We start from the raw sequence: 57,671 nt of genomic DNA, 5'->3' as shown, positions 1-57,671 counted from the left end.
GCTTGCGCCGCATCACTGCCCTGCCCCAGCAAGCTGGTCCAGCGCTGGCGCATCACGCGCAAGGCCAGCCAGCGCTGCAGCAGGGCCTGGTCGGCCTGCGGCAACAGCAGCGGTGTGGGGGCGAGCGTAGGTTGCAACAGCAGATGGTGGCCGCGGGCACCAATGGGAAAACGTTCGACCAGTTCCGGGGAAATACGGGCAAGCCAGCTGGACATGGGGTTCTGCCAGTGAAGGGTGAAAAGAGTAGACCGCCGGACGGAAACAAGTTTCCCCGTCCGGCAGCAACATCAGACCTGCGGGTCGGACTGCGGTGCATCTACCCGGCGGCGGGTTTGCAGGATGGGCGGAGCCCACTGCTCGCCCGGCCGCTTCTTGCGGGTGGCCAGCGTCAGTTCCGACGGCGCGAAGATATTAATGTTATGGGTGTTGGGCGTAGTGATCAGGTACTGCGCTTCGGTCGCCTTGAGGAAACCGGCCACCCGGTCGATGTTGAAAATGTCCAGGTGGGCGAAAGGCTCGTCGATAAACACGAAGCCGGAAGGATTGGCCTCGTCCATCATCAGGCCGATCAGCAAGATCAGCGACTTCATCACCTGCTGACCGCCGGAGGCTTCGCCATCGTTCATGCCCATCATGCCCTTCTGGTCGAAGTTGAAGCGCAGCGTCAGCCCGGCCTGCGCCAGCGCGGCGTCGTCGTTTTCCAGTGTCGGCAATTCCACATCCACACCGATGCCGGCCAGTTCGCCCAGACGCTTGATATTGGCACCATAGGCGCGCACCGTGGCGCGCAGCTTGCCCATATAGGCGGCGCGGGCGTCGTCGGTGAGTTCACGCGAGCGGTCAACCTCGCTCTGGCGGCGCTGCCGTTCGCGGTCGATCTGCGTCAGATCGTCGGCCAGCTTGTCGCGCAGCGCCAGTACCGACTCGTCGGTTTCCCATTCGCCACCTTGCAGCCGCTCTTGCAGATAATTCAGCTGATGGCGCGCATCGGCGGCACTTTCGTACTCGTCTTCCAGCGCGGCCACATGCTCGGCGGCCAAGGCATCAGCCGGCAGGCGCGTGGCCCATTCGCGCAACTCGGCCAGCAGGCGGCGCAGCTGACGGCGGTGGTTTTCCACCTCCTGGCGCTTGCCGTCGTAACGCGACAGGCTTTCCTGTTCGCGCTGGCAGATGCGGTCGTGCTCCAGCCGGGCATCACCATAACGCTGATCCGCCGCATCCTTGGTGCTGCTGGCTTCGGCCAGCTGTGCGCCCAGTTCCTGCTGTTGCTGTTGCAGGCTGGCCAGACGGGTGGCCAGTGCGGCGAATTCTTCGGCACGGCTATCCAGCTGGCGGATGGCATCCATGCCGCCCAGGTATTCGGCCAGGCCAGCCGCTTCGCGGGTAATGGCCACCAGTTGTTCTTCATCGGCCAGAATGCGCACATTCAGCTGCTTCAGCTCATCGCGCAGCGCCAGCAGGCGCGACTGGCGGGCGCCTTCGCCAAAGGCAAACTCATGTGCTGCCACGCCGATATGGCGCGCACCACGCCGTTCGCGGAAGTAACCGTCGCGGGTAATCCAGTCGCCATCGACGCCTGCCCCGGCCTGGGCATTTTCCACCCGGCTGACCTTGTTCAGCTGCTGATACAGCCAGTCTGGGGCATTGGCGGAAAAGCGGATCACTTCCAGCAGGCTGCCCTTGCGTGCGGCCGGCGGGCTGCTGCGCTCCGGCACCACGAAATGGCGGAAACGCAGTTTTTCGCCCAGGCGCCAGGCTTCGCCCTTTTGCTGCGGATTCTCCAGCAATACCACATGGCGGTAAGGGCGCAGCATGGCTTCCACCGCGCCCTGCCAACCGGCGTCCATCACCTCGATGATGTCGGACAGCATGGCGTGGCCGATATTTGCCTCATCCAGCGCGGCCTTGAACTGGCGTACTTCTTCCGGCGAACGGCCACGGCCGATTTCCAGTGCCTCGACATGATTTTTCAGATCGATACGCTGGCGGTTCAAATCACGCAGCCCATCTTTGAGCTGCTCGGCCTCGCCGCGCAAGCCAGCCAGCTTGTCGGACAGCGCAGCGGCATCGGCCCCGTATTCACGGCTGGCCAGCGCCTGCAGGCGATCGCGCTCTTTCAGCTGGCCGCTGACGCTGGCATGCTCGGCCTTGGCCGCCATGAACTGCTCCTGCACCTGCACCCGGGCATGCTCTGCGGCAGCGCGGGCCTCGGCAGCGGCTACTTCGGCCGCCTTGAGCTTGGCCACCAGCTGCAGGGTGTCGTGGTGCTCGCGCCGGGTACGGCTAAGCTGGCCATAGGCGGCGCGGTAGTGTTGCCAGGTCTGGCCCAGCGCGTTCTTGCCATCCAGATAGCCCAGTACCGGCAAGGCTTCGTCTTGCAGACGGCTGATGGTCTGCTGCAATTGCCGCCACTCCAGGAAGCGCCCGGCGCGGGTTTTCATGGTTTCCACGCGCACTTCCAGTGCTTCTTCCTGCCGGGTCAGCGCTTCCAGTTCCAGCTCGGTGGCGCGCTGCTCGTCGCGGGCGCGCTGGTAGTTGTCCAGCACATCCTTGTCGCCAAACACCTGAAACACCAGGTCCAGCAGCTGGCGCGGGCTGTATTCGGTGAGCTTGTCGGTATCGCCCTGCTCCAGCGCCAGCACCTCGCCCACCGCCGGGGTGAGGCCGGCCACTTCCAGGCGGCGGCGGTATTCCTGCACGCCCAGCCACTGCGCCTGCGCTTCGGCCAGTTCCAGCGGCACATCGCCATCCAGAATGGCGTAATGGCGCACCCAGTCGCCACCCTGCTTCTTGATGCGGCACAGCAGGGTAACGGCATCACTGACAATGGGAAAAAACGGGGTGGGATACAGCCCGCCAGATGGGCGACGCGGGTTATCCACCACGCCGCGCAGATAGGCAAAGGGCTCGCGGTTGTTGCGCACGTAACGCTTGTAATCGCGCTTGCCGGAACACTTGATGGCCAGCAGGGTGCGCATGGCGTCCAGCAGCGTGGTCTTGCCCGAACCATTGGGGCCGATGATGGTGACAATCTGCGCGTCCAGCGGCACCGACAAACGCTGCCAGAAGTCCCAGTGCACCATTTCTACCGATTTCATCTGGAACATCAGCGGTCTTCCTCTTGCGCGGGGGCAGACGTGTCATCTGCCGCATCTTCAGGGCCTGCAGTGTCAGCAAACAGGCTGGAGCCATCGGCGCTCACCGCCGGCTGCGCCACCGCCAGGGCAATGGCGCTGGCGGTCTTGTCGGCCAGTGCACCAGCGGCCTGCTCGCGGCGCTGGGTCAGCACCTCGGACAAGGCACCCTCGATGATGCGCGGGGCCAGCTGGCTGTAATCAATCATCAGATCCAGCATCGGGCCTTCGTCCAGCCACTTGTTACGGCGCACCACAAAGCCCAGGTTCACCAAGCGGCCCAGATTGGCATTGAAGCGGGTACGCCCGCCCAGCGCCTTGCCAAAATCAGCATACAGCGCGTCTTCCGACACACCAGTGGACACGCCCTCGCCGGTTTCCAGCGGCTTTTGTGCGCCAAACATATCGCTCTGGTTTTCGCGCCCGGCTTCCACGCGGGCAATCTGCCGTTCGCGCTTGGGCAGGATGATCAGCGCCCACAGGATCACCAGCAGCGCCACACCATCGCGCGGCAGCCCCAGATTATTGTTGAGCCAGGCCTCGCCGCTGCCAAATACCGGTTCGGTCATTTCCGGCAGCAGGGCGACGGCGATGTATTCGGCGTAGGGGTTCTCCACTAGGCGCAGGCCGACATCGGCCAGCCGTTTGTCCAGCTCCTGGCGGAAAATGTCATCCAGCAGCGCCTTGCGCGCCAGCGCATCGCTGCGCGGTACCACACGCTGGGCCAGCAGGCGGGCGGTGAGGGTTTTCAGTTGCTGTTCCATGGATTAATTCGGGGTATGGGGAAGCAGGCGCGCATCAGACAGCGTGGCCACTTCCGGGTGTTCGGGTTCAATCACGGCTTCGCCGCCGTGCAGGGTGAACGGCAATTTGGCCAGCGCAGCCACGATGCTGGCATCGCCATGACTTTCCGGATCGCCAATCAGCGACAGCAGCGACAGGCGATAAGCCGTTTCGTTGTAGCTGTCGGCCAGCACCGCCTGCTGGATGGGGATGTGGTCGGCCCCGCTCTCGCCCAGTTGCAGGCCCAGTGTCAGCAGCTCGTCGTACATGGCTTCGGCGGCAAACAGGCGCTCCACTTCCAGCTCGCCGGATAGCGGGGCGGCCACGCTGCCGGGCAAGGCAGTATTGCCAGCCTTGGCGCGTTCGCGCGCCAGCAGTTCGAATTCCGCCATGTCGGCCAGCTCCGGCGTGGCAATAAAGGCCGGTTCCGGGTTGATGGACAGGCAGCCGCTGAGTTGATCGGCCAGTTGGCCCACCGCCTGACGGCGCAGCCAGTCGGCAATATCGGTAGAGGTGAGGCCGGAGCTGCCCAGATGCACCCGCTGCGCCGCCAGCTGCGCCAGACGGCGCTCGAAGGTGCCGGCCAGCGCCAGCATGCGGCTTTGCGCCAGCGCGATGGCCTGGGCCTGATTCAGCGCAGACAGGCTGAGGGTGTCGTCGGCGGTGAGGCTGCGGATGACTTCGGTCGATTTGGCCACCCAGCGCCACACCGCTTCCAGCCGGTGCTGGGCAGCGCGGATGCGGAATTCCGATTGCGATTCCAGTGCTTCTTCAAACTCGCCGTACAGCTCGTTCAGCCGCGCCAGCAAGTGCTTGAGGGCGTCATCGGACAACTGCCCCACCGCCTGTCCGGCAGCCACCTGGCTGGTGAGATAGCCCAGCTCGACATCGTCACCGGCAAAGTCGATCAAGGTGGCCAGCGCCGCCAGCGCCACGCGGGCGCCTTCGGACAGCTGGTACTGGCCGCCGTCGCTGTCATACACCAGCAACTCGCCCTCGCGCAGCCGGCCCAGAATGGTGGCCAGCTTGGTGTCGTTGAGATAGGCAAAGCGCTGGGCGATTTCCTGCGGCGTCCAGCGCGGGGCATCGGCGCGGCCACCCAGTTCGCGCAGCACCAACAGGCGCATCAGCACCTCCTCGTCACCACCACGAAACAGAGTGACGAAGACAGATAGATAAGGCCAGGCTTGTTGCAGGCGATTGACGCCGGACAGCGAATCCGGCGCGATGCCCGGCTGGAAGAAGTCGACGAGCGATTCCAATGGCATTCCGGCATGAGAAAGCAAAAGCGGATTGTCCAAGGCCGGACGGGGGTAAGTCAACGCATGTCGAATGACTGGCCACTCCGGTCTCCGCACCAGAACATGAAAAAAGCGGCCCCCGAACGGGAAGCCGCTTGTGATCTGGCCGGAAAGTGCCTTACTTCAGGCTGCCGGACAAGAAAGCTTTCAGCCGTTCGCTCTTGGTATTGCCGAACACTTCGTCCGGGTGGCCTTCTTCTTCCACCAGCCCCTTGTGCAGGAACATGACGTGGTTGGACACATTGCGGGCAAAGCTCATTTCGTGTGTCACCACAATCATGGTGCGGCCTTCTTCGGCCAGGGTCTGCATCACCTTGAGTACTTCGCCCACCAGTTCCGGGTCCAGTGCCGAGGTAGGCTCGTCAAACAGCATCACCTCCGGCTCCATCGCCAGTGCACGGGCGATAGCCACGCGCTGCTGCTGGCCACCGGACATGTGCGCCGGGTACTTGGCCTGGGCCTGGGCATCCAGCCCCACCTTGCGCAGGTATTTTTCGGCGCGGGCAATGGCTTCGTCGCGGGACAGGCCCAGCACGTGAATGGGGGCTTCGATGACGTTTTCCAGCACCGTCATGTGACCCCACAGATTGAAGTGCTGGAACACCATGGCCAGCTTGGAGCGCATGGCTTGCAGCTGCTTCTGGTCGGACGGAATCAGTTCGCCCTGCTTGTTTTTCTGCAGGCTGATGTCGACACCGCTCAGGCTGATGCTGCCGGCGTTGGGCTTTTCCAGAAAGTTGATGCAGCGCAAAAAGGTACTTTTGCCGGAACCGGAGGAACCAATGATGCTGATTACATCGCCGGCCTTGGCCTTGAGCGAGATGCCCTTGAGCACTTCGTGGCTGCCATAGCTTTTGTGCAGGTCTTTGACGACTAACTTTTCCATCTTTACTTATCCTTGCGTGTTGCTCAGGCCTTCATCGGGCGCAGATGCGCCAGCCACTTGCTTTCCGCCTTGCGGAACAGGGCCACCAGAATGAAGGTGATGCACAGGTAAATCAGCGCCGCCAGACCGAAGGCATTGAACGAGTCATAAGTTGCGGCATTCACGTCGCGCGCCACTTTCAGGATGTCCGGCACGGTGGCGGTAAAGGCCACGGTGGTGGCATGCAGCATCAGGATCACTTCATTGCTATAGGCCGGCAGGGCACGGCGCAGCGCAGAAGGAATGATCACGCGGCGGTACAAGGTGAACTTGTTCATGCCATAGGCGCGGCCAGCCTCGATCTCGCCATAAGGGGTGGCCTTGATGGCGCCGGCGAAGATTTCGGTGGTATAGGCGCAGGTGTTCAGGCCAAAGGCCAGAATGGTGCAGTTATACCCTTCGCGGAAAAAGTGATTGAGGATGTCCACATCGCGCACGATATCCAGGCTGTACATGCCGGTGTAGAAAAACAGCAGCTGAATGTACAGCGGTGTACCGCGAAACACGTAGGAGAACAGCCACACCGGGCGCGACAACCACTTGGAGCGGGAGACGCGGGCAATGGCCAACGGAATGGAAGCGAAAAAACCGAAGGCAATGGAGACCACCAGCAGCCACATGGTGACCGCCAGGCCGGACAGATGGTAGCCATCGGTCCACAGGAAGGCTTTCCAGTATTGTTGGATGATGTCGATCACAGTTCAGCCTCCCGCACGCCGGTGGAATAGCGACGCTCCAGCCACATCAACACCAGGCTGGAAACCGACGTCAGAATCAGATAAATGGCACCGGCCACCACGGTGAAGAAGAACACCTTGTAGGAGCTCTTGCCGGCATCGATGGAGGCTTTCACCACATCGGACAGGCCAATGATGGACACCAGGGCGGTGGCCTTCAGCATCACCTGCCAGTTGTTGGAGATACCCGGCAGGGCAAAGCGCATCACCTGCGGAAACTGGATGCGGGAAAAGGTTTGCCAGCCGCTCATGCCATAGGCAATGCCGGCTTCGATCTGGCCTTTGGGCACAGACAGGAAGGCACCGCGGAAGGTCTCGGTGAAATATGCCCCGTAGATGAAACCCAGGGTGAACACGCCGGACACGAAGGGATTGAGGTTGATCTGTTCCAGCCCCTGCCATTCGGTCAGGTGGTTCATGCCGATTTGCAGGCTGTAAAAAATAAGCAGCATCAGTACCAGATCCGGTACGCCGCGAATCAATGTGGTGTAGAGCGTGGCAATGCCCTTGAGCAGCGGATTGCTCGACAATTTGGCGCCAGCGCCTCCCAGACCGATGACGAAAGACACCAGGAGCGACATGACCGCCAGCTCCAGCGTGACCCATGCACCGTCCAGAATAATAGGCCCGAATCCATCCAGAAACATGGCCGTTCCCCCTGTATGTTTATGCCCTTGCACACGCGAATCGCAGACAGCCCGAATCCATGCCGCAGGCCGCCACAGGCAAGCGGCGGCAACAGCGGAGGCTGCAGGTCAGACGAGTGTGCAATACGACATGGATACGGACGTAACAGTGGGTGTTACGCATCTCCTCCGTACCCGTTATGAAAACGCGCCCCGGTCAGACTCCGCCGGGGCGCTGTGCTTCAGTCTGTGTTACGACTTATTTGCCGTATACGTCAAACTTGAAGTATTTCTTTTCGATTTTTTTGTAAGTGCCATCTTTCAGCATGCCGGCAATCGCCTTGTCGATGGCAGCCTTCAGATCGGTATCTTCCTTGCGCAGGCCGATACCAGCACCGGTACCCAGGGTTTTCGGGTCATTCAGGTCACCACCGGCGAACGCAAAGCCCTTGCCTTCCGGCTTTTTCAGGAAGCCTTCGTCAGCCTGGATGGCATCTTGCAGCGAAGCGTCCAGACGGCCACTAGCCAAGTCGGCCAGCACCAGGCTCTGGTTCTGGTAAGGAACGACTTCTACACCGCCCGGAGCCCAGTGCGCCTTGGCGTAAGCTTCCTGAATGGTGCCTTGCTCAACGCCCACGCGCTTGCCCTTCAGCGAAGCGGCAGTCGGCTGCAGGCCGGAACCAGCCTTGGCTACCATGCGGGTCGGGGTATTGAACAGCTTGGCCGAGAAGTTGATTTCCTTCAGGCGCGCTTCGTTGATGGACATGGAAGACAGCACGCCATCAAATTTCTTGGCCTTCAAGGCGGGGATCATGCCGTCAAAGTCATTTTCCACCCAGACACACTTGGCCTTCAGGCGTGCGCAGATTTCGGTGCCCAGATCGATGTCGAAACCGATCAGCTGACCATTCGGAGCCTTGGACTCGAACGGAGCGTAGCTGGCGTCAACGCCAAAACGAACTTCCTTCCAGTCCTTGGCGAATGCGCCAAAAGAAGTGGCCATCAGTGCCAGAGAAACGGCGGTAATCACTTTTCTCATCAGACTTCTCCTTACTGCTTTGTTTTATTTGTTCACAACATGCCGGGCAGCCCCTGCCACCGCGACATACCGATACGCCGCATCAACATGCCCTGCCTTTTGGGCAGGTCAGCTGATTGCCTGCATGGTTATATGAATAGCGCAAATTGTCCAGAAGCTCGATTCCGGATACAGGATAAATAACGCATCCATCCTGACCGGAGACGACAGCAGGCAAAGTAAACGCCCAGAAATGGAAAATCAAGTCGCATTCGATTGTATTTTTGAGTACAAAATACAACAAGCGCAAGTAAAAACACTTAGCTCACGCCAACAGCAAGGCCCAGCGCTGCTCATCTGCCGGCAAGCTGGCCAGCCACCAGATGCGAAAAAGCCGGCTCCCACCAGGGAAACCGGCTTTTCAAACAACCATCCGCTGCTTACTTATCGTCGCCGGCAGCCTTGGCCGCGGCAGCAGCAGCCTTGGCCGCCTCGATCTCTTCCTGGCGGGCACGGGCAGCTGCCTTGCGTGCCAGGCGGGCCTCTTCGGCCAGGCGCTCGGCCTCTTCGGCTGCTGCACGGGCGCGGGCGCGCATGATGCGCAGATAGTTGTCGATGGCGCGCACCAGTTCACGGGTGCCTTCGTGGGTCAGCGCGGAAATGGCAAACACACGCGGCGTGTCCACATCGAAACCCAGGCTGTCGTCCGGCTGGGTCTTGGGCCAGCCATAGGCTTCCAGGAAGGCCGACACAGTAAGGTCGCGCTCTTCTACCGGCAGCATGTCCAGCTTGTTCAGCACCAGCCAGCGCGGCTTGCCATGCAATTCATCATCGTACTTTTCCAGCTCGGCCACGATGGCGCGCGCTTCGCGTACCGGATCGACATCCGGATCGAACGGCGCCACATCCACGATATGCAGCAGCAGGCCGGTACGTTGCAAATGCTTGAGGAAGCGATGGCCAAGACCAGCGCCTTCAGCCGCACCTTCGATCAGACCGGGAATATCGGCAATCACGAAGCTGCTGGTATCGTCCATGCGCACCACGCCCAGATTCGGATGCAGAGTGGTAAACGGATAGTCCGCCACCTTGGGACGCGCCGCCGATACCGAGCGGATAAAGGTGGACTTGCCGGCGTTCGGCATGCCCAGCAGACCTACATCGGCCAGTACCTTCAGTTCCAGCTTCAGCGTGCGCTGTTCGCCCTCTTCACCCGGCGTGCTCTGACGCGGCGCGCGGTTGGTGGAGGATTTGAAATGGATATTGCCCAGGCCACCCTTGCCGCCACGGGCAATCATCACCCGCTGGCCATGGTGAGTCAGGTCGGCCACCACCTCGCCGGTATCGTGGTCGGCAATCACCGTCCCCACCGGCATGTGCAGTTCGATGTCGTCACCGCCCTTGCCGTAGCAATCGGCACCCCGGCCACGTTCACCATCCTGCGCCAGGTATTTTTTGACGAAACGGTATTCCACCAACGTGTTGACGTTTTCATCTGCCACCGCATACACGCTGCCACCCTTGCCGCCATCGCCACCGTCCGGGCCACCAAAAGGCACGTACTTTTCGCGACGGAAACTGGCCGCGCCATTGCCGCCCTTGCCCGCCATCACTTCAATACGGGCTTCGTCGATAAATTTCATAGATCCTCCTTGAGGAGTCAGGCGTCAAGGTTGCGATGCTGCATCCAGCCCTCACGCCTTGCCCCTCGCCAGGCCTGCTGCGTGACAGCAAGCCAGATAAAAAAAAGCCCTATCTCACAGGATAGGGCTTTCTTGTCTGCAGAAAGCGATTATTCGCCGTCTACACCGGTGTACGGAACAACGGTAACGATCTTGCGTTGCAGAGCACCCTTGATGGTGAACTTAACGTAGCCGTCAACTTTGGCGAACAGGGTGTGATCCTTGCCCAGACCAACGTTTTCACCAGCGTGGAAACGGGTACCACGCTGACGTACGATAATGGAACCTGCCGGAATCAGTTCGCCACCGTAAGCCTTAACGCCCAAGCGTTTGGCTTCGGAGTCACGACCGTTGCGGGAGCTACCGCCTGCTTTTTTGTGTGCCATGACTGTTTATCCTTACTTCGAAATCGCGTCGATGCGGATTTCGGTGAAGTTCTGACGATGACCCTGGTGTTTCTGGTAGTGCTTACGACGACGCATCTTGAAGATGCGGATCTTGTCGCCACGACCGTGGGAAACGACAGTAGCCGTAACGGTGGCACCAGCTACCAGCGGGGCGCCTACAACAACCTGTTCACCGTCAGCGACCATCAGCACTTCTTCGAGTACGATTTGGCTGTCGACGTCTGCAGGTATCTGTTCTACTTTGAGTTTTTCACCGATGGCAACTTTGTACTGCTTGCCGCCGGTTTTTATGACCGCATACATTCGCTTAGCTCCTAAAGAGGGATCTTCACCGCATCACGCGAGAAGAACGCGAAACTATACGCAGTCGATTCAAAGTTGTCAATAATTTCATCAGTTTAGCCGCATAGCCAGACTGGGCATGGCTGTCTGCAAGGCTTTTCTGGTAACATTCCGCGCTTCTGGCTCCGCTAAAACCAACAACTGGCTAAAACCGTGTCCACCCCGTTATTCCGTACCCTGATCGCTGAAGACATGCAGACCGTAGATGGCGTCATCCGCGCGCGCCTGCATTCCGATGTAGTGCTTATCCGCCAGGTGGCGGAATACATTATCTCTGCGGGTGGCAAGCGCCTGCGCCCGGTACTCACCCTATTGTCCGGCAAGGCACTGGGCTACGAAGGCGCGCATCTGTACGAACTGGCCGCCATGATCGAGTTCATCCACACCGCCACCTTGCTGCACGACGATGTGGTGGACGAATCCGACATGCGCCGTGGCCGCGAAACCGCCAATGCCCTGTTCGGCAATGCAGCCAGCGTGCTGGTGGGTGACTTCCTCTACACCCGCGCCTTCCAGATGATGGTCACCACCAATAATATGCAGATCCTGCAGGTGATGGCCGAAGCCACCAACATCATCGCCGAAGGCGAAGTGTTGCAGCTGTTGAATATCGGCAATACCGCGTTGTCCGAACAGGACTACCTGCAGGTCATCCAGTACAAGACTGCCAAGCTGTTCGAAGCCTCCGCCCGCGTCGGTGCGCTGATTGCAGGCGGCAGCAACGCCCAGGTCAAGGCGCTGGCCGATTACGGCATGTACTTGGGCACGGCCTTCCAGATCATCGACGACGTACTGGACTACAGCGGCGACGCCGACACCATCGGCAAGAGCCTGGGTGACGACCTGGCCGAAGGCAAGGCCACCCTGCCGCTGATCTACACCATGCGCCAGGGCGATGCCACCGCCGCCAACGTGGTACGCCAGGCGCTGGAAAACGCCAGCCGCGACCGTTTCCACGATGTATTGGCTGCGGTACAATCCTGCGGCGCGCTGGACTACGCCAAAAACGAAGCCATCAAAGCCGCCGAACAAGCCGTGGCCGCCATTGCCGAGCTGCCGGACACCCCGGTGAAACAGGCACTGGTAGAACTGGCCCGCCTGTCGGTGGACCGCAACGCCTGAACCTCTTCCGTCTCCATAGTTAAATGGATATAACTTTCCCCTCCTAAGGGAAGATTGCAGGTTCGATTCCTGCTGGGGACACCAAATCCGGCCCTACGCCACCCGCTAAAAACCGCCTGCTCGCAGGCGGTTTTTGCATGCAGTTCGCCCCCTTCCGGCTAGTCACCCGCCCATCTGCCACGCCAGCACATCTGGCTTATACCAGCGGGCTTGGGCGCATATTTGTTAAGTTATTTGAAGTAATGGCTGCGCCACCTGCTTAGCTGGTATACCTGCCATTCTTACCCGCAGCCGGATGCCACCATGCGCTTTGCCATTACCCTGACCGACCGCTTCAAGGTGCTGCTGGACATTGCCTTGCAAGCTGGCTGGCAACCCTTGAAGATTTTCACTTCACCGCTGGATGGCAAGATCCATGACAACCGCCAGGTAATCGAGCAGGCGGCCCGGCTGGGCATTCCCGTGCAGCTATCGCCAATGACCGAGGCAGATCTGGCCGCACTGGCCGCGCAAGGCTGCGAAGCCCTGCTGCTGGGCAGTTATGACTGGAAAGTACCGGACTGGCGGCCTTATCTGGCCCATGCGGTCAACTTCCACCCCTCGCCGCTGCCGGAAGCACGCGGGCCGTTTCCGCTGGTGCGGGCCATTCTGGAACAGCGCAGCCAATGGGGCGTGAGCTGCCATGTGGTGGAGCCGCGCTTTGACAGCGGCGCGCTGCTGGATCAGCAACTGTTTGCCCTGAACCCCGATGAAACCCTGGCCACGCTGGAATGGAAGTGCCAGCTGGCACTGGAGCAGCTGGGCCGTCGCGTCATCGCGGATTTCGCCAGCTTGTGGCAACAGGCCAGGCCACAGGGGGCAGGCAGCTACTGGCCGCGCTGGAGTGATGCCGAGCGCACGCTGAACCTGCGCGGTCCGCTGGACGTCAGCCTGCGGCAGTTACGTGCCTTTGGCGATATCAACTGTCTGGCCGAGGCCAATGGCGTGGGCTTTGTGGTGCATCGCGCCCATGGCTGGCTGGAGCCGCACGCCTTCAAGCCCGGCACCCTGGTACGCAGCGTGGACCTGTCCATGCTGTTTGCCGTGGCGGACGGCTTTCTGGTGATCAGTGAATGGAGCGTACAGGCACCGAGTGCAGTAAGCGGCCGGCGGCCGTTCTGAGTCTCACCCCACTGGCCATCTCATTGGTAAAACAGCCCATGGCGGGCTGTTTTCACTGATGCACGCCCAAGCCGCTACCACTTGCCGCCCAGCGCGGATATCAGTGCCACACTGGCGCTGTACTGGCGATTTTTCACACTCCACAGGCTGTTTTCCGCACTGATGCGGCTGTTCTGCGCCGTCAATACATTCAGATAACTCACCACGCCGGCACGGTACTGGTTCTGGGTAATGCTTTCAGCCCTTTGCGCAGACTGCAGCGCGGACTGCTGGTATTGCGCCTCTTCCTGCAGCAGCGACTGCGCCGACAGATTGTCCTCCACCGCCTGGAAAGCACTCAGCACGGTCTGGCGATAGCTGGCCACGCTGGCATCGTAGCTGGCGATGGCGGCTGCGGTCTGGGCCCGGCGCAAGCCGCCGTCAAACAGGGTGAGCGCCAATTGCGGCCCCAGGCTCCAGATGCGGTTGGGCAGGCTGACCCAGTCGGCAAAGCTACTGCTCTTATAGCCACCGCTGGCGGCCAGCGTCAGCGTGGGAAAGTAGGCCGCCTTGGCGATGCCGATTTCAGCATTGGCCTGTGCCACCGCCCTTTCTGCCGCAGCGATGTCTGGGCGGCGCTCCAGCAAGGTGGAGGGCAGGCCCGGCGGCAATTGCGGCAAGTGTGGCAGGGCCTTGCTGGCCGGCAGCGCGAAGCTGGCCGGTGCCACGCCCAGTGCAGCGGCGATGGCGTGCTCGAGCTGGGCGCGGCTCAGCTGCTTGTCCACGCGGGCGGCCTGGGCGGTTTTCCAGCTGCTTTCAGCCTGGGCCACGCTGTCGTCCGACACCATGCCTACGGCAAACTGGTTGCGGGTAAGCTGCAGGTTTTGCAGCAGATTGGCCTCGCTGTCCTGCAATTGGCCAAGCTGTACATCGGCCACCACCAGTTGCAGATAGGCCGTGGCCAGCTGTGCCTGGCTGCTCAGGCGGATGGATTCGAGCTGGGCCGCACTGGCGGCTTCCTTGGCACTGCCCGCCTCCACGGCACGGCGTACCGTGCCCCACAGGTCGACTTCCCAGCTGGCCGTTGCGGCCAGATTGTATTGATTGCTGACATTGCCACCGGCGGTGCTGACGCCGTGGCTCTTGCTGGCGGTGGTGCCAAGCGAGGGCCACAGGCTGGCCTCGGCCTGATCCAGCAAGGCACGGGCCTGGCGGTAATTGGCCTCGGCCTGGGCAATGGTGGGGCTTTGCCGGTTAAGGGTATCCATCAGGCTATCGAGCTGCGGGTCCTGATACACCGCCCACCAGTTGCCACGCGGGCTGGCGTCTTGCGGGCTGGCACTCTTCCAGCGGCCGTCTTCCTTGTAGGCCGAGGGGATATCCATCTTGGGCTTGGTGTAGTCGGGGCCGATGGCACAGCCAGCCAGCACCATGGCCATCAGGCAGGCGGCCAGCGCCGGCCGCGTGGATAAAGCAGTCATGCGCGTCATTCCTTGTGTCCTGCAGCGGCCTGCGCCCGCGTAGTGTTGCGCCATTGCTGGCACCACAGGCGGAAACGGTCCAGATAAAGGTAAACCACCGGCGTGGTGTACAGGGTAAGCAGCTGGCTGAGCAGCAAGCCGCCGACGATGGAAATACCCAGCGGGGTGCGCATCTCGGCACCGTCGCCATGGCCCAGTGCCAGCGGCAGCGCGCCAAACAGCGCGGCCAGCGTGGTCATCATGATCGGCCGGAAGCGCAGCAGGCAGGCTTGCAGGATGGCATCGTGCGAGCTCAGGCCCTGTTCGCGCTCGGCGCTGAGGGCGAAGTCGATCATCATGATGGCGTTCTTCTTGACGATGCCGATCAGCAGCAGCACGCCGATCAGCGCAATGATGTTGAACTCGCCTCCAGTAGCCAGCAGGGCCAGCAAGGCCCCCACCCCCGCAGAGGGCAGCGTCGACAGGATGGTCAGCGGATGCACCACGCTTTCGTACAGCATGCCCAGCACGATATACACCGCCACCAATGCCGCCAGAATCAGCATGGGCTGGCTGTCCAGCGAATCCTGGAAGGACTTGGCCGTGCCCTGAAAGCTGCCATGTATCGATGATGGCAGGCCGATCTCGGCAGTGGCCTTGGCAATGGCAGCCGTGGCATCCGACAGCGAGCTGCCCGGCGGCAGATTGAAAGACAAGGTGGTGGCGGCAAACTGGCTCTGGTGATTGACCGACAACGAGGTATTGGTGGGCTCCCAGCGGGCAAAGGCCGACAGCGGCGTGGGGCCGCCGGATGGCGTCTGCAGATAGATGCTGCGCAGGCCTTCCGGGTTCTGCCAGAACTGCGGTGCCACTTCCAGCACCACATGGTACTGGTTGAGCGGATTGTAGATGGTGGAAACCTGACGCTGGCCAAAGGCATCGTTCAGCACGGCGTCAACCTGCGCCTGGGTCAGCCCCAGCCGGGCCATGGCATTGCGGTCAAAGGTCAGCGTGGTCTGCAGGCCTTTGACTTCCTGGTCGCTGCTGACATCCGCCAGCATGGGCAGTTTTTGCAATGCCTGCTGTACCTTGGGCGTCCAGCTGCGCAACTCATTCAGATCATCGCCCTGCAAGGTGTACTGGTACTGGGCATTGGCCGCACGACCGCCGATGCGGATATCCTGCACCGATTGCAGGAACAGCTGCGCCCCCGGCTCACGCGCCAGGCTCTTGCGCAGGCGGGCAATCACCTGATCGGCGCTTTCCGTGCGCTCGCCCTGCGGCTTGAGGCTGACGAACATATTGGCAGTATTGCGCTGGCCGCCGCCAGTGAAGCCGATCACCTTGTCCACCGCCGGATCCTTGCCCACCACGTCGATAAAGCGTTGCAGCTTCTGCTGCATGGCCTGGAAAGAGATGCTCTGGTCGGCCTTGATCATGCCAGTGAGGCGGCCAGTATCCTGCTGCGGGAAAAAGCCCTTGGGCACGATCACGTACAGATAGACATTCAGCGCGATGGTGGCCGCCAGGATCAGCATCATCAGCGGACCGTGGCGCAAGGCCCAGCCAAGGCTGCGGCAATAGCCGGCCAGCATGCGCTCGAACAGGTTTTCGCTCCAGCGGAACAGCCGGCCCGGCTTGTGTTCGCCATGGCTTTTCAGCCAGCGTGCGCACAGCATGGGCGTGGTGGTGAGCGACACCAGCAGCGACACCATGATGGCCACCGACAGGGTGACGGCAAACTCACGGAACAGGCGGCCGATGATGCCGCCCATCATCAGGATGGGAATGAACACCGCAATCAGCGAAATGCTCATCGACAGCACGGTGAAGCCCACTTCACGCGCGCCCTGCAGCGCGGCCTTGAACGGCTTCATGCCGTTTTCGATATGGCGTGAAATGTTCTCCAGCACCACGATGGTGTCGTCCACCACGAAACCGGTGGCAATGGTCAGCGCCATCAGGCTGAGGTTGTTGAGCGAGAAGCCGCACAGATACATCACGGCAAAGGTGCCTACCAGCGACACCGGCACGGTGATGGCGGGGATGGCGGTAGCACGGCCATTGCGCAGGAACAGGAAGACCACCAGGATGACCAGCGCAATGGAAATCACCAGTGAGCGCTCCACCTCGGACAGGGACGCACGAATGGTGGAGGTACGGTCCATCACCACCTGCATCTTGATGGCCGCCGGAATGGACGCCTGCAATTGCGGCAGCAAGGCCTTCACCCGCTCCACGGTTTCGATGATGTTGGCGCCCGGCTGGCGGAACAGGATGATCATTACCGCCGGCTGCTTGCCCAGGAGACCGGCATTGCGCACGTCCAGCACCGAGTCCTTCACCTCGGCCACATCCGATATCCGCACTGCCGCACCGTTCTGGTAGCTCACCACCAGCGGCAGGTAGTCGCTGGCCTTGCCGGCCTGGTCGTTGGCCTGCACCTGCCAGTGGCGCTGTTCGTCTTCCAGATAGCCCTTGGGCCGGTTGGCATTGGTGCTGGTGATGGCGGCACGCACGGTCTCCATGCCGATGCCGTAATGGTTCAACTGCAGCGGGTTCATTTCCACCCGTACCGCCGGCTGTGCGCCACCGCCGATATTCACATCGCCAATGCCCTCTACCTGGGCCAGCTTCTGGCCAAGAATGGAGTCGGCGGCATCGTACATCTGGCCACGGGTGAGCGAATCAGAAGTCAGGCCGATGATCATGATCGGCGCATCGGCCGGGTTCACCTTGCGGTAGGTCGGGCTGGACGGCATGCCGGTGGGCAGCAGCGAGCGGGCGGCATTGATGGCGGCCTGTACATCGCGCGCGGCACCGTTGATGTCGCGGTTGAGGTCAAACTGCAAGGTGATGCGGCTGGAGGCCAGCGAGCTGGACGAGGTGATTTCCGTCACTCCGGCAATACGCCCCAGCGCCCGCTCCAGTGGCGTGGCCACGGTGGAAGCCATGGTTTCCGGGCTGGCACCGGGCAGCTTGGCACTGACCGAGATGGTGGGAAAATCCACCTGCGGCAAGGGCGATACCGGCAGCAGCTTGAAGGCCAGAAAGCCCGCCAGCAAGATGGCCAGCGTCAGCAGCGTGGTGGCAATCGGCCGGCGGATGAAGGGTTCGGACGGAATCATACCCCGGCCTCATCAGCCACGGCGTCCGGTTTGCTGCGGAAGCGCTGCGCCAGCCGGTCGAAGGCCAGATAGATCACCGGCGTGGTAAACAGCGTCAGCACCTGGCTGACCAACAGCCCGCCCACCATGGTCACCCCCAGCGGCGAACGCAGCTCGGAACCCATGCCGCCACCCAGCATCAGCGGCAGCGCGCCCAGCAGTGCCGCCATGGTGGTCATCAGGATGGGACGGAAGCGCAGCAGGCAAGCCTGATAGATGGCATCGCGCGGACTCATGCCTTGCTCGCGCTCGGCCTCCAGCGCGAAGTCGATCATCATGATGGCGTTTTTCTTGACGATGCCGATCAGCAGGATGATGCCGATGATGGCAATCACCGACAGATCATCCCCGCTCACCAGCAGGGCCAGCAAGGCGCCGATACCCGCCGAGGGCAGGGTGGACAGAATGGTAATGGGGTGGATATAGCTCTCGTACAGCACGCCCAGCACAATATACATGGTGACGATGGCCGCCAGGATCAGCCACAGCGTGTTGCTGAGCGAGGCCTGAAAGGCCAGCGCCGCCCCCTGGAACTTGGTATCCAGGCTGGCCGGCATGCCCAGCTCGGCCTCAGCCTGACGGATGGCCTCCACCGCCGGCCCCAGTGCCGCCCCCTTGGCCAGGTTGAACGACACCGTGGTGGTGGGGAACTGCCCCAGGTGGTTGATGGTGAGCGCGGTGGGGCGCTCCTCGATGCTGGCCACGGTATCCAGCGGCACCGGGCCGCCACTGGCGGTGGGCACATAAATGCCCTTGAGCGACAGCGGGCCACGCTGGCTTTGCGCATCTACTTCCAGCACCACGCGGTACTGGTTGGTCTGGGTGAAGATGGTGGAAATCAGCCGCTGGCCGAAGGCATCGTACAAGGCATTGTCGATGGCGGCGGTGGTCACCCCCAGCCGGGCGGCCGCGTCACGGTTGATGTTGACGTAGGCCTGCAAGCCCTTGTCCTGCAAGTCGCTGGCCACATCAGCCAGCTCCGGCAATTGATTCAGCTTGTGCACCAGCTTGGGCACCCACAGCGACAGGTCGTCCGGGCTGGTGGCCTGCAGGGTGAACTGGTACTGGGTGCGGCTGACGCGGGTGTCGATGGACAAATCCTGCACCGGCTGCAGATACAGCGACATGCCCGGCACATCAGCCGCGTGCTGCTGCAAGCGCGCCAGCACGGTGCGGATATCATCGCGCTCGGCCTTGGGCTTGAGGTTGATCTGCAGCCGGCCGCTATTGAGCGAAGCATTATTGCCATCCACCCCGATGAACGATGACAGGCTGTCCACTGCCGGGTCTTTCAGCAAAACCTCGGCCAGTTGCTGCTGCTTCTGCGCCATGGCCGAAAAGGAAATGGTTTGCGCCGCCTCGCTGCTACCCATGATGGCCCCGGTATCCTGCAGCGGGAAAAAGCCCTTGGGCACCGCCATGTACAGCAACACGGTCAGGCCCAGCGTCCCCACAGCCACCAGCAAGGTGAGCTTTTGCCGTTCCAGCACCCAGCTGAGCATCCGACCGTAACGGGCAATGATGCGGTCGAAGAAGGCGCCGCTGGCGTGGTAGAAACGACCCTGTTTTTCCTCCGGCACATGCTTGAGCAGACGTGCGCACATCATCGGCGTCAGCGTCAGCGAAATGAAGGCAGAAATCAGGATGGACACCGCCAGCGTAATGGCAAATTCACGGAACAAGCGCCCCACCACATCGCCCATGAACAGCAGCGGAATCAGCACCGCGATCAGCGAAAAGGTGAGCGAGATGATGGTGAAGCCAATCTGCTGCGAGCCCTTCAACGCCGCCGCCAGCGGTTTTTCGCCCTCCTCGATGTAGCGGGCGACGTTTTCGATCATCACGATGGCATCGTCCACCACGAAGCCGGTGGCAATGGTCAGCGCCATCAGCGTGAGGTTGTTGATGGAGAAACCAGTGAGGTACATCACACCAAAGGTGCCGACCAGCGACAAGGGCACGGCAACGGCGGGAATGATGGTGGCCGGCACATTGCGCAGAAAGACGAAGATCACCATCACCACCAGGGCGATAGCCAGCAGCAGTTCGAACTCGACATCTTCCACCGAGGCACGGATGGTGACGGTGCGGTCGCTCAGCACTTTCACATCGACTGCACCCGGCAGGCTGCCTTGCAATTGCGGCAGCAGTGCCTTGATGCGGTCGGTGACCTGGATGACATTGGCACCCGGCTGGCGCTGCACATTGAGGATGATGGACGGCGTGTTCCCAGCCCAGGCGGCCAGCCGCATGTTTTCCGCAGCATCCACAACGTTGGCGACATCACGCAGTCGCACCGCGGCACCGTTCTGGTAGGCCACGATGACGTTTTTGTACTCCTCGGCCGATTTCAGCTGGTCGTTGCCATCCACGGTGGAGGCCTGCTGCGGGCCATCAAAACTGCCCTTGGCCTGATTGACGTTGGCATTGCCGATGGCGGTGCGGATGTCCTCCAGCGTCAGGCCACGTGCAGCCAGCGCCTTGGGATTACTCTGGATACGCACAGCAGGCCGCTGACCGCCACTGAGACTGACCAGCCCCACCCCCGGTACTTGCGATAGTTTTTGCGCCAGCCGGGTATCGACCAGGTCTTCCAGCTTGGTCAGCGGCAGCGTGTCCGAACTGACGGCGATGGTGAGGATGGGCGTATCCGCCGGATTGACCTTGCTATAGATCGGCGGATTGGGCAGATCGCTGGGTAAGAGATTGCCAGCCGCGTTGATAGCGGCCTGCACTTCTTGCTCGGCCACATCCAGTGTCAGCTCCAGACTGAACTGCAGGGTAATCACCGACGCCCCACCGGAGCTGGTGGAGGACATCTGGGCGAGGCCCGGCATCTGGCCAAACTGTCGCTCCAGCGGTGCGGTAATGGATGAGGTAATGACTTCCGGACTGGCACCGGGGTACTGGGTCACCACCTGGATGGTCGGGTAGTCCACCTCGGGCAGCGCCGACACCGGCAGCAGCTTCCAGGCCACCAGGCCAGACAGCAGGATGGCCAGCATCAGCAAGGTGGTGGCCACTGGCCGCAGGATGAAGGGACGTGAAGGATTCATACCGTACCCCGGGCTTAGTTGGCAGCGCTGGCAGATTGGTGCTTGCCGCCACTGGCATCGTGCTGACGGTGCTTGCCCTTGCCTGCCCCTTCGCCGCTACCAGCCAATTGCGCGGCACGGTCGATCACCTTGACCTGCGCACCGTCACGCAGCTTGTCCAGGCCATCCACCACCACTTTCTGCCCGGGCTTCACCCCTTCTTCGATGATGGTGTTGTCGCCAGACACGGCACCTAGCTTCACCTTGTTGATGCTGACTGTCTGGTCCGGGTTAACGGCATAGACATAGCTGCCCACTTTACCCAGCTGCAAGGCCACACTCGGCAGCAGCGTCGCCCCGCTCTGAACCCCCAGCTGCAAATGAACGTTAACAAATTGATTGGGAAACAAGGCTTCATCGGTATTGCCGAAGCGGGCCTTGAGGTTGACGGTGCCCGTGCTGGTGCTCAGTTGATTGTCGATGGCCAGCAGCTCGCCATCAGCCAGCTTGTGGCGGTTGTCGCGGTCCCAGGCCTCCACCTGCAATTTACCCTTGGCCGCGCGGGCCGCAGCCAGCACCTGACTGAGGCTGACCTCGGGAATGGCAAATATCACATTGATGGGCTGAGTCTGGGTAATCACCACCACGCCATTGGTGTCGCTGGCATGCACGATATTGCCCGGATCGACCTGCCGCAGACCGGCACGGCCGGCTACGGGGGCGGTCACCCGGCTGTAATCGAGCTGCAGACGGGCATTGGCCACAGCGCCCTGATCCAGCTTCACCGTACCCTGATACTGGCGCACCAGGGCTTGCTGGGTATCGACCTGCTGCTTGGCAATGGAATTCTGGGCCAGCAGCTGCTGGTAGCGTGCCAGATCGAGCTGAGCGTTTTGCAGCAGGGCCTGATCACGCAGCAACTGGCCTTCGGCCTGAGTCACAGCAGCCTGATAGGGACGCGGGTCCAGCTCGGCCAGCAACTGCCCTTTCTGTACCGGCTGCCCTTCTTCAAAATGCAGGGCCATCAGTTGGCCATCCACCCGGCTGTGCACGGTAACGGTATTGGGCGAGTTCACCGTGCCCAGCGCGCTAAGCTGCAGCGGCGCATCCTGCTGGCTCACCACAGCCACGGCCACCGCGACCGGGCCACCACCCTTGCGCGGCCCACCTGCACCATCGGCAGCTACCGTGCGATGGCTGTTCCACCACCACCCGCCAGCCGCCAGCACCAACAACAGCAGGGAAACATTGCGCAGGGTATGCGTGGACTTGGCAGCGGTATCGGACATGATGGATTTCCGGGATGCGCTCCCGGCATCAAGCGGGGAACGGTCAGCAGTGGCAAACAGGGCCGCAGGCCCCCTGAAACAAGCAGCGATGATAGGCAATGGACATGACACTGCCTATAGCCAACATGTTTATAGATGTTAATCGGCGTGAAGAAATGACGCTAGCCCGAGCCAGCTAGCGCTGTCAGCGGTGTGAGATGGCTCGCAGACATGCAGAAAATGAATGGCAAGTCCCTCTGCATCGCCAAAAAAAACCGCCCTGCATCGCAGGGCGGTATCGAGCTCAGTACAGGGCGAGTGGCAAAATACACCCGCCATCACGACCGACTAGAACAGCAATTCCTTGACGTTCTCCACCGCATCCTTGGCTGCTGGAGCATTCGGATCCTTGGCGGTCGCATCATCTACCGCAGCATCCGAAGCATTGCTGCCAGGCACGGTGCCACGATTGTCGATCTTCAATTCCGGATTGGTTTTCTGGAACTCTTCATAGTAGTACTCGTCGCCACCACGCTGGCCCGCACCCGGTTTCACCACAATGCCTGCCGGCACTGGCAACTCCACCTCGGGCACGCCCTTCAGTGCATTGGCCATGTAGTTCATCCATACCGGCAAGGCTGCCGTACCACCATAACCGTAACGCCCCAGGGAGCGCGGCTGGTCGTAGCCCACCCAGGTAGCAGCTACCAGGTTGGGATTGAAGCCGACAAACCAGGCATCTTTCCAGTCGCTGGTCGTACCAGTCTTGCCAGCCAGATCCATACGTCCCAGGCTCATGGCCTTGGCCGCCGTACCATAGCGCACCACATCCTTCAGCATGGAGGTCATGATGAAGGCGTTGCGCGGATCAATGGCCTGCGTGGCGTTCTGTCCCGCCACCGCCGGCTGGGTCTTGGCCAGCACATGACCGGACTGGTCTTCGATGCGATCAATAAAGAAGGCCTTGATGCGGTAGCCGCCATTGGAGAACACCGAATAACCCTCGGCCATCTGCAGGGGGGTCGCTGCACCCGCGCCAAGCGCCATGGTCAGATAGGCTGGATGCTGCTTGGGTGAGAAACCGAAGCGCTGGATGTATTGCTGGGCGTAATCCGTTCCCACCGCCATCAGCAGTCGCACCGACACCAGGTTCTTCGACTGGGTCAGCGCACGACGCATGCTGATCAGACCGGCGAACTTGCCATCGTCGTTCTTCGGCTCCCAGCTGGGCGAACCGGGCGCTCCCGGCACGGTCAGCGGTGCATCGTTGAACAGGGTGGACGGCGTAATGCCACGTTCTACCCCCGAGGAGTAGATAAAAGGCTTGAAGGTAGAGCCCGGCTGACGCCAGGCCTGGGTCACGTGATTGAAACTGCGACGGTTGAAGTCGAAGCCACCCACCAGTGACTTGATGGCACCGCTACGCGGGTCCATCGACACAAATGCGCCTTCGACATCCGGCATCTGTACGATTTCCCAGTAGCCCTTGTCATGGGCACGTACCCGGATGACGGCACCGCGACGGATCTGCTTGTCGGCGGCCAGCTTGGGGTTCAGCGCTCGACGGGCGAACTCCAGCCCGGCACCCTTGATGACGGCAACCTTGCCGCCGCGCATATAGGCTCGGACTTCGCTCGAGCTGGCCGACAAGACGATTGCCGCCTGCATGTCGCCGCTGTCGCGAATTTCAGACAGTGCATCATCCAGCGCTTCGGTCTGGTCTTCCCCCTCCGCCGAGGCCAGATCGATATAACTTTCCGGTGCGCGATAACCCTGCTTGCGATCGAAATCGAGCAGGCCGGCGCGCAGCGCGTCATAGGCCCATTGCTGGTGATGGCTGTCCAGCGTGGTGTACACCTTATAGCCCTCGGTGTAGGCCGCATCCTTATAGCGTTCGTACATGGCCTGACGCACCATCTCAGCCACATACAGGGCTGGCTGGTTGCTGTCCACCGTGGCGCTGGCCAGCTGCAGCGGCTCTTTTACCGCAGCGTCATACTGATCCTGAGTAATGAAATTCAGCTCACGCATGCGTCGCAGCACATATTGCTGGCGCAGCCGGGCACGGTCAGGATTGACGATGGGATTGTAGGCCGACGGAGCCTTGGGCAAGCCGGCCAGCATGGCCATCTCGGCCACGCTCAAGTTGGTGATGGGCTTGCCGAAATAAGCCTGCGCCGCGGCAGAAAAACCGTAAGCGCGCTGCCCAAGATAGATCTGATTGAAATACAACTCGAGAATCTGATCCTTGGACAAGGTGTGTTCTATTTTGAAAGCGAGCAAGGCTTCATTAAACTTGCGAGTGAAAGTCTTTTCACTGGACAGGAAGAAGTTCTTGGCCACTTGCATGGTGATGGTACTGGCACCGGAACGGGCATGACCGGATACCAGATTGCCGACGGCAGCCCGCATGACCCCGACGTAATCCACCCCGCTGTGCTGGTAGAATCGCTCGTCTTCGGCAGCCAGCAAAGCCTGCTTCATCAGTTGCGGGACTTCATGGATGCGGGCAAAAGAGCGGCGCTCCTCGCCAAATTCACCCAGCAACTGGCCATCTGCCGAGTAGACGCGCAGTGGAATTTTTGGACGGTAATCCGTCAGCACATCAAGACTTGGCAAACGCGGGTAGGTTATGATGATCGCAATGGCTGCCGCACCGGCTGCCAGAACGGCCCCACCAATAACTAGACCGGCCAAAATCGCAAGAAGTCGTTTGAACATAATTACAAATAGGCTTTCGGAAGAAAGCGGATTATAACGTCTTGTGGGAATAAGCAAGACAAACATTGACCGCGACGGTGCAAAAACTGTCGCACTAGACCTATTCGGGGCCTTAACTGATGCTATCCGACAAATTACGGTTCGGGACAGATTGGCTGGATCAGCTTGGATTGGGGAAGTCCAAGAGTGTTCCCTTGCTCGGTCTTGATATCAGCACTACGTCCATCAAGCTAGTCGAGCTTTCCAGATCCGGCAAGAATTATCAGATTGAGCGTTACATCATTGAGGCCCTGCCCAAGGACGCTGTTTCCGAAGGCAATCTGGTCGATATCGAAGGTATTTCCGACTCGGTGCGCAAGGCCTGGAAGCGCTTGGGCAGCCCGATCAAGAACGTCGCTATCGCCATTCCCACGTCGATGGCGATTTACAAAAAGCTGTTAGTGCCGGTCAGCCAGTCCGAAGACATGGAAGGCATGATCGAATCGGAAGCCAATCAGATCATTCCCTTCCCACTGGAAGAGGTGAATCTGGATTACCAAGTGCTCGGTCCCTCCAGCAGCAGCCTGGATGACCTGGAAGTGCTGCTGTGTGCCGCCCGCAAGGAAAAAGTGGAAGAACGGGTAGCCGTGGTCGAAATGGCCGGTCTGCGCGCCCAACTGGTCGATGTGGAGTCATTTGCCATGATGACCGCATTCGAGCAGATCCAGCAGCAATTGCCCGATCATGGCATGAATCAGACTTTCGCCCTGTTTGATATCGGCGCGACCAAAATTCATTGCAACGTCATTCGTAATGGCCAGCAAATCTACTACCGCGAACAGGTATTCGGTGGTCAGCAACTGACACGCGACATTCAGCGCCGCTATGGCATCAGCTTTGACGAGGCCGAAAACGGCAAGCGCAGCATGGCCATGCCGGACGGCTACGAATCCGAACTGATGCATCCTTTTGTCGATTCGCTGGCACAGGAAATCCAGCGGGCGCTGCAATTCTTCTACACCACGGTCAGCGTGTCGCAATATCTGCGCGTGGACTACATCCTGCTGGGTGGCGGCTGCAGCATGCTGCCAGGGCTGGATGACGCCGTGGCTTCGCGCGCCCAGATCAGCACCATGATCGCCAACCCCTTCACCTCCATGGTGCAATCCAGCTCGATCCGGCTGAAAGAACTGCTGCTGGATGCACCGGCACTGCTGATTGCCTGCGGCCTGGCCATGCGGAGGTTCGACTGATGATACGCATCAACCTCCTGCCGCACCGCGAGCAGAAAAAAGCCGCCCATCGCCTGCGCTTCCAGCTGCTGCTGGGCAGTGCAGTCGCAGTCGCCCTGCTGATCATCGGCATCAGCTATTTCGTACTGGACTCCCGCCAGTCGCGTCAGGAAGAACGCAACCAGTTCCTGCAAGCAGAAATCACCAAGCTCAATCAGCAGATCAAGGATATCGGCATGCTGAAAAAGCAACGCGACGACCTGCTGGCACGCAAGCAACTGGTGGAAAGGCTGCAGCAAGGACGTAATGACGCGGTGCATGTATTCGACCAGTTGCTGCGCCAGACTCCGGATGGCATCTATCTGAAAAGCTTCAAGCAGACCGGCAATACCTTCTCCTTCTCCGGCTATGGGCTATCCGGCGCACGGGTATCCAACTACATGCGCACCCTGGCGCAATCACAGATCTTCAGCGAACCACAGCTGATCGAAGTGAAATCTGCCGTGATCAACAACCAGCGGGTCAGCGAATTCAGCCTCACCAGTACGCTGAAACAGCCGGTGACCGCCAGCGCGCCGGCCAGCCAGGTTGCACCGCAGGGAGCCAAGCCATGACCTTAGACGAGTTTCGCAATCTCGACCCCAAGGAGATGCCCAACTGGCCATTGCCGGCACAACTCATCGTGCTCATCTTCATGGCCGGGGTCTTTCTGTTTCTGGGTTATTTCTTTGTGCTGAGCGACCAGATGGACAAGCTGAACAACGCCCATCAGCAGGAAGAACAACTCAAGCAGACCTTTATCGACAAGAAGCGCCAGGCCATCAACCTGGAAGCCCTGCAACAGCAGCTGAAAGAAATCCAGCTATCGTTTGGCGCACTGCTCAAACAGCTGCCCACCAAGGCGGACATGGACGCTCTGCTGACCGAAATCAACCAGGCTGGTATCGGACGCGGCCTGCAGTTCGAGCTGTTCCGCCCCAGTGGCGAAGTCAAAACGGCGGAAATGGCTGAGGTACCCATTGCCATCCGGCTAACCGGTACTTACTCCGACTTGGCCGCCTTCGTCAGCGATGTGGCCCAACTGTCGCGCATTGTCACCATCAGTGACATCTCCCTGACTCCGGGTCAGGGCAAGGATGCTCCACGGATGACGATGGAAGCCACTGCCAAAACCTATCGCGCGCTCGAACCGGAAGAGCGTATCGCGGCGGCCCAGCCGCCGAAGAAGTGAGAGTGAAATGACGCTGAAACCAACTCTCGCCACCCTGCTGTGCTCACTGCTGCTCAGTGCCTGTGGCTCTGGCAATACCGATGACTTGCGTGCCTGGATGCAGCAAGCCAGCCAGGGCCTGCGTGGACAAATCGACCCGCTACCACAAGCACAGGCCTACCAGCCCTTTGCCTATGGCGCCTTTGACCTGCCCGATCCATTCAACCCCATCAAGCTGCAAATGGCCAAGAAGCAGAACGCGGCCAATGCGCCGGATTTCAAACGCCCACGTGAGCTGCTGGAAAACTATGATCTGGACAAGCTGAAGATGGTTGGCCTGCTCAAACGCAATAGCATGACCTATGCACTGATCCGCACACCGGAAAGCAGCATCTACCGCGTGCAACCAGGTAATTTCATCGGCCCCAACTTTGGCCAGGTCAAGCGCATCAGCGATACCGAACTCGTGCTTTCCGAGACTGTGGAAGATCTGAACGGAGAATGGGTACAACGCGAAACCAGCATGTACCTGGATGAACAAGGGCAGAAATAATGAAAAACCATTCAATCAAACTGTTATCCGGGCTAGGTCTGTCCATCGCATTTTCCGTCGCCCACGCCGCATCCATTACTGCGATCGACGTTGCCCAGAGCGATGGCGACAGCCAGTTGCTGCAAGTCACCTTTGACGGTCCGGCCATCAAACCCAATAGCTTCGCCATTGCCAACCCGGCACGAGTTGCCTTCGACTTTGCCGATACCCAGGTCAAGCTACCGAAGAACTTCGTCGATCTGGGCAACCCCATCATCAAGTCCGCCGTCGCCGTAGAGGCCAATGGCCGTTCGCGGCTGGTACTGAACCTGGCCCACAACGTCGCCTACAGCACCACGCTGTCCGGCAACAAACTGCTGGTTCGCATCAGCAACAATATGGCTCCGATACAGCAAAGCGCCACCTCGCAGGAGCAGGCCACCGGCAACAGCACGGCAGCTAATGAAGCCAGTGCCCTGGCGGCCGTGGCCACCACCCCACTGGGGCTCGACTTCCGCCGTGGCAAGGGGGGCGAAGGCCGTGTGGAAATCACGCTTCCGGCCAACAATACGCCGGTGGATGTCCGCCGCGACGGTAAGAATCTGGTACTGGACGTCATGGGAGCCAGCCTGCCACGCACCTTGGAAAAGCGCATGGATGTCAGCGACTTTGCCACCCCGGTAGACAAGGTGATCGCCAGCAACCAGGGTCGCAACAGCCGGATACTGATCCAGCCGCAAGGCGACTGGGAGTTCTCCTCCTATCAGACCGAGCGCAAGCTCGTGGTGGAAGTGCGCAAGGCCGTGGTGGAAAGCGCCAGCAAGACCGAACTGAACAGCAAGCCGCAGTACAAGGGTGACAAGCTGTCGCTCAACTTCCAGAACATCGAAGTACGCACCGTATTACAGGTGATTGCCGAATTTACCGGCCTAAACATCGTCACCAGCGATTCGGTCACCGGCAACATCACCCTGCGCCTGAAAGATGTGCCATGGGACCAGGCATTGGATCTGATTTTGCAGACCAAGGGACTGGATCAGCGGCGTAACGGCAATATCATCAACATCGCCCCGCGCGAAGAATTGCTGACACGCGACAAACAGGTGCTGGAAGGCAAACAACAGCTAACCGCGCTGGAACCGGTACGCTCGGAAACCTTCGTGTTGCGCTATCGCTCGGCCGAGGATTTCAAGAAGATTCTGGATGGTAGCAGTACCACCAGCGGTGCCAACAATACTGCCAATAACGGACTGCTTTCCTCGCGTGGCAGTGCGCTGATTGATCCGAAAACCAACACGCTGATCATCAACGACACCCAAAGCGTCATCGACAAGATCCGCGATCTGGTGACCAAGACCGATATCCCGGTCAAGCAGGTGCTGATCGAAGCGCGCATTGTTGAAGCCAACGATAACTGGAGCAAGAGCCTGGGGGTGAAGCTAAGTGTTGCCCGAGCCGGCTCAGGCTTCAGCCTGGGTGGTACCGTTGCCGATGCCATCACCAGCCACAATATCGGTACCGGATCAACTACGGGCACCATTCCACTCAACTCCGGGGTCAATCTGGGCCTGTCCGGCACCTATAACTCGATTGGTGCAGTATTCGGAGCCGGCTCCCGTGCCGCCATCGGCCTGGAACTGGATGCCATGGAAACCGGTGACAAGGGCAAGGTACTGGCCAATCCGCGCATCATGACCGCCGACCGGGTAGAAGCCAGCATCGAACAGGGTACGGAAATTCCTTACCAGGAAGCCAGCTCTAGCGGCGCGACCTCGGTATCGTTCAAAAAGGCCAACCTCAGCCTGAAAGTGACCCCGCAGATCACCCCGGACAACCGCGTACTGATGGAAATCCAGATCAACAAGGACACGGTAAGCAGCACCCTCATTGTCAACAGTACCCCGGCTATCGATACCAAGGTCGTCAAAACACAGGTGATGGTGGAAAACGGTGGCACCGTGGTGATTGGCGGTATCTACCAGCAAACGCTGGATAACACGACCAACAAGGTTCCACTGTTGGGCGATATCCCCTTCCTTGGCGCACTGTTCCGCAGCAAGGTGGAGAAGAACAACCGCACGGAACTGCTGGTTTTCATCACCCCGCGCGTAGTGGAAGACCTGAATCTGCAAAACCGCTAAGAGCGAACCGGGACAGGCGATTTTGTCGTCTGCCCGCGCAGACAGACCCAGCCTGCATCAGCTACAATGCCTGCCATGGAGAACATGGCAGGCAATTTTTTTCTTGTCGGGCTCATGGGCGCCGGCAAGACCACCGTTGGCAGAGCCCTGGCGCGCAAGACCGGCAAAACCTTCTACGACTCGGATCATGAAATCGAGGCGCGCACCGGCGTTCGCGTTGCCACCATATTCGATATCGAAGGCGAACTACGCTTTCGCGACCGGGAAAGCTCGGTCATTGCCGATCTGGTGAGAATGGACAATATCGTTCTTGCCACCGGCGGTGGTGCCGTACTACGGCCGGAAAACCGCGCCGAACTGTCCCGTCACGGCGTGGTGATCTATTTGCGGGCATCCATCGACGACCTGCTGGCCCGCACCATGCACGACAAGAACCGCCCCCTGCTGCAAATCGCCGACCCCCGTGCCAAGCTGCAAAGCCTGCTGGAGCAGCGCGACCCACTGTATCGCGAAGTCGCCGACATTGTGGTCGATACCTCGCAGCAGAACGTCAACCTGCTGGTCAGCCGCCTGCTCGATCAGCTGCATACTATCCCAGCCAAGACCTGACCCATGATTACGCTCGACCTGACCCTGCCGGACACCCGCTACCCTATCCACATTGGCCACGGACTGCTCGATCAGGTCGAGTTGATTCTGCCCCACCTGCGTATCCCGCAGGTTGCCATCATCACGAACGATGTCGTCGCACCGCTCTATCTGCAGCGCCTGACCCAGCAGCTGGAAAAGCATGGCGTACGTACCATTCCGGTGGTGCTGCCGGACGGTGAAGAGCACAAGAACTGGCAAACGCTGAATCTGATTTTCGACGCACTACTGGCCGCCAATGCCGAACGCAAGACCACGCTGATTGCTCTGGGTGGCGGCGTGATCGGCGACATGACCGGTTTTGCCGCCGCCTGTTATCAGCGCGGCGCGCCCTTCATTCAGATCCCCACCACCTTGTTGGCACAAGTGGATTCCTCAGTTGGCGGCAAAACTGCCATCAACCACCCGCTGGGCAAGAACATGATTGGTGCCTTCTACCAACCGCAACTGGTCGTGGCGGACATGGACCTGCTCGCCACCCTGCCAGAACGTGAACTGTCCGCTGGCATCGCGGAAATCATCAAATACGGCCTACTGGGCGATATCGACTTTCTCGGCTGGCTGGAAGCCAATATGGGCAAACTGCGCGCCCGTGATCCTGCGGCCCTGCAATATGCAGTACGTCGTTCCTGCGAAATGAAAGCAGAAATTGTCGGACAGGATGAAAAGGAACAAGGCATACGTGCCCTGCTCAATCTGGGCCATACCTTCGGCCACGCCATCGAAGCCGGCCTGGGCTACGGCAAATGGCTGCATGGTGAAGCAGTCGGTGCCGGCATGGTACTGGCAGCTGCAGCATCGCAGGCCATGGGCTGGCTGGATGAGCAGGAGGTGGCTCGCGTGCAAGCGCTGATCGCCGCCGCAGGCCTGCCGATACGCAGCCCGGATTTTGGTGCAGCAGAATGGCTGCGCCACATGGGCCACGACAAAAAGGTAGAGAGCGGCGTCATCCGTTTTGTCCTGCTTCAGAAACTGGGCCAAGCCATCATCCAGCCCGGACTGCCAGTCCCCCTGCTGGAGTCCCTGTTCCGCAGCCCGCATATCGACCCGACACTGGCACGCCAGTAAGCCCCACTCGCCCCGCAAACGTTAAAACCTTTACGCCATTAAGGAGTTCTACGGATTGCGGTGATGTCCGGCTACCCGAATAATCGACTGCATAATTCAAGCAGAGAGAGAATCTCGGAGGGAAGCCCAGGTGGATGCCATTACCGCGTTGACGGCCAGTTTCGGCCTGATGAGCACTTACTACCTTGCTCGCCAGCTGTGGCGCAAGGCAACGTATAAAAAACCGCGCGCCCGCGGGATTGACCCAGTGGGCGAAGCTGAAGTTTTTCTGGCGTATGGCCGCACAAGTGATGCCGTGCGAGTCCTCAAGGATGCCATGAAGGACGAGCCACACAATCTGTCGATCAAGGTCACGCTGCTGCGCGCCTACTCCTCAGAAGGCAATGGCAAGGCTTACTGCCGTCTGGCACGTGATATCCAGGCCCAGGTCAAGGATCAGCCGGTATGGCACACCATCCAGGAGGCCGGCCGTCAGCTGGCGCCACAAGACCCCTTGTTTGCGGCCAACGCCTGAGCCCTCCCCTGCCGCTACCATGAAAACAGGCTGCCATTTGGCAGCCTGTTTTATTTCGACAGCGACTCAAACCATCAGGCGGCGCCGGCCTCCGGCTCACGGAACTGCAGGCTGTGCAGGCGGGCATACAAGCCATCCTGCGACATCAATTGCTGATGACTCCCCTGCTCCGCCACCCGGCCCTGATGCATCACGATGATGCGATCTGCACTCTCGATGGTAGACAGGCGGTGGGCGATGACGATAGTAGTACGGTTCTTCATCAGATTCTCCAGAGCCGCCTGCACCAGCCGTTCTGACTGGGTATCCAGTGCCGAAGTCGCCTCATCCAGAATCAGCAATGGCGCATTCTTCAGCAGTGCACGGGCAATCGCCAGCCGCTGGCGCTGACCGCCTGACAACCGCACCCCATTCTCGCCAATCTGCGTATCCAGCCCCTGCGGCATGGCCTCGATGAACTCCAGCGCATTGGCCGCCCGTGCCGCCTCAACAATCTGCTCACGGCTGACCTGGTGGCTGGAGCCATAAGCGATATTGGCGGCCACGCTGTCATTGAACAGCACCACATCCTGGCTCACCATGGCGATGTGATGGCGCAGGTCCGCCAGTGCGATATCGGCCAGCGCAATGCCATCCAGGGTAATCTGCCCCGACAAGGGTTCGTAGAAGCGTGGAATCAGGCTGACCAGCGTGGTTTTGCCACTGCCGGAAGAACCGACCAAGGCCACTGTCTCACCCGAATTGACAGTCAGGTTGATGTCCTGCAATACCACGCGCTCGGCATTGGGATAACGAAACGAGACATCCTCAAAACGCAGACGGCCCTGGGTAGTCGGCAAACGCTTGCTACCGTGATCCGGCTCACCCGGCTCATCCAGAAAGGCAAACACGCTCTCCGCCGCTGCCAGGCCACGCTGCATAGCCTGCGAGATACCAGTAATGCGTTTGACCGGTGCAAACAGCAACATCATCGCGGTAAGAAATGACATGAAGTCACCTGCGGTAAACGCGCCATGCTGAGCACGCAAAGCCGCGAAATACAGGATCGCCGCCAGCGCGCAAGCAATCATCAACTGCGTCACCCCGGTATTGGCCGAACTGGCTGCACTTTGTTTCACGGCATTACGGCGAATGGCCTGAGCTGCGCCATCAAAACGAGCCTCCTCGTATTGTTCACCGCCATACACCTTGATTACTTTTTGACAGTCCACGCCCTCGCCCAGAATCTGGGTCAGATCGGCCATGTGCTGCTGGTTCTCCAGTGCCAGACCGCGCAAGCGCTTGGCCACGATGCGCATGCACACCGTCACCACCGGCATCACCAGCAGGCAGATCAGCGTCAATTGCCAGTCGATGTACAACAGCCAGGCCAGCAGACTGACTGCCGTCACGCCATCCTTCACGGTGACGGTAATAACATTGAAGCCGGCCTCGGTCACCTGATTGACATCAAATGAAATGCGCGATACCAGTCGACCCGACTGATTATCGGCATAGTACTGCACCGGCAGGCGCAGCATCTTGGCAAACATCTGCTGCCGTAGCGTCTGCACCAGATGCCCGGCCAGCCAACTGGAAGTGTACTCGTTGATAAAACTGGTGAGGCCACGCACCAGGAATACGCCGATGATGGCCATCGGCACCCAGATGATGACCTGCGGGTCTTTGTTGACGAAGCCACCATCAATCAGCGGTTTCATCAGACGGGCAAACGCCGGCTCGGTCAGGGCGGCGATGGTCATCGAGACCAACGACAGGGCGAAGACCTTCCAGTACCGCGAAATATAGCGAATCAGGCGACGATAGGTTGTCCAGCTGTGATTCCAGTTGTCACTTTTACTCATGCAGAAACTTCCGTGTGCACCGGGTCGATATCCTGCCCCACCAATTGCCCATAGGCAGACAGCAGATCAGCGACCGAAAGATCGACAACATTTCTGCTGGCCGGCTGCAAAACCTTATACGGAACACCCCATGGATGCCATTTAGCCACATCGCTATCGCCAAACATGCAAACAATAGGCTTGCCCAGGCCTGCCGCCACGTGCATGGCACCACCATCACTGCAGATCAGTACATCAAGCAATGACAACCCACTCATCAACTCATCCAATTGATGGGTTGGCAAAGGTGTCAGCGGCAAACCTGCACAGCCTTCCATAATCATGGCAGCCTTTTCATCATCCCCTGGATGAAAAGGGTTATCGGCACTACCCGGTGACCAAAACAGCATGAGATGAACCGCAGTATCTTTGGCAATGGCCTGTGCCAACTCGATGAACCGCTGCGCCGGCCATTGCTGGCTAGGCTTACGGGCACTGATATGCAAGCCAACCAGTTTTTTCCCTGCAAGATCAGGCAATTTTCCACGTATTTCTTCTGCCAGACCTGCTGCAGCCACCAAAGAAAGATTTGGTGCTGGCACGATCTCGCCCGTCAGCGGCTGCATCAGAGTCATCAACATCTCTACCTCGTGCATGACTTGAGCAGGGCTGACGACAGGCAAATTGATCTGGTTGGCGAGCGGATTTCCCGGTTCACTGAAACCGAGGATATGGCAGGCACCAATCTGTTTTGCCCAGCGCAAGGGCCTGGGCATGCATCCCCCATTCGCCAGTACCGCGACATCATAGCGGGTACGACGCATTTTCAGCAGTAGAAGCAGGCGTTTCCAGTAAACCCCCAATGCACTCTCGCCGTTTTCACGATGCTTAGCCTTGGTATAAACATAAAGATGATCGACATCCGGGTGCCCCACCAGAAGCGGAGCATTATAACTATTCACCAGCAAATCTAGCCTAGCTTTTGGAAAGCGAGTCCTCAGAGCATGAATCAACGGTGTAGTACAAACCAGATCACCAATATTGTCCCGTCGGATGACCAGAATTTTTTCAGGATTCACTCGAGTCCCTTTCCAGAGAAAAAACAAGCATTACACAAAGCAAAAACACAAATTGTTCCAGCATATGATCGCGAATATTACTATCCACCAAACTGCGACCAAAAAAACCGGTGACAATAAATGCCAGGAGCAATCCTTGTGGAGAGTGATTTTTAAAGAAACTCAACAAACCCTGCTGAAAACAAACCCACAACAAGGCAATAAAAATAATCAAACCAGGAATACCATTGGCAATGGTGAAATCCAGTATTCCACTATGAGAATGTGCTGTCTCAACCAGATCAGGGTGTATTTTCTTTAACGCGACTCCGAATGCACTGCGATTGTAACCAACACCAATCGGCTCACGTGCGATCTGTAGCAGTGCTTCTTTTGCCCAAGCAATACGTTCGTAATTCGATCCACTAACTGGATTCCCATCAGCAAGCAAGGGGTACTGACGATGTATCCACTCTTGATGGCCCTGTGTATCCCAAGCGATGGGTACGGTTTCCAACAGCGACCCCCAGCGCGGATCTGCTTTATAAGCAAACCATCCCAATGTAGTGACACCTGACAACACCAGCAGAACCAGACTAGCAACGAGTATATTATTTGTCGCTTTCCGTTTAACAAACCAGAAAAGTAATGAACAAGAAACCAGCAATGCCAAAGTGCCAATCATGCCATTCCTGGTTTGCAAGGTGTAGGAGGCAAAAATACAAACCACTCCGACAAATACAAAGAAAATACCCGGCAAAGGCATGTAGCGTCGATTGAACAAAATGCGCCCCATCAACTCTGCTGCAGAAAAGGCCAGCAACAAATTGACAACATAAGTAAGAACCGTTCTGCTTTCCAGAATTCTGGTTTCTCCCAACGGAAGAGTGCCTGTTCTTACCCATTGCCACAGCATATCTACATCATGCAGCATGACTTGCGAAAAAATTGCCAGCATCAGCACTGTTAATACGGACGCGGAAGAAAGACGCAGACGGTGACCAACCGACAGTGAGGCCAACATCAATCCCATAGCACCGGCCAGCGCACTCCGTATCCATTGCCCCCATATTTCATGAAAACTGACAACTCGATTATCGGAAAATAATAATGCGCATACGACAATCCACAATGTCAACAGGACATATATCTTCAATGGCAAGACAGGAAAAAATCGACGCCATCCGCCATTTTTTAAAACAGGCCATGCCAATGGAACGCAGATAAAAAAATTGATCGCCAACAGGCTATTACGTAATCCGGTGAGATTGGGCATTGACCACACGAACATCAGTGAGGCTGCCACCATTACAAGGATAATTTCCAGATACAGCGGAACGCGCCGTACTGTACCCACTGATTCAAATATCTTGGTCATTACAATTATTCTCTTCAGGCAGTAACTGAACTAGCGCTTGCAGCACCATCGATGGCTGCACTACCGCCATGCATTGCGGCTTGCGACACTGTCCTTCCTTGGTTCCCACCGTGCGATAACAACGCATCGCCCATTCGGTCTGGCGGTAATGCATGTCGCGCTGGATACGGCAGGGGAACCAGATTGGCCCCACGCCCAGACAGGGGGTGGAGCTGAAAAAACGGCTGGCACCGAACAGGGTTTCGCTGCCCGGACCAAACAACATCACTTGCGGCACAGCGGCAATCTTCGCCAGATGCGCAACGCCGGTATCCGGACAAACCGCTGCGCGTGCGCCATGCAGCAGTGCGCGTAATTGCAGCAGATTGAGACTGCCCGCCATCGTCGCGTCGTCCGGCGCGGGCTGGATCTCATCCACCAACTGCTCTTCTCCGGGGCCGCACGACCAGACCACCGTTAACCCTCTGGCGCGCACATATGCAGCCAGCTCTCGCCAGTTGCCCGCAGGCCAGTAGCGGGTGGGCGAACTTGCGCCAACATGTAGCACGACATAAGGTTGGCCGAAAAACGGCAGGCTGACTTCCTCCAGCGGCCAATCGACAAGACTGAACGGTTTGGGATCTGGTCCCGCCACCAGCCGGGCTGCGGTATCGGTCCAGGATTCGGGGGTGGTACTGTAGGGGATGGCTTCGTCTACCAGCCAGTTCTTATAGGCAGGAGCTTCATCGGCAAAACCGATAATCCAGCGCGCGCCGATGGCCCGAGCCAGGAAGGACAAGCGGTTCTCGCCACTGAGAAAGGCCAGATCGAAGCGTGGCATGGTAAATAGCTTACGGACCGAGGCGAAGTCCCGTGGATGCCAACCGACTGCAGTAATACCGTAAGGACGGCTTTGATAGAGCCCGACCTGCCCCTGCGGGCAGGCCAGGATGATCTCGGCGGCGGGATAACGCTCTCGCAATTTGGCCAGCAGGCTGGTGGCCATCAAGGCATCACCCAGCAGGAATTGATGCAGCACCAAAATACGCTGTACAGCCTCCTCGACTGGACGCCGCCGCAACCACTGCCAGGGTAAACGGCACAGCAGTGCGGCAAAAATCAGCAAGCGTCCGGGTAGTCGTCGCTGCTTTTTCATGCGGACTCCTCCATGACGCCTTCAACGGCAGCAATTACCTGCTCCAGGCTGATTTGCTGCAAGCACTCACTCTTCCAACCGCCACCGCAGCCAGCATTGCCACACGGACGGCAGGACATGCTGGCAGCCACCACCCGGTGCGGTACCTGCCATGGCCCCCACTCAATGTCACCCGATGGGCCAAACAGCGCGACACAGGGCGTTTTCATCGCGGAGGCAATATGCATGGGCACCGAATCCACACCGATATACAAGCGGGCATTGTCGATGGCCGCAGCCAGCTCCTTCAGGGTGAGCTGCCCCGCCAGGCTGGCGGCAGGGGTAGTCAGACGCGACTGGATATCACCCAGCATGGCCATTTCGTCCGGGCTGGGTGCGGCAGTCAGCAGCACCTTGAGTCCGCGTTGCTGCAGGGTATTGATCAGCGCAGCCATGTTTTGCACCGTCCAGCTTTTAAACAGCCAGCGCGAGGTGGGGTGGACCAGAATGTATTGTCCGGCTGACAAGCCGAGCTGCTCCAGCTTGGCCGCCAGGGTCGCCTCTGCATTGTGGCCAGCCACCAGCGTCAGCTCACGCTGATCGGGTGATGGATAGACACCGATGCGGCGCAGAGCGTCCAGATGGATTTCGATGGTATGACGGCGGTTGCCGGGCACCTGCAGATAACGGTGGGTAAAGCTTTTACGGAACAACTTGCCGTAAGGACCATCGGGCCCCACCGACCAGCGTGGAGCCAGCAAACGGACCAGCCAGGCGCCGCGCTTGTGCTCGGTCAGGGTAATCACCAAATCATAGTGACGCTGGCGCAAGACAGACAGCAAGCCCAGCTCAGCCTTGAGTTGACCGAATACACCGAGCTTTTTCCAGTTGCGATCAATGGTGTGCAACTGGCTGATGGCCGGGTGCAAGCTGAGCATTTCCTGCGTGTCACGGTAAACCAGCGCATCGATTTCCAGATGCGGAGCCTGCTGTTTGAGCGCGGCAAAAACCGGAGAAGTCAGCAGGACATCCCCATGATGGCGCAGTTTGATGACCAAGACGCGCCGTACCTGGTTCAGATCGATGGAGTCGTTTAGCATTTCACTCATGCAGTAAGAAAATCATTCGCTTGCGCCTTGCAACAAGGTAATCAGGCACAGTTCAAGACGTGTGCGCGGCAAGGAGTTTTTCATATTGTTGCAACATGACATCAGTCATGGCGGGCAGGGTCAGCCCCTCTACCGCCTGACGCGCCTGCTGACACCAGGCAGGCCAGTCCTGTTGATGCTGCAGCCAATATGCCACCCCGTCATGCCACCCCTGCAGGTCATCAACAGCGGCGACCCAACCATTACGGCCATTGGTCAGAAATTCGGCACTGCCGCAGGTGGTCGTGGTAAACACTGGCAGGCCCGCTGCCATGGCTTCGACACACACATTGGGGAAGGGATCATACAGCGTGGGCAATATAAAGGCATCCGCCATCCCGTAAAACGGTTTTACATCTCCTTGCGCCCCGGTAAAACGCACCCGCGCCTTCATCCCCAGACGCTCAGCCAGTGCGTGATAACGGGCTGCATGCTTATCACCGCCAACCACAAGCAGATAAATTTCGGGGAATTGCTGCAGCACCTGCAGCGCCCTGGCCACGCCCTTACGCTCGAAACCGGAGCCAACATATAGCATGACCGGTGCCGCTGCCGGAATGTCATGCTGCTTTCTCATGGCGGCACGATACTGCTGCTGCAACTCCGGATGAAACTGAGCCGTGTCGACGCCATTGTAAACGACGGCGAAACGCTGATCGGGCAAGCCGAAATACTGTTGTACTTCTTGTTTCACCATGTGCGAATTACACACCACCAGACGCAAGTCCGGATGCTGAAACATGGCTTTTTCAGCATATTGCACATAGTGGTGATAGGGATTCAGCAGTAGCGACAGGCGCCCGAACCAGCCCAGATGCTGACGGCGCAGTTGCAGCCAATGACGATGCACGCCATCGCCGGCACGGAAAATATGGCAACCAGGAATGCGCTCATGCGACTGGACCAGGTCAAAGCCTTCCTGCTGCCAACGCCGCCGCGCCGACCATGCAAACCCCCAGTCACGCCACAGGTTACCCAAATAGAAAGGGTTGACCCGACATTCGGCAATGCCTTCCAGCTTTTCCCAATTGCGCGCAATCAGGGAAACGCTCAGCGCGTGCTGTTGGGTCAGCGCCTGCAGGGCACGGCTGACAAAACGCTCGGCACCACCAGCGGGGTTATATTTTTGACGAACAATGGCAAGGCGTGTCATCCGGGATAGGGCTTCCATTCACACTGAACAGCTGATCAGGCAACAATGCTGCCAAAAATAAAAGCCGGATCAGACATCCGGCTCGGTATTCAGCAGTTGCAAAAGATCGGCGATTTTATCAGGGTCTTCGGATCGAAGCATGCGTCCCGCGATGGGGGCGATATCGTCCAGATGGGTGTTGAGCACCATGCGCTTCACCGCCAGCAGGCTGGCCGGATGCATGGAGAACTTGCGCAGGCCCATGCCCAGCAGCAACCGGGTCAGGCGCGGATCGCCCGCCATCTCGCCGCATACTGATACCGGTACTCCACCCTTGATGCCAGTACGGATGGTATGCAGGATCAGCTTGAGTACCGCCGGGTGCACCGGATCGTACAGATGGCTGACCGAGTCGTCATTGCGGTCGATGGCCAGGGTGTACTGGATCAGGTCGTTGGTGCCGATGGACAGGAAATCGACATGCTTGATAAAACTGCCCACCACCAGTGCGGCGGAGGGGATTTCGATCATCGCACCCACTTCGACCTCTGCGTCGAAAGGCAGGCCTTCTTCGTGCAGTTCCTGCTTGGCGTAATCCAGCTGGGCAATCGACTGCTTGAGTTCGCCCAGCGAGTTGAGCATGGGGAACAGGATCTTGATCTTGCCGTAGTGCGAGGCACGCAACAGCGCCCGCAACTGGGCGCGGAACATCAGCGGCTCGGCCAGGCACAGCCGGATACCGGTCAGCCCCAGCGCCGGGTTATCGGCCACATCGTGGTTCAGCCATTTCGGGTTCTTGTCGGCCCCCAGGTCCATGGTACGGATGGTGACCGGCAGGCCTTTCATGTCTTCGGCCACCTTGCGGTAGGCCTCGAACTGTTCATCCTCGGTGGGCAGGGTATCGCGGCCCAGAAACAGGAATTCACTGCGGAACAGGCCGACACCGACCGCACCCGAACCACGCACCACTTCCACATCCTGCGGCAATTCGATATTGGCCAGCAGTTCGATTACCGTACCATCGCGGGTCTTGGCATCGGACTTGCGGATGGAAGACAGCTTGCGCTTGGCATCGCGCCAGGCGCGCTGGCGACGGCGGTATTCGCTCAGCACCAGCTCATCTGGATTAACGATCAGCACACCTTGCTGGCCATCGACGATGATCTGCTCTTCTTCGCGGATCAGTTCGCGTGCGTGGTGCAGGGCGATGACCGAAGGCAGATCGAGGCTGCGCCCCAGAATGGCGGTATGCGAGGTGGCTCCGCCCACGTCGGTGACGAAGGCGGCAAAATTGGAATCCTTGAAATACACCATGTCGGCCGGCGACAGGTCGTGCGCCACCAGGATGGTATCGTCCAGCAGATCGCCGGGCGCTGGCAATTGCGGAGCGTGGCCATCCAGGTTCTTGAAGATACGCTCCACCACTTGCAGCACATCGTTCTTGCGCTCGCGCAGGTAGTCTTCTTCGATGGCGTCGAACTGCTCGACTAGCAGGTCACACTGCAGCTTCAACGCCCATTCGGCATTGCAGTGCTGCTTTTCGATGATTTCACGCGGCTCGCGCGAGATGGTGACATCCCCTAACAGCATGATGTGCAGTGAGAGAAAGGCACCCAGTTCGGCCGGTGCGTTTTCCGGGATGCTCCCCCACAGCATTTCCAGCTCTTTGCGCGTGGCGCGCACCGCTTCGTCGAAGCGCGCCATCTCGGCTGGAATTTCTGCGTCTTCCAGGCCGTAGTGCGCCACATCGTCCATGCTGCGTGAGATGAGATGGGCCCGGCCAATTGCGATGCCGCCACCAATGGCTACACCATGCAGGGTGATATTCATCGTCCCATCCCCTCCTCAAGCGGGCTGATTCATTCAGCCTCGTCAAACCGGTTATTGATCAGTGCTACCAGCGCATCCAGCGCTTCCTGTTCGTCAGGGCCTGCTACATCCAGCTCGATGGTGGAGCCCTTGGCAGCGGCCAGCATCATCACGCCCATGATGCTCTTGCCATTGACGCGGCGGCCATTGCGGGCGATACCCACGTCGCTGCTGAAGCGGCTGGCAAGCTGGGTGAATTTACTCGATGCGCGAGCATGCAGGCCAAGTTTATTGATAATTTGTATTTCAACGCGCAGCATTTCCGTCCCCCGGGAGAATATAAAGCACACCTTCCAGCCCGCCGGTAATGGCCTTGCTGACCACGATCTCCAGCGGCTGGGTGCTGTAGCTGAGCGCTCGCACCAGCATGGGCAGGCTGACGCCGGCAACGGCCTCGACCTTGCCCGAATTGATCAGCCGGCTGGCGATATTGGATGGCGTGCCGCCATACATATCAGTCAACACCACCACGCCATCGCCCTGTTCCAGGCGTGCCACCAGCGCAGCGGCTTCGACCAGTTTCTGATCCGGATCCTCGGTTTTTTCTACCGCCAGCGTGGCGATATTGTCCGGGTCCCGTCCCAATACGTGCCGGGCGCAGTCCAGTAGACAGGCACCCAGATTGCCATGTGATATGACTAGTACACCAACCATGCCCGAGTCTTCTTATCCGTAACGATTATTGGCACACAGCCGCATGCTGCCCGGCCGTGCTCATGTCTGCGGCGAATCCGGCATTGTAACAGGCCCGTTTTCCACCCGCCGGTACCAGGCCAGTTTATCCGCCAGCGTGACCACGCTGCCCACTATGATAAGCGCAGGCGAGGCAACACCATAGGAGGAAATCAAGGCGGGCAAGCTGCTCAAGGTGCCGGTCAGCGTCCGCTGGCGCGCCGTGGTGGCCCATTCAATCACCGCCACCGGCGTATCTGCCGGCTTGCCATGCTGGATGAAGGCGGCACACAACTCCGCCGCCATGGTCAGCCCCATGTACACCACCACGGTCTGGTCCGGGCGGGTCAGCGCCGGCCAATCCAGATTGATGCTGCCGTCTTTCCTGTGGCCAGTGACAAAGGTGACCGACTGCGCATGATCGCGGTGGGTCAAGGGTATACCGGCATAGCTGGCTGCGCCATTTGCCGAGGTAATACCAGGTACGACTTCAAATGGAATGCCATGCTCGGCCAGGGTTTCGATTTCCTCGCCACCACGGCCAAAGGTAAAGGGGTCGCCGCCCTTCAGGCGTAATACTCGCTTGCCTTCACTGGCCAATCTTACCATCAGCAGATTGATGTCTTCCTGCGGCAGGCTGTGGTTGGCACGCGCCTTGCCCACGTAAATGCGTTCGGCGTCGCGGCGTACCAGTTCCAGTAATTCCGGAGCCACCAGATTGTCATGCAACACCACGTCGGCCTGCTGCATCAGGCGCAGCGCGCGGAAGGTCAGCAGATCCGGATTGCCCGGCCCGGCCCCCACCAGGTATACCGCGCCGCTTGGCGTATCGTCCTGGCTGGCCAGACGCTTTTCCATTTCGAGTGTGGCGGCGGCTTCACGGCCATTCATCACGGCTTCGGCCAAGGGGCCTTCGAGCACCGATTCCCAGAAGGCGCGGCGTGCTTCCACATCGCTGAAGCGGGCTTTTACCTTGTCGCGAAAGCGCGCGGAAAAGGCTGCCAGCAGGCCGAAACCAGCCGGGATGATGCTTTCCAGCCGGGCGCGCACCAGCCGCGCCAGCACCGGGACCGCACCGCCGGAAGACACGGCGATCACCAGCGGCGAGCGGTCGATGATGGCCGGGGTGATGTAGGTGGACAATTCCGGATCATCCACCACATTCACCGGGATATTGTGGGCCTGCGCCGCTACAGAAACCTGCTGATTGACCGTGCGCTGGTCTGTAGCGGCAACCACCAGCCGCATGCCGGCCACCTGCTCCGGGGAAAAATACCCCGGCAACCAGCGCAAGACGTCCTGCTGTGCCATTTCGCCCAGTTCGGTGGCTAGCTCAGGCGCAACGACAGTCACCCTGGCTCCGGCCGCCTTCAGCAGACGAATCTTGCGCAAGGCGACATCGCCTCCCCCCACGACCAGGCAGGGGGCATCCTGCAGCTTTAGAAAAATCGGAAAGTAATCCATGCATCGCTCCACAACAATGGCCACAGCATACTTTATTTGTTGCATAAAAACGACGAGCTGCCGGCACTCAGCCTGATTTTCGTCATCACAATTTCCCTGCCAAATGCCATGATGAGATTAAGCCCTTGGCAATAGACAAACAGGGCAACTCCAGGAAGCGGCGGGTACCCATTGACTATCTTCAGATCGAAATTCAGCAAGATCAGCCACGGCACGGCTCTGCTGCTGGTGCTGGGCAGCCCGCTGGCGTGGGCCAGCGACACGCCACACGCCCTGTGGGACTGGCAACTGGCAGGCTTGCTCGGTGTGGCAATCGGCATCTGGCTGGGTAGCCTGTGGCAACGTCGGCGCCATGCACATGAACAAGCGGGCACGCTGCGTTTTCTGGTGGAGCACTCCAGCGCTGCCTTATTGGCACTGGACGGTCAGGGTCAGTTGCAAGCGGCCGGTCTGGGCTGCACGGCCCTGCTGGGACGGCAACCACGCAGCCTGGAGGAATGCGGCCTGCCGCCAGCCGTGTGTCTGGCACTGCAACAGCAGACCGCCTTGCTGGCTACCCCGCAGCATGTCGAGCTGCAAGATGCACAAGGCCGCATCCGCCAGCTGGGTTTGCAACAAATCGTGCTGCCGGCCGACCGCTCACCGGACCACTGGCGGCTGCTGCTGTTGCACGATGCCAGCGAGCAAGGCCGGCCGGCATTGCTGGGCAATGCCATCACCACGGTATTGCAAAGCACGCGCATTGGGCTGTGCGAATTCGATCTTGGCAAGCAGAGGGTGACTTGCTCGCCCGGTTCGCTGCACAAGCTGCTGGGGCTGGACCCGCAGCTGGAAAGCATGAGCCTGGACGACTGGCGGCAACGGCTACACCCGGAAGACCGCCCCTTGCTGGAGAACGCCCTGCAGGCCGCCTGCCATCATCCGGCCACCAGCCATAGCCTGGAATGCCGCATGCGGCATGCCGACCAGCACTGGGAATGGCTGGAGCAGAACCTGCAGGCCGGCCCGCAAGCGGGCGATGGCGCCATCGTGCTGTCACTCAATCAGGTCATTACCGCGCGCAAGCTGGCCGAGGCGGCCATGCGGCGGCGTGAGCAGGAATTTCGCACCTTGGTGGAAAACTCCAGCGACATCATCGCCCGCTACGATCTGGAGCTGCGCTGCCAGTTCATCAATCGCAGCGTCAGCCGCTACTCGCCACTGATCCGCGATGAACACATCGGCAAAACCGTCGGCGAAAAGGGCTGGCCAGCCGATGTGGTCAGCTTGTTCGAGTCGCAATGCCAGCAGTTAATCGAAACCTGGGAACCGCGCTGCTTCGAACTGGAGCTGCTGTCGCATAACCGGCGCTATATTTTCGAAACCCGGCTGTTTCCCGAATTCGACAGCAATGGCAAGCTCACCAGCATTCTGTCGGTCGACCGGGAAATTACCGATACCCGCCAAGCCAATCGCCTGCTGAGCGAAGAAAACGCCGTGATGGAGATGATTGCCTCCAATCAGCCGCTACAGGACACGCTGGCGCAGATCTGCACCATGATCGAATCCCAGCTTACCGGCGGGCTGTGCTCGGTCATGCTGCTGACCGAAGATGGCCAGCACCTGCATGTGGCCTCTGGCAATAGTCTGCCGCCAGCATACAGCGCCATGATTGAAGGCATTGCCATCGGCCCCGAGGTAGGTTCCTGCGGTACGGCGGCTTACTGGAAGCGCACCATCATCGTCGAAGACATGGAAAGCAGCCCATTGTGGCAGCCCTATCTGGAGCTGGTACGGCCACATCAGCTGCGCGCCTGCTGGTCTACCCCGCTGTTCAGCAGCACCCGCGAACTTCTGGGTACTTTTGCCATTTACTATACCGAGCCGCGCACGCCCAACCCCGACGAAATGCGGCTGGTTTACCGTAGCTCTCACATCACCGCCATTGCCCTGCAGCGCGACCTGCACGAGAAAAAACTGTTCCAGCTGGCCACCAAGGACGAGCTGACCCGGCTGGACAATCGCCGCCATTTCCTGGAACAGGCCGAACGGGAAATCAAGCGCAGCCAGCGCTACCAGCAGCCGATGGCGGTGCTGATGATGGATCTGGATCACTTCAAGAACATCAACGACCAATACGGCCATGCCGCCGGTGATCAGGTCATCACCCATTTCGCCACGCTGTGCCGCGAAGTGCTGCGCACCACGGATCTGACCGGCCGACTGGGTGGTGAGGAGTTTGCCGCCCTGCTGCCCAATACCGATGACAACGCTGCGCTGGCGGCGGCAGAGCGGCTACGCGAAGCGGTCAGCCAGAGCCGGGTGGAAGTCAACGGTCAGCAGATCCACTACACCGTCAGCGTGGGACTGTCCTTGCTGCGCAGTAGCGATTTGCATGTGGACGACCCGCTGAAACGGGCTGACAAGCTGCTGTATCAGGCCAAACACCTGGGGCGCGACCGGGTTTGCCATGACCTGTCGCTGGCGCTGGATTAAAATGGGGCTTTTGTCAGGCAGCCGCCCATCGTGAGTCACTGGCATACCGACTATCTGTCCCATCCGCTCTATCAGCCACTACGCGACATCAGCGCCCGGCTGCCTCTGGCCAACTGGCCTGGGCAGGCCGACTACGACCGGCTGCTGCAGCTGGCTGCCCCGCCCAAGCTTCCCGCAGGCCTGCGCTTCTGCTGCGACCTGCAAGCACCCTCCTACTACGAAACCCATATTGCGGATACCGGCGAGGTGCCTACCCGCAGCGAAAACTGGCACGACTGGTTCAATGCCCTGGCCTGGCTGGCCTGGCCGCTGAGCAAGGCCGCACTGAACGCTCGCCATGTGCGCGCCATCCGCCGTGGCGAGATCAAGCGCGGGCCGCGTCGCGATGCCGCCACCTTGCTGGATGAATGCGGAATCATCGTTGCCTGCGCCGAACCGGCACTAGGGCAGGCGCTGGACGATATGCAATGGCAAACCCTGTTTGTGGAACAGCGTGACGCCTGGGGACGGCAGATCAGTGTGCATGCACTGGGGCATGCCCTGTTTGAAACCGGCCTGACACCGCACCTGGGCTGGTGCGGCAAGGCGCTGTTGATGGCGGTGGAGCCCGACTTCTTTACCCTGCCCGAGGCCGTGCAGCGCGAGCAGCTGGATAGCCGGCTGGCCAGCATGCTGGCTGATGACGACTGGCTGGCCAGCCCCCGCCAGTTATGGCCACTGCCCTTGCTGGGCATTCCCGGCTGGTGGCCGGACAATACCGAGCCGTCTTTCTATCAGAATACCGACTACTTCCGCCCCAGCCGGCGGGCAAAGTCTTCCAGCGACACGTTCTGAAGCCGCTCGGTCACCGTGCCCAACAGGTCTTCTATCCCCTGGCCCACCGCATCGTCGTTGGCCAGATCCGCCCGATAGACAAACAGCTGGAACAACTCGGACAGTTGCACCGCCGCCAGCTTTTTCATCAGCACCCAGCCATCGCGCTGGCCTTTTTGCACATAACCATGCAGCGCCAGCTTGTCCAGCACCAGGCCCAGTTCGTCGTAGCCTATCTTGACCTGCTGGCGCAATTGCACCGGTGTCAGGCTGCAGCCCTGCTCCTGCGCCGCGTCCAGCATCAGCAAGACTTCCACCGCATCCAGAAAACGTCGCCGTGGCTCAAAGCGCCGCCGCCAGGCACCGCCTTCCCAGTAAGAAAGCGATGCGGTGAACACCGCCCCGGCCAGCACTACCATCCACAGGCAATACACCCACAGCAGGAAAATCGGAATGCTGGCAAACGCCCCGTACACCAGCTGGTAGCTGGCCACCTGACCGATGTAATAACCGAAACCCAGCTTGGTCAGCTCCAGCAGTACCGCCGTGATCATTGCACCCAGTACCGCGTGACGAATCGGCACAAAGCGGTTGGGCACGATACGGTACAACAGCGACAGTACGATGCCGGTGAGCAAGATAGTGCCGCCGGCCTCTACCGTGCTGGCCAGCACGGGCATGGTTTTTTCGAAACGGGTGAACTTGAGCAGCCAGCGCCAGGACAGCAGGCCACCGCCAAGTACCAGCGGGCCCAGCGTCAGCACCGTCCAGTACACCATGCTCTGCTGCAGCCAGGGCCGACCCCGGCGCACACTCCAGATGGCATTGAAAGTGCGCTCGATGGTGGACATCAGCATCAGCGCTGTTACCCCGAGCATGATGATGCCGGCAGCGGTGAGTTTTTCCGCATTGTCGGCAAACTGGCGCATGTAGACGGAAATCACCTTGCCGGCGAACTCCGGCACCAGCGTCGACAATAGCAATACCTTGAAGCGGGTGCTGTAGTCGGAAAATACCGGAAAGGCCGAAATCACCGTCAAGGCAATGGTGAACAAGGGCACGAGTGCCAGCAGGGTGGTAAAGGTCAGGCTGCCGGCCACCTGCATCACGCGCAGGCTGCTCATGCGGCGGATCAGAAAGCCGGAAAAACCGATTTGCGTTGCATACTTGGCGGGCAGTTTCATGAGGCGCAAGGTAATTCAGCCACTGCCGGCTGGCAAGCGACAATGTACTGGCCGTCGTCGGCAAGCACCTGCCAGGCTGCGCTGCCACACGATGCGGGACATACTGGTCGCATACAAATCAACAGATGGAAACTGGTATCATGCTGCCAGTTCGCCCTGTTACCGCCCTTCTTGTTGATGGCGGCCATTCCTCTGGACATCGTCGTGCAAGACATCCTCGTACTCTATTACAGCCAGCACGGTGCCACCGCCGAACTGGCCCGGCTGATCGGCCGTGGCATTGAAAGCGTGCCTGGCTGCCAGGCACGGCTGCGCACCGTGCCCAAGGTTTCCACCGTATGCGAAGCCAGCGCGCCGGCCATCCCGGCCAGCGGCGCGCCCTATGTGGAAAAAAGCGATCTGGCCGAGTGCATCGGCCTGGCCCTGGGCAGCCCCACCCGCTTTGGCAATATGGCCGCCGCCATGAAGTACTTCATCGACGGCACCAGTGGCGAGTGGATGGCCGGCGCACTGGCCGGCAAGCCGGGCTGCGTGTTTACCAGCTCCTCGTCCATGCATGGCGGGCAGGAATCCACCCTGCTGAGCATGATGCTGCCGCTGTTGCACCACGGCATGCTGCTGGTCGGCCTGCCTTATTCCGAGCCAGCGCTGGCCGCCACCCAGACGGGCGGCACGCCCTATGGCGTCAGCCATGTGGCCGGGGTGCAGAATGACCGTCCGCTGTCGGCAGACGAAAGCAAGCTGGCCTTTGCCCAGGGCAAGCGCCTGGCAGAAGCGGCCCTGCGCCTGCAGCACCCCTTGTAATACCGGGCGCGCGTGCTGGCCTGGCCATTTGCACCCGCTGATTTTTTACCTCTTGCGCAGCGTTGAGCGTTGCGCCGGGAACAAGCTTTATGTGTGGAATTGCCGGTTTCTTTTCCCGGACCCCCGTTGCTGCGGCAACGGCCGATGCCATGTTGCTGGAACTGGCCCGTCGCGGGCCGGATGCCGCTCACCAGTTGCGGCTGGACCAGCACGGCCAGAGCGCGGCGGATGACGCCATTCACAATGCGCTGCTGCATGCGCGCCTGTCCATCATCGACCCGCGTCCGGAGGCCGACCAGCCCATGCGCAACGACGATGGCCAGCTGTGGATCTGCTACAACGGCGAGGTGTACGACTGGGAAAACGACAAGCGCGAACTGGAACAGGCCGGCGCGGTGTTCCGTACCCATTCCGATACCGAATTTATCCTGCGGGCTTACGAGGCCTGGGGCATCGATGGCCTGCTCTCCCGCCTGCGCGGCATGTTTGCCTTTGCCATTCTCGATCTGCGCCAGGGCAAGGTGCATCTGGCGCGCGATCGCATGGGAGAGAAACCACTGCTGTATGCGCTGCTGGATGGCAACCTGGCCTTCGGCTCGCTGGTGCGCGCAGTACTGCCGTTTGTGCCGCTGGCCGCACGCCAGTTCAGCCCTGCGGCCATCGATGCCTATCTGGCACATCGCTACATTCCGGCACCGGCCACGGTATTTGAAAATATCCAGCGCCTGGAAAACGGCTATTGCCTGGAATTTGACCTGACCAGCCGTCAGCTGAAAAAACGCCGTTACTGGCAACCCAAGGCCGAAACCGGCGACTGGCTGCCCGAGCTGGATCACGCCGTGGCCATGCGCACAGTGGCCGACCGCCCACTGGGCGTACTGTTGTCCGGCGGCATCGACTCCACCCTGATTGCCAGCCGGCTGGCCGGACAGGGCTATCAGCAGTTTTCTACCTTTACCGCCGCCTTCCCCGGCAGCACGCTGGATGAATCGGTCGATGCGGCGGATTCGGCCCAGCGCATGGGGCTGCAGAATATACGCATCACCATGCCAGACAATCTGGCGGCCGACTTTTCCCGCATCGTGGCCGATCTGGACCAACCCTTTGCCGACCCCTCCAGCTTCCCCACCTGGTATCTGGCACGTGAGGTCAGCAAACAGGTGAAAGTGGTGCTGGTAGGCGATGGTGGTGACGAACTGCTGGCCGGCTACAAGCGCATGAACAAACATCTGCGCACGCGCTGGCGGCGGCATATCCGCCTGCCACTGGGCATACGCCCAGCCTTGTCCGGCAAGCAGGGCAAGCTGGCCACGGAACTCGCCATGGACTGGCAGGCAGCCTACTCGCTGCGTTTTTCCGGCCTGACGCCGGGCCAGCGCCGTTTCCTGCAGGGCGGCCGGGCACTGCCGCAGCTGTGCTACTGGCGCAAGCCGGATGACATCGGCCCGGAAGCCAGCGATGCCGTACCCGGCCTGCAAAGCTTGCTAGCCATCGATTTTGCCAATTACCTGCCGGATTACATCCTGCAAAAATCCGACTTGTGCACCATGGCGCACGGACTGGAAGGCCGCGCCCCGCTGCTGGACCACGGCCTGTACCAACACTTACTGGCTACATCCGACGCCGAACGCTACACCCAGCCAGCCAAGCTGATTTTCCGCCGCGCCATGCACCCGGCCCTGCCGGCCGACTTTTTCCAGCGCAAGAAGCGTGGCTTCAATCCGCCGCTGGCCGGCTGGCTGCAAACCAGCCTGGCCGAGCGCTTCGCCGGGTTGGGACAAAGACTGAAGCGCCTGACTGACGGCCAACTGGATGCACAGGCGGTGGATACCTTCAGCCAGGCTTACCGCCAGGGCGAAGCAGCACTGGCCGAGCAGGTGCTGCAATTGCTAATTCTGGATGAAAGCCTGCAGCAGCTGGATGCGCTGCGCCGCGCCCTGCCTTAAGGCGGCAGCGCTCAGGAAGCTGGCTGGTGCTGGCTACCGGAGCCGACTGGGGCATGATGGTCAGCCAGTGGGGCATAAAAGCTGCTGGGCGACACCCCCAGTTCGCGTTTGAACATGGTGGCAAAGGCACTGGGGCTGGCATAGCCCAGGTCCAGTGCCACCTCCAGCACACTGGCCCCGCAGGCCAGCTTTTCCAGTGCGGCAATCAGCCGGGCCTGGCGCCGCCACTGCCCCAGCGACAGGCCGGTTTCGCGGCTGAAGCGCCGCTGCAGCGTGCGCGCATCCATGGCCAGTTGCTCAGCCCACTCTTCTACCGAACGGGCATCGCCCGGTTCGGCCAGCAACACATCACACAAGCCTTGCAAGGCCGCGCTTTGCGGTCGTGGCAAGGATAGCGCCAAGGTGGGCAGGCTGCGGATTTCATCCAGCAGCAGCTTCATCAGCCGTTCATCACGCGAATCGGCCGCATACGGTACGGCAATATCCATGGCGGCCAGAATCAGTTCGCGCAACAAGGGCGAAATGGCCAGTACGCGGCATTCCTGCGGTAGCCCGTCCAGGCTGTCTTCCCGCACATACACCGTACGCATGCGCACCGCGCTGATCATCCGCACCTGATGCCAGGTGGCAATCGGCAGCCAGATGCCACGGGTGGGCGGCACGATCCACTGCCCCAACGCCGTACTCACCACCATCACGCCTTCCACCGCATACAAGAGCTGTGCGGTGGGATGGGCATGGCGCGGCGTGTCTTCACCGGCCGGGTAGTCGCGCGCCTTGGCCACCACCGGGGCGATACCGGTGTCGTACTGGTGGAGATGTTGATAATCACTCACGATTGTCATTTTCTAAAAGATAATTGCCCTTCATGCGCAGGACGGGCAGGGATAGCCCTTGATAGCATGATGAACCCACCACCACAAGACAACATCATCATGACCAGCGCCAGCCAGAGCATGGCACCGCCGCAAGACACCCGCTTTCGGGTATTGGGTGCTATCAGTTTTACCCATTTTCTTAACGATATGTTGCAGTCGCTGATCCTGGCTATCTACCCGGTACTCAAGGGCGGATTTCACCTGAGCTTTGCCCAGATCGGCCTGATGACCCTGGTTTACCAGTGCACCGCCTCGCTGCTGCAACCGCTGGTCGGCATTTATACCGACAAGCGACCGCTGCCCTATTCCTTGGTATTTGGCATGGGCGCGACACTGTGCGGCCTGCTGCTGCTATCGGTGGCCCCCAACTATCACACGCTGTTGATTGCCGCCGCGTTGGTGGGCACCGGCTCGTCCATCTTCCATCCGGAATCCTCGCGCGTGGCGCGCATGGCCTCGGGTGGCCGCCACGGTCTGGCGCAGTCCTTGTTCCAGGTAGGGGGCAATGCCGGCTCGGCCACCGGCCCCTTGCTGGCAGCGCTGGTGGTGTTTCCCTATGGCCAGCCCAGCCTGGCCTGGTTCTCGCTGGCGGCCTTGCTCGGCATGCTGGTGCTGTGGCGCATCGGCGTCTGGTATAGCCACCAGCAGCGCACGGCCAAGGCACACAAGGCCATCGTGCCGACCGGCCTGTCGCCGGGCCGTACCGCCTTCACCCTGGGCATACTGGTGTTGCTGGTCTTTTCCAAGTATTTCTACCTCACCAGCATCACCAGCTATTTCACCTTTTACCTGATGCAGCACTTCGGGCTGGGTATTCAAGCCGCACAGCTGCATCTGTTCATCTTCCTGTTTGCCGTGGCTGCCGGCACGGTGCTGGGCGGGCCGATTGGCGACGCCATCGGCCGCAAGCGGGTGATCTGGTTCTCGATTCTGGGCGTGGCACCGTTTACCCTGGCGCTGCCGCATGTGGACCTGTTCTGGACCAGCGTGCTGTCCTTCATCATCGGCTTTATCCTGGCCTCGGCCTTCTCCGCCATCCTGGTATATGCGCAGGAACTGGTGCCGGGCAAGGTGGGCATGGTGTCCGGGCTGTTCTTCGGCTTTGCCTTCGGCATTGGCGGCATTGGCGCGGCGGTGCTGGGCAAAGTGGCCGACCACTACGGCATCGAAACCGTCTACCAGCTGTGTGCCTTCCTGCCCTTGCTGGGCATCATCACCGTGCTGCTACCCGACCTGCACCACAAGAAAGCCTGAATCACGCGGCACGTTGACAAACAACCCTCTCGCTTTCTGAAAGGAAAGCGAGGCTCCTTTCTTCAATTGGCAAGGCCAGGACGGGGAAAAGGCGAATAGATGGGAAGGCTGCGGAATCAGTTACTTAATCGAAAGGCCCGGCTTTGCCGGGTCCAGTACAATCGCTCCAAATAACTTTGTCAGCAGCCTGAAAACCGGCCATCACGGCCGGTTTTTTCATGGTGTGGGCTGAGCGGGACTGGCCCCGGCCAGCGGCTGGCAATCACGCGCCAGCGAGCGCCCGCCACGGGTAAGCAAGACCGACTGTTCGCCCTTGTTCCACCACACCAGCTGCTGGCTGGCATAACGCACACCACTGGCACTGCTCACCCGTACCAGCCGGTAGTGCTGCCCCTGCCAGAGAATGCGGATGGGTAGCACATCGGCCACTTCCGGCTGCGGGTATTCCACGCTGAGCAGGCGATGGGCCGCACACTGGTAATCCACCCGCTGCATGGCCGGCACGGCTTCGCTGGAGGGTACCTCCGCAGCATTCTCGAGTAGCAAGGGTTGCGGTTCGGCCCACAGCGGCATGGGCAGCAGGCAGGCTAGCAATACAGGCAAGAACTTCATGGCGTTTCCTTGGCGATGGCATCCCCATTCCACGGGGCTACCTTCAGCAGCAACAACATGCCGGGCAAGGCCAGTACGGCGCACAGCAGGAAAAATCCACCCCAGCCCACGGCATCCACAATATAGCCGGTAGCGGCATTGGCAAAGGTGCGCGGCACCGCTGACAAGCTGGTAAACAGGGCAAACTGGGTGGCGGTATAGGCCGGGTGAGTGGTACGGGCGATGAATGCCACAAAGGCCGCCGTGCCCAGGCCCACGCCCAAGGCCTCGAAACCGATCACCAGTGCCAGCTGGCCTAACTGGACAGGACCAATCTGCTGGAAATGACCATAGCTGGCCAGCCAGGCAAAGCCCAGTATCGACAACAGCTGCACCACGCCAAACAGCCATAGCGCCCGGTTGATGCCCAGCTTCAGCATCCATACCCCACCCAGCAGGCCACCGATCACCGCCGGCCACAGCCCGGCGTTCTTGGCCACCAGGCCGATCTGCGATTTGGCAAAGCCCATGTCCAGGTAAAACGGCGTGGCCAATGCGGTGGCCATGCTGTCGCCCAGCTTGTACAGGAAGATGAAGCCCAGAATGGTGGCGGCAGCCCGCCAACCCTGGCGCTGGATGAATTCGTGAAACGGCTCCACCACCGCTTCGCGCAGCGTCTTGGGCGGGGCTGCGCGTAAGGCGGGCTCGGACACCAGCAGGGTCATCAGCACACCCAGCAGCATGAACAGGGCACTGATGATGAATACATTCTGCCAACTGGTGTGGTCGGCCAGAATCAAGGACAGCGAACCGGGCACCAGGCCGGCAAGCCGATAGGCATTGATATGCACCGAGTTGCCCAAACCCAGCTCGGCATCAGTCAGCAGCTCGCGGCGGTAGGCATCCAACACAATGTCCTGGCTGGCGGAGAAAAAGGCCACCACCGCCGCCAGCATGGCAATCTGCTGCAGCTGCAGCCGTGGATCGAACAGGCCGAACAAGGCCATGCTGATCAGCAAGGCCAACTGGCTGAGCAGCATCCAGCCACGCCGCCGCCCCAGTAGCGGCGGCACGAAGCGGTCCAGCAGCGGCGACCACAGGAATTTCCAGGTATAGGGCAGGCCGATCAGGGCAAACAGGCCGATGGCCTTGAGATTGACACCTTCGCTGCGCAGCCAGGCCGGCAACAGGTTGATCAGCAGATACAGCGGCAGGCCTGAGGCAAAGCCGGTAAAAACACAAATCAGCATGCGGCGCGACAAGATGGCCTCGCGCCAGTGCAGGGGAGCTTGTTTCATGAATCCTTGTGGCCGGGGCCAGCAATGCAAAAAAGGCGACCGTAGCCGCCTTTGTGGGTCATCGGTACTCAGCCAGGCTGGCGGGCCACCCGGTAAAACGCCAGGCTGCCGCGCAGATTGGGCAGGAAATGAATACGCTTTTCCTCGTTCATCACCACCCGCTCCAGCACACGGATGCCGTTCTTGGCACACAGGGCCTCAAAGTCGCCCAGCATGCACCAGTGGATGTTCGGCGTGTTGTACCACTCGTAGGGAATGGTTTCCGACACCGGCATATGGCCCTGCAGAATCTGCCAGCGGTTTTCCCAGTAGCCGAAATTGGGGAAGGTAACGATGGCCTCGCGGCCCACGCGCAGCATTTCCACCAGAATCTGCTCGGTATTGTGCATGGCCTGAATGGTTTGCGACAACACCACATGGTCGAAGCGCTGGTCTTCGAATTCGGCCAGACCGGTTTCCAGATTGCCCTGGATGGCGTTGACGCCGGCTTCCACGCAACGCACCACATTGTTGACGTCGAAATCCACGCCGTAGCCACGCACTGCCTTGTGGCGGTTCAGCCAGGACAAGAGGGCACCGTCGCCACAACCCAGGTCCAGCACGCGGCTGGATGGAGCCACCCAATCGGCAATCAGCTGCAGGTCGGCCCGCAAAGTGTTGATGGCGCTCATGCTGTCACCTCCTCGGCCACACGGTTCAGATAGGCGCGCATCAGGTTGACATAGGGCCCGTCCAGCATCAGGAAGGCATCATGGCCGTGTACTGATTCGATTTCGCCATACACCACTTCCTTGTCCGCGGCCACCAGCGCCTTGACGATTTCGCGCGAGCGCTCCGGCGAGAAACGCCAGTCCGAAGTAAAGCTGGCCACCATGAAGCGCGCCGTGGCTTTACGCAGCGCGGCCACGATGTCGTCGTTCAGATCCTTGGCCGGGTCGAAGTAGTCCAGTGCCTTGGTCATCAGCAGATAGGTATTGGCATCGAAATAATCGGAAAACTTGTCACCCTGGTAGCGCAGGTAGGATTCGATTTCGAATTCCACCTCGAAGCCAAACTGGTAGTCGCCGCTTTTGAGCATGCGGCCGAATTTTTCGCCCATGCCGTCATCGGACAGATAGGTGATATGGCCCAGCATGCGCGCCAGTCGCAGGCCGCGCCGCGGAATGGCATTGTGGGCGTAGAAGTCGCCGCCATGGAAATCGGGATCGGTGAGGATGGCCTGCCGTGCCACATCATTGAAGGCAATATTCTGTGCCGACAGTTTGGGAGCCGAGGCAATCACCAGCGCATGGGCCACCCGGTCCGGGTAATCGATGCTCCATTGCAAGGCCTGCATGCCGCCCAGACTGCCGCCAATCACCGCGGCCCAGCGCTCGATGCCCAGCCGGTCGGCCAGCCGCGCCTGCGAGCGCACCCAGTCCGGCACCGTGACCACCGGGAAGGTCGAACCCCAGGGCTGGCCGGTGGCCGGATTGATGGAAGAGGGACCAGTGCTGCCATGGCAGCCACCCAGATTATTCAGCCCCACCACAAAGAAACGGTTGGTATCGATGGGCTTGCCGGGGCCGACCATATTGTCCCACCAGCCGGCTGCCTTATCGTCGGCAGCATAACGGCCGGCCACATGGTGGTGGCCGGACAGCGCGTGGCAAATCAGGATGGCATTGCTGCACGCAGCATTCAGCGTGCCGTAGGTTTCAAAACACAGTTGGTAGGCAGGCAGCACGGCACCGCTGGCCAGATGCAGCGGGGTATCGAACTCCGCGATCTGCGCCTCTACGATGCCGACGGACCTTGTCAGATCGGACATAACAAAAAAGGCCTCTAATGATTATTGCCCCGCCGGCGGCCTTGCCGGCCATTCTCGTTGCGGGGCCTCCTGTAGGCTACGGCTGCTATCATCGCCTGTCTGGCCGATTATATCCATAGCCTTGCTTGCTCCTGAGCGGCCCACACCGCATAATCGGCCCGGTTTTCCTGCCTGTTACCCGCCATGATCGGTCGCCTGTTTCGCCTCGTGCTGCTGTTTGCCGTACTGTATGCCATCGTGCGCTGGCTGCTGGACCGGCGTCAGCGGGCAAGCCTGCGCGAATTCATCAGTACGCTAGCCACCGCCCTGCTGGCGGCATCGGCCATTTTTGTACTGCTGTACTGGCTGGGTTTTCACCAGCTCTAGGCATACAAGCCTTGATATGGCACAGGGCCATGCCGGGGCAAACTGCCTAAGCTGTGGGCTTTTCTGTCCACACCCAGCCGTTTAGCACCATGGACCTTACCGCTCATCTGCATACCTTTGGCCATTATCTCAAGCGCCGTCATGGCCAGCCGGTACACAAGCTGTCACTGGCCGGTGATTTCACCTGCCCCAACCGCGACGGCACGCTGGGCCGTGGTGGCTGCACCTTCTGCAATGTCAAAAGCTTTGGTCGCGATGCCGGCACGCTGTCGATCAGCGAGCAGATTACCCGCGAAAAAGGCAAGACCGACCGCGCGCGCCGCTACCTGGCCTACTTTCAGGCCTACACCAGCACCTATGCCGAAGTCAGCCGTCTGCGTCAGCTATATGACGAAGCCACCG

Annotated in this window: 49 protein-coding genes and 1 tRNA gene (2 of these 50 cut by a window edge); 18 read left to right on the top strand and 32 right to left on the bottom strand. The window is 60.0% G+C overall.

Features of this window, described 5'->3' with window-relative positions; all coding sequences use genetic code 11:
- The 11 genes from H2Z84_RS06690 to rplU form a co-directional block, all read right to left on the bottom strand.
- Window positions 1-215 carry the 5' portion of a DUF2399 domain-containing protein gene (locus tag H2Z84_RS06690; RefSeq protein ID WP_181835285.1) on the bottom strand. The gene continues 1,015 nt to the left of window position 1, outside the view, so 215 of the gene's 1,230 nt are visible here — the first part of the coding sequence; the start codon lies at window positions 213-215; its stop codon lies off the left edge, out of view.
- Between the two features lie 72 nt (window positions 216-287).
- Window positions 288-3,107, bottom strand: a complete 2,820-nt coding sequence (locus tag H2Z84_RS06685) for an ATP-binding protein (protein ID WP_181835284.1) — start codon at window positions 3,105-3,107, stop codon at window positions 288-290.
- A complete protein-coding gene (locus H2Z84_RS06680; protein ID WP_258869319.1) occupies window positions 3,107-3,898 on the bottom strand; it encodes a hypothetical protein in 792 nt (263 codons plus the stop codon). Before H2Z84_RS06680 ends, H2Z84_RS06685 begins: the two co-directional genes overlap by 1 nt.
- 3 nt (window positions 3,899-3,901) lie before the next feature.
- A complete protein-coding gene (locus tag H2Z84_RS06675) occupies window positions 3,902-5,179 on the bottom strand; it encodes a hypothetical protein (protein WP_439823297.1) in 1,278 nt (425 codons plus the stop codon).
- A gap of 157 nt (window positions 5,180-5,336) precedes the next feature.
- Window positions 5,337-6,104, bottom strand: coding sequence for an ABC transporter ATP-binding protein (locus tag H2Z84_RS06670; RefSeq protein ID WP_181835282.1), 768 nt, complete (start codon window positions 6,102-6,104; stop codon window positions 5,337-5,339).
- A 23-nt stretch (window positions 6,105-6,127) separates the two neighbouring features.
- Window positions 6,128-6,841 carry an ABC transporter permease gene (locus tag H2Z84_RS06665; protein ID WP_181835281.1) on the bottom strand — a complete coding sequence of 238 codons (714 nt, stop codon included), beginning with the start codon at window positions 6,839-6,841 and terminating at the stop codon, window positions 6,128-6,130.
- The gene (locus tag H2Z84_RS06660; RefSeq protein ID WP_181835280.1) at window positions 6,838-7,527 is read right to left on the bottom strand and encodes an ABC transporter permease; all 690 of its coding nucleotides are present in this window, start codon (window positions 7,525-7,527) and stop codon (window positions 6,838-6,840) included. Before H2Z84_RS06660 ends, H2Z84_RS06665 begins: the two co-directional genes overlap by 4 nt.
- A 238-nt stretch (window positions 7,528-7,765) precedes the next feature.
- Window positions 7,766-8,545, bottom strand: coding sequence for an ABC transporter substrate-binding protein (locus tag H2Z84_RS06655; protein WP_181835279.1), 780 nt, complete (start codon window positions 8,543-8,545; stop codon window positions 7,766-7,768).
- 419 nt (window positions 8,546-8,964) lie between these two features.
- Complete coding sequence (gene obgE / locus H2Z84_RS06650) at window positions 8,965-10,167, bottom strand: GTPase ObgE (protein WP_181835278.1); 1,203 nt, start codon at window positions 10,165-10,167, stop codon at window positions 8,965-8,967.
- Window positions 10,168-10,316: 149 nt separating this feature from the next.
- Entirely contained in the window at window positions 10,317-10,592 is a 276-nt protein-coding gene (rpmA, locus tag H2Z84_RS06645; RefSeq protein ID WP_181835277.1) for a 50S ribosomal protein L27, read from the bottom strand.
- Between the two features lie 12 nt (window positions 10,593-10,604).
- Window positions 10,605-10,916 (bottom strand): 50S ribosomal protein L21, encoded by a 312-nt coding sequence (gene rplU / locus H2Z84_RS06640; protein WP_059284477.1) that lies wholly within the window; start codon window positions 10,914-10,916, stop codon window positions 10,605-10,607.
- A gap of 192 nt (window positions 10,917-11,108) precedes the next feature.
- Between rplU and ispB the strand changes: the two genes are divergently transcribed.
- The 3 genes from ispB to H2Z84_RS06625 all read left to right on the top strand — a co-directional run bounded on the left by ispB (window position 11,109) and on the right by H2Z84_RS06625 (window position 13,238).
- Window positions 11,109-12,077 carry an octaprenyl diphosphate synthase gene (gene ispB / locus H2Z84_RS06635; RefSeq protein WP_181835276.1) on the top strand — a complete coding sequence of 323 codons (969 nt, stop codon included), beginning with the start codon at window positions 11,109-11,111 and terminating at the stop codon, window positions 12,075-12,077.
- A 9-nt stretch (window positions 12,078-12,086) separates the two neighbouring features.
- Window positions 12,087-12,161: transfer RNA gene (locus H2Z84_RS06630), tRNA-Arg, on the top strand.
- Between the two features lie 219 nt (window positions 12,162-12,380).
- Window positions 12,381-13,238, top strand: coding sequence for a formyltransferase family protein (locus H2Z84_RS06625; protein WP_181835275.1), 858 nt, complete (start codon window positions 12,381-12,383; stop codon window positions 13,236-13,238).
- 74 nt (window positions 13,239-13,312) lie between these two features.
- Here H2Z84_RS06625 and H2Z84_RS06620 read toward each other — a convergent pair whose 3' ends face one another.
- From H2Z84_RS06620 to H2Z84_RS06600, 5 genes are all read right to left on the bottom strand, one after another.
- A complete protein-coding gene (locus H2Z84_RS06620; protein WP_181835274.1) occupies window positions 13,313-14,698 on the bottom strand; it encodes an efflux transporter outer membrane subunit in 1,386 nt (461 codons plus the stop codon).
- Between the two features lie 5 nt (window positions 14,699-14,703).
- Window positions 14,704-17,805: a multidrug efflux RND transporter permease subunit gene (locus H2Z84_RS06615; protein ID WP_181835273.1), complete on the bottom strand. Its 3,102-nt coding sequence runs from the start codon at window positions 17,803-17,805 to the stop codon at window positions 14,704-14,706.
- Window positions 17,802-20,900, bottom strand: a complete 3,099-nt coding sequence (locus H2Z84_RS06610; RefSeq protein ID WP_181835272.1) for an MdtB/MuxB family multidrug efflux RND transporter permease subunit — start codon at window positions 20,898-20,900, stop codon at window positions 17,802-17,804. Before H2Z84_RS06610 ends, H2Z84_RS06615 begins: the two co-directional genes overlap by 4 nt.
- 14 nt (window positions 20,901-20,914) lie before the next feature.
- A complete protein-coding gene (locus H2Z84_RS06605) occupies window positions 20,915-22,168 on the bottom strand; it encodes an MdtA/MuxA family multidrug efflux RND transporter periplasmic adaptor subunit (protein WP_181835271.1) in 1,254 nt (417 codons plus the stop codon).
- A gap of 327 nt (window positions 22,169-22,495) precedes the next feature.
- On the bottom strand, window positions 22,496-24,751 hold the full coding sequence (locus tag H2Z84_RS06600) for a penicillin-binding protein 1A (RefSeq protein ID WP_309545450.1): 2,256 nt from the start codon (window positions 24,749-24,751) through the stop codon (window positions 22,496-22,498).
- Window positions 24,752-25,062: 311 nt separating this feature from the next.
- Between H2Z84_RS06600 and H2Z84_RS06595 the strand changes: the two genes are divergently transcribed.
- From H2Z84_RS06595 to H2Z84_RS06565, 8 genes are all read left to right on the top strand, one after another.
- A complete protein-coding gene (locus tag H2Z84_RS06595; RefSeq protein WP_258869318.1) occupies window positions 25,063-26,100 on the top strand; it encodes a pilus assembly protein PilM in 1,038 nt (345 codons plus the stop codon).
- Window positions 26,100-26,693, top strand: a complete 594-nt coding sequence (locus tag H2Z84_RS06590; protein ID WP_181835268.1) for a PilN domain-containing protein — start codon at window positions 26,100-26,102, stop codon at window positions 26,691-26,693. Before H2Z84_RS06595 ends, H2Z84_RS06590 begins: the two co-directional genes overlap by 1 nt.
- Window positions 26,690-27,310 (top strand): type IV pilus inner membrane component PilO, encoded by a 621-nt coding sequence (locus H2Z84_RS06585; RefSeq protein ID WP_181835267.1) that lies wholly within the window; start codon window positions 26,690-26,692, stop codon window positions 27,308-27,310. The genes H2Z84_RS06590 and H2Z84_RS06585 overlap by 4 nt, the downstream gene beginning before the upstream one ends.
- A gap of 7 nt (window positions 27,311-27,317) precedes the next feature.
- Window positions 27,318-27,842 (top strand): pilus assembly protein PilP, encoded by a 525-nt coding sequence (locus tag H2Z84_RS06580; RefSeq protein WP_181835266.1) that lies wholly within the window; start codon window positions 27,318-27,320, stop codon window positions 27,840-27,842.
- Complete coding sequence (locus tag H2Z84_RS06575) at window positions 27,842-29,962, top strand: type IV pilus secretin PilQ (protein WP_181835265.1); 2,121 nt, start codon at window positions 27,842-27,844, stop codon at window positions 29,960-29,962. The genes H2Z84_RS06580 and H2Z84_RS06575 overlap by 1 nt, the downstream gene beginning before the upstream one ends.
- 66 nt (window positions 29,963-30,028) lie before the next feature.
- Entirely contained in the window at window positions 30,029-30,571 is a 543-nt protein-coding gene (gene aroK, locus H2Z84_RS21270) for a shikimate kinase AroK (protein WP_103523515.1), read from the top strand.
- A 3-nt stretch (window positions 30,572-30,574) separates the two neighbouring features.
- A complete protein-coding gene (gene aroB / locus H2Z84_RS06570; RefSeq protein WP_258869317.1) occupies window positions 30,575-31,678 on the top strand; it encodes a 3-dehydroquinate synthase in 1,104 nt (367 codons plus the stop codon).
- 130 nt (window positions 31,679-31,808) lie between these two features.
- Window positions 31,809-32,192 (top strand): type IV pilus assembly protein FimV, encoded by a 384-nt coding sequence (locus tag H2Z84_RS06565; RefSeq protein ID WP_309545449.1) that lies wholly within the window; start codon window positions 31,809-31,811, stop codon window positions 32,190-32,192.
- A 74-nt stretch (window positions 32,193-32,266) separates the two neighbouring features.
- Here H2Z84_RS06565 and msbA read toward each other — a convergent pair whose 3' ends face one another.
- The 10 genes from msbA to cysG form a co-directional block, all read right to left on the bottom strand.
- Window positions 32,267-34,036 (bottom strand): lipid A export permease/ATP-binding protein MsbA, encoded by a 1,770-nt coding sequence (gene msbA, locus H2Z84_RS06560; RefSeq protein ID WP_181835264.1) that lies wholly within the window; start codon window positions 34,034-34,036, stop codon window positions 32,267-32,269.
- Complete coding sequence (locus tag H2Z84_RS06555) at window positions 34,033-35,094, bottom strand: glycosyltransferase family 9 protein (RefSeq protein WP_181835263.1); 1,062 nt, start codon at window positions 35,092-35,094, stop codon at window positions 34,033-34,035. Before H2Z84_RS06555 ends, msbA begins: the two co-directional genes overlap by 4 nt.
- Window positions 35,084-36,451, bottom strand: coding sequence for an O-antigen ligase family protein (locus H2Z84_RS06550; protein WP_181835262.1), 1,368 nt, complete (start codon window positions 36,449-36,451; stop codon window positions 35,084-35,086). The genes H2Z84_RS06555 and H2Z84_RS06550 overlap by 11 nt, the downstream gene beginning before the upstream one ends.
- Window positions 36,435-37,586: a glycosyltransferase family 9 protein gene (locus H2Z84_RS06545; protein WP_181835261.1), complete on the bottom strand. Its 1,152-nt coding sequence runs from the start codon at window positions 37,584-37,586 to the stop codon at window positions 36,435-36,437. The genes H2Z84_RS06550 and H2Z84_RS06545 overlap by 17 nt, the downstream gene beginning before the upstream one ends.
- Complete coding sequence (gene rfaQ / locus H2Z84_RS06540; protein WP_258869316.1) at window positions 37,583-38,674, bottom strand: putative lipopolysaccharide heptosyltransferase III; 1,092 nt, start codon at window positions 38,672-38,674, stop codon at window positions 37,583-37,585. Before rfaQ ends, H2Z84_RS06545 begins: the two co-directional genes overlap by 4 nt.
- A gap of 52 nt (window positions 38,675-38,726) precedes the next feature.
- Window positions 38,727-39,866: a glycosyltransferase family 4 protein gene (locus H2Z84_RS06535; RefSeq protein WP_181835260.1), complete on the bottom strand. Its 1,140-nt coding sequence runs from the start codon at window positions 39,864-39,866 to the stop codon at window positions 38,727-38,729.
- A 69-nt stretch (window positions 39,867-39,935) separates the two neighbouring features.
- Window positions 39,936-41,675, bottom strand: coding sequence for a phosphoenolpyruvate--protein phosphotransferase (gene ptsP / locus H2Z84_RS06530; RefSeq protein WP_181835259.1), 1,740 nt, complete (start codon window positions 41,673-41,675; stop codon window positions 39,936-39,938).
- A 29-nt stretch (window positions 41,676-41,704) separates the two neighbouring features.
- On the bottom strand, window positions 41,705-41,974 hold the full coding sequence (locus H2Z84_RS06525; protein WP_181835258.1) for an HPr family phosphocarrier protein: 270 nt from the start codon (window positions 41,972-41,974) through the stop codon (window positions 41,705-41,707).
- Window positions 41,961-42,368, bottom strand: coding sequence for a PTS sugar transporter subunit IIA (locus H2Z84_RS06520; protein WP_181835257.1), 408 nt, complete (start codon window positions 42,366-42,368; stop codon window positions 41,961-41,963). Before H2Z84_RS06520 ends, H2Z84_RS06525 begins: the two co-directional genes overlap by 14 nt.
- A 60-nt stretch (window positions 42,369-42,428) precedes the next feature.
- Window positions 42,429-43,850 (bottom strand): siroheme synthase CysG, encoded by a 1,422-nt coding sequence (gene cysG, locus H2Z84_RS06515; protein ID WP_181835256.1) that lies wholly within the window; start codon window positions 43,848-43,850, stop codon window positions 42,429-42,431.
- A gap of 171 nt (window positions 43,851-44,021) precedes the next feature.
- Here cysG and H2Z84_RS06510 point away from each other — a divergent pair, with 171 nt between their 5' ends.
- Together H2Z84_RS06510 and H2Z84_RS06505 are read left to right on the top strand one after the other, a co-directional pair.
- Window positions 44,022-46,325, top strand: coding sequence for a sensor domain-containing diguanylate cyclase (locus H2Z84_RS06510; RefSeq protein ID WP_181835255.1), 2,304 nt, complete (start codon window positions 44,022-44,024; stop codon window positions 46,323-46,325).
- Window positions 46,326-46,355: 30 nt separating this feature from the next.
- The gene (locus H2Z84_RS06505; protein ID WP_181835254.1) at window positions 46,356-47,159 is read left to right on the top strand and encodes a DUF3025 domain-containing protein; all 804 of its coding nucleotides are present in this window, start codon (window positions 46,356-46,358) and stop codon (window positions 47,157-47,159) included.
- Here the strand turns inward: H2Z84_RS06505 and H2Z84_RS06500 are convergent.
- On the bottom strand, window positions 47,111-48,322 hold the full coding sequence (locus tag H2Z84_RS06500; protein ID WP_181835253.1) for a YihY family inner membrane protein: 1,212 nt from the start codon (window positions 48,320-48,322) through the stop codon (window positions 47,111-47,113). The two genes, H2Z84_RS06505 and H2Z84_RS06500, sit on opposite strands and share 49 nt — an antisense overlap.
- A 204-nt stretch (window positions 48,323-48,526) precedes the next feature.
- Between H2Z84_RS06500 and wrbA the strand changes: the two genes are divergently transcribed.
- The gene (gene wrbA, locus H2Z84_RS06495; RefSeq protein ID WP_309545448.1) at window positions 48,527-49,126 is read left to right on the top strand and encodes an NAD(P)H:quinone oxidoreductase; all 600 of its coding nucleotides are present in this window, start codon (window positions 48,527-48,529) and stop codon (window positions 49,124-49,126) included.
- A gap of 89 nt (window positions 49,127-49,215) precedes the next feature.
- Entirely contained in the window at window positions 49,216-51,072 is a 1,857-nt protein-coding gene (gene asnB, locus H2Z84_RS06490; protein ID WP_181835251.1) for an asparagine synthase (glutamine-hydrolyzing), read from the top strand.
- Window positions 51,073-51,083: 11 nt separating this feature from the next.
- On the opposite strand, the gene H2Z84_RS06485 is transcribed toward asnB, so the two are convergent.
- Window positions 51,084-51,908, bottom strand: coding sequence for an AraC family transcriptional regulator (locus H2Z84_RS06485; protein ID WP_309545447.1), 825 nt, complete (start codon window positions 51,906-51,908; stop codon window positions 51,084-51,086).
- 66 nt (window positions 51,909-51,974) lie between these two features.
- Here H2Z84_RS06485 and H2Z84_RS06480 point away from each other — a divergent pair, with 66 nt between their 5' ends.
- Window positions 51,975-53,204, top strand: coding sequence for an MFS transporter (locus tag H2Z84_RS06480; protein ID WP_309545446.1), 1,230 nt, complete (start codon window positions 51,975-51,977; stop codon window positions 53,202-53,204).
- 216 nt (window positions 53,205-53,420) lie between these two features.
- Here H2Z84_RS06480 and H2Z84_RS06475 read toward each other — a convergent pair whose 3' ends face one another.
- The 4 genes from H2Z84_RS06475 to metX all read right to left on the bottom strand — a co-directional run bounded on the left by H2Z84_RS06475 (window position 53,421) and on the right by metX (window position 56,903).
- Entirely contained in the window at window positions 53,421-53,816 is a 396-nt protein-coding gene (locus tag H2Z84_RS06475) for an MliC family protein (protein ID WP_181835249.1), read from the bottom strand.
- Window positions 53,813-55,093 (bottom strand): AmpG family muropeptide MFS transporter, encoded by a 1,281-nt coding sequence (locus tag H2Z84_RS06470; protein ID WP_181835248.1) that lies wholly within the window; start codon window positions 55,091-55,093, stop codon window positions 53,813-53,815. Before H2Z84_RS06470 ends, H2Z84_RS06475 begins: the two co-directional genes overlap by 4 nt.
- Window positions 55,094-55,161: 68 nt before the next feature.
- Window positions 55,162-55,764 carry a methionine biosynthesis protein MetW gene (gene metW / locus H2Z84_RS06465; protein ID WP_181835247.1) on the bottom strand — a complete coding sequence of 201 codons (603 nt, stop codon included), beginning with the start codon at window positions 55,762-55,764 and terminating at the stop codon, window positions 55,162-55,164.
- Window positions 55,761-56,903, bottom strand: coding sequence for a homoserine O-succinyltransferase MetX (metX, locus tag H2Z84_RS06460; protein ID WP_181835246.1), 1,143 nt, complete (start codon window positions 56,901-56,903; stop codon window positions 55,761-55,763). Before metX ends, metW begins: the two co-directional genes overlap by 4 nt.
- Before the next feature lie 183 nt (window positions 56,904-57,086).
- On the opposite strand from metX, the gene H2Z84_RS06455 reads away from it, so the two are divergent.
- Window positions 57,087-57,269 (top strand): protein MIGRI, encoded by a 183-nt coding sequence (locus tag H2Z84_RS06455; protein WP_181835245.1) that lies wholly within the window; start codon window positions 57,087-57,089, stop codon window positions 57,267-57,269.
- 89 nt (window positions 57,270-57,358) lie between these two features.
- Window positions 57,359-57,671 carry the 5' end (the start) of a tRNA modification radical SAM protein MnmL/YtqA gene (gene mnmL, locus H2Z84_RS06450; RefSeq protein WP_181835244.1) on the top strand. 614 nt of this gene lie beyond the right edge of the window, so the window shows 313 of its 927 coding nt (coding positions 1-313); it begins with the start codon at window positions 57,359-57,361; the stop codon falls past the right edge of the window.

Source organism: Aquitalea aquatica (assembly GCF_013911085.1).
GTDB classification, from domain to species: domain Bacteria; phylum Pseudomonadota; class Gammaproteobacteria; order Burkholderiales; family Chromobacteriaceae; genus Aquitalea; species Aquitalea aquatica.
Note: the sequence above shows the minus strand (reverse complement) of the source record. Positions and strands in the feature narration are given on the sequence as shown.

What these genes read in the sequence shown, in the direction of transcription:
- H2Z84_RS06685 (WP_181835284.1), bottom strand. Translation starts at nt 3,107, where the DNA reads ATGTTCCAGATGAAATCGGTAGAAATGGTGCACTGGGACTTCTGGCAG.
- H2Z84_RS06680 (WP_258869319.1), bottom strand. Translation starts at nt 3,898, where the DNA reads ATGGAACAGCAACTGAAAACCCTCACCGCCCGCCTGCTGGCCCAGCGT.
- H2Z84_RS06670 (WP_181835282.1), bottom strand. Translation starts at nt 6,104, where the DNA reads ATGGAAAAGTTAGTCGTCAAAGACCTGCACAAAAGCTATGGCAGCCAC.
- H2Z84_RS06660 (WP_181835280.1), bottom strand. Translation starts at nt 7,527, where the DNA reads ATGTTTCTGGATGGATTCGGGCCTATTATTCTGGACGGTGCATGGGTC.
- H2Z84_RS06655 (WP_181835279.1), bottom strand. Translation starts at nt 8,545, where the DNA reads ATGAGAAAAGTGATTACCGCCGTTTCTCTGGCACTGATGGCCACTTCT.
- obgE (WP_181835278.1), bottom strand. Translation starts at nt 10,167, where the DNA reads ATGAAATTTATCGACGAAGCCCGTATTGAAGTGATGGCGGGCAAGGGC.
- rpmA (WP_181835277.1), bottom strand. Translation starts at nt 10,592, where the DNA reads ATGGCACACAAAAAAGCAGGCGGTAGCTCCCGCAACGGTCGTGACTCC.
- rplU (WP_059284477.1), bottom strand. Translation starts at nt 10,916, where the DNA reads ATGTATGCGGTCATAAAAACCGGCGGCAAGCAGTACAAAGTTGCCATC.
- H2Z84_RS06625 (WP_181835275.1), top strand. Translation starts at nt 12,381, where the DNA reads ATGCGCTTTGCCATTACCCTGACCGACCGCTTCAAGGTGCTGCTGGAC.
- H2Z84_RS06620 (WP_181835274.1), bottom strand. Translation starts at nt 14,698, where the DNA reads ATGACTGCTTTATCCACGCGGCCGGCGCTGGCCGCCTGCCTGATGGCC.
- H2Z84_RS06615 (WP_181835273.1), bottom strand. Translation starts at nt 17,805, where the DNA reads ATGATTCCGTCCGAACCCTTCATCCGCCGGCCGATTGCCACCACGCTG.
- H2Z84_RS06610 (WP_181835272.1), bottom strand. Translation starts at nt 20,900, where the DNA reads ATGAATCCTTCACGTCCCTTCATCCTGCGGCCAGTGGCCACCACCTTG.
- H2Z84_RS06605 (WP_181835271.1), bottom strand. Translation starts at nt 22,168, where the DNA reads ATGTCCGATACCGCTGCCAAGTCCACGCATACCCTGCGCAATGTTTCC.
- H2Z84_RS06590 (WP_181835268.1), top strand. Translation starts at nt 26,100, where the DNA reads ATGATACGCATCAACCTCCTGCCGCACCGCGAGCAGAAAAAAGCCGCC.
- H2Z84_RS06585 (WP_181835267.1), top strand. Translation starts at nt 26,690, where the DNA reads ATGACCTTAGACGAGTTTCGCAATCTCGACCCCAAGGAGATGCCCAAC.
- H2Z84_RS06580 (WP_181835266.1), top strand. Translation starts at nt 27,318, where the DNA reads ATGACGCTGAAACCAACTCTCGCCACCCTGCTGTGCTCACTGCTGCTC.
- H2Z84_RS06575 (WP_181835265.1), top strand. Translation starts at nt 27,842, where the DNA reads ATGAAAAACCATTCAATCAAACTGTTATCCGGGCTAGGTCTGTCCATC.
- aroK (WP_103523515.1), top strand. Translation starts at nt 30,029, where the DNA reads ATGCCTGCCATGGAGAACATGGCAGGCAATTTTTTTCTTGTCGGGCTC.
- aroB (WP_258869317.1), top strand. Translation starts at nt 30,575, where the DNA reads ATGATTACGCTCGACCTGACCCTGCCGGACACCCGCTACCCTATCCAC.
- msbA (WP_181835264.1), bottom strand. Translation starts at nt 34,036, where the DNA reads ATGAGTAAAAGTGACAACTGGAATCACAGCTGGACAACCTATCGTCGC.
- H2Z84_RS06550 (WP_181835262.1), bottom strand. Translation starts at nt 36,451, where the DNA reads ATGACCAAGATATTTGAATCAGTGGGTACAGTACGGCGCGTTCCGCTG.
- H2Z84_RS06545 (WP_181835261.1), bottom strand. Translation starts at nt 37,586, where the DNA reads ATGAAAAAGCAGCGACGACTACCCGGACGCTTGCTGATTTTTGCCGCA.
- rfaQ (WP_258869316.1), bottom strand. Translation starts at nt 38,674, where the DNA reads ATGAGTGAAATGCTAAACGACTCCATCGATCTGAACCAGGTACGGCGC.
- H2Z84_RS06535 (WP_181835260.1), bottom strand. Translation starts at nt 39,866, where the DNA reads ATGACACGCCTTGCCATTGTTCGTCAAAAATATAACCCCGCTGGTGGT.
- ptsP (WP_181835259.1), bottom strand. Translation starts at nt 41,675, where the DNA reads ATGAATATCACCCTGCATGGTGTAGCCATTGGTGGCGGCATCGCAATT.
- H2Z84_RS06525 (WP_181835258.1), bottom strand. Translation starts at nt 41,974, where the DNA reads ATGCTGCGCGTTGAAATACAAATTATCAATAAACTTGGCCTGCATGCT.
- H2Z84_RS06520 (WP_181835257.1), bottom strand. Translation starts at nt 42,368, where the DNA reads ATGGTTGGTGTACTAGTCATATCACATGGCAATCTGGGTGCCTGTCTA.
- cysG (WP_181835256.1), bottom strand. Translation starts at nt 43,850, where the DNA reads ATGGATTACTTTCCGATTTTTCTAAAGCTGCAGGATGCCCCCTGCCTG.
- H2Z84_RS06500 (WP_181835253.1), bottom strand. Translation starts at nt 48,322, where the DNA reads ATGAAACTGCCCGCCAAGTATGCAACGCAAATCGGTTTTTCCGGCTTT.
- asnB (WP_181835251.1), top strand. Translation starts at nt 49,216, where the DNA reads ATGTGTGGAATTGCCGGTTTCTTTTCCCGGACCCCCGTTGCTGCGGCA.
- H2Z84_RS06480 (WP_309545446.1), top strand. Translation starts at nt 51,975, where the DNA reads ATGATGAACCCACCACCACAAGACAACATCATCATGACCAGCGCCAGC.
- H2Z84_RS06475 (WP_181835249.1), bottom strand. Translation starts at nt 53,816, where the DNA reads ATGAAGTTCTTGCCTGTATTGCTAGCCTGCCTGCTGCCCATGCCGCTG.
- H2Z84_RS06470 (WP_181835248.1), bottom strand. Translation starts at nt 55,093, where the DNA reads ATGAAACAAGCTCCCCTGCACTGGCGCGAGGCCATCTTGTCGCGCCGC.
- metW (WP_181835247.1), bottom strand. Translation starts at nt 55,764, where the DNA reads ATGAGCGCCATCAACACTTTGCGGGCCGACCTGCAGCTGATTGCCGAT.
- metX (WP_181835246.1), bottom strand. Translation starts at nt 56,903, where the DNA reads ATGTCCGATCTGACAAGGTCCGTCGGCATCGTAGAGGCGCAGATCGCG.
- H2Z84_RS06455 (WP_181835245.1), top strand. Translation starts at nt 57,087, where the DNA reads ATGATCGGTCGCCTGTTTCGCCTCGTGCTGCTGTTTGCCGTACTGTAT.